This window comes from Paenibacillus sp. Root444D2 (genome assembly GCF_001426375.1).
Lineage (GTDB): Bacteria > Bacillota > Bacilli > Paenibacillales > NBRC-103111 > Paenibacillus_E.
Genome location: NZ_LMEO01000027.1, coordinates 1 through 52,652 on the forward strand (window position 1 = coordinate 1; position 52,652 = coordinate 52,652).

The following is a 52,652-nucleotide window of genomic DNA, read 5'->3' on the forward strand; positions in this document are numbered from 1 at the left end:
AAAGCTGAAATGCTCATTGACTTGCTAGCGAGATTATTCATCTCATTATAGTCGATTGCTCGACTGTGCTTACTCACTCGTTGTTCAGTTTTCAAAGATCAATTTCTTTCGTTTTAATCCTTCACCCCTCAAAGGCGACTTGATTAATATACCACATCAGCCCATTCGATTGCAAGAACTTTTTTAATTTCTTTCGTTCTTTCGTTCGACCGCCGAAGCGACAAGGAGTAATATAACAAATCTAAAAACAGATTGCAAGCTTTATTTTTCATTTCTTAATAATAAAGAAAACCCCTGCATCAGGGGTTAACATTACTCTCTATGTCTTTTAAATATGACCAATAACATCTTGAATGAATAGGCTTCTTTCTAATGTTAAATTTACGATCGTTCCATTAACGTTAATCCAAGGTCTTGTAGGATGCGAGCGATCGGAGAAAATAATCTCACCTACACGGTTATCGCTTAGTTTTACGATTGTTCCATTGCTGATTTGTGTGGACTTGTTCATAAATACTTGAACCAGGGTTGGATCTACTTTACCGAATGATTCTGTGAAGAGCTGCTCTAGTACAACATACGGCGATAAAGCCGTTTTATAGTAACGCTCATTGGTCATGGCGTTATAAATATCAGCAATCGCTACTATTTTGGCATACATGTGAATCTTGTCACCTTTAACGCCTAAAGGATAACCCGACCCATCCTCACGTTCATGATGCTGAATGGCCGTTAATTTGACACCTTCGTTAATACCGGAAATATTTTTAAGAATCTGATACCCGATTAGCGTGTGTTGTTTAATCTCATCCATTTCAGATGCTGTTAGGGAACTCTTCTTCTCAAGAATGGCAGGATCAACTTTGGATATACCAATGTCATGTAAGAGACCAGCTAACGCTATTTGCATTAGATCTTTCTGAGGAAGACCATGCCATCTAGCTAATGAATAAGCGGTTAAGCTGACCTGAATACTTTTGTGATAAATGTAATCTTGCAAACTGCGATTTTTCGGAGTGAAAGTAAGTACTTTATAGGCATCAATATGTTGAATGAGTGCTTCAAGACCGTTTCGAAGATCTAAAATAGGAAGAGGTTGTCCACCATTAGCGAGATAAAAAACGCGTTTAAGCAGCTTCAACATATTCTGGTATTCCATATAAAAAGGATGAACGGTTGCAACTTCATTCGGTTTCGTTTCTTCACTCGTGGCTTCGGATTCTATACCATTCTTAGACTCAATAAAGACAGAGGAAATGAGAAACGCTTTTAGAATCTCAATTTCTCTTTCACTAATGACTTTTCCTTTATTGAAAAGTACATTTCCCAATTTCGTTATTACGTTATCGCCTAATCTTTCACCATATTTTAATTGAGAAACGGCTACTGTCGGCACAATCATTCACTCACCTTAATTTTTCTTATACTTCTTATTGTAAAGTAAAAGGGATGGGTTTGTAAGCCCCATCCCGACATTTTATTCTTCTGTATCTGTTACTTCTGTTTCTTCCCAATCGCCGTCTTCCTCATTCTCGCTTTGCTCTTCATTTTTCTGCACGCGAGCTAAGGTTCCAACTTCATCGTCTTCACGAATATTGATTAAGCGCACACCCTGCGTGTTACGACCCATCATAGAAATCCCATCCATGCTTGTACGAATAACAGTACCCGATGCAGTAATAATCATAAGATCCTCATCATTTTGCACAACTTTAAGACCGACAATTGGGCCGTTCTTATCTGTGACGTTCAAAGTCTTAATCCCTTTACCACCGCGAGACTGAATCCGATACTCAGAAACAGGCGTTCTCTTACCAAAACCTTTGGTCGTTACAATGAGTACACTATTATCTTCATGGACAACGTCCATATCAATAACCGTATCTTCTGGATCCAAGTGTATCCCTTTAACCCCAGTAGCAGACCTACCCATGGAACGAACATCTTGTTCTGGGAAATGGATGGACATGCCGAGCTTGGTTCCCATAATAATACCTTGGTTACCGTCAGTCAGCTTAACGCCAATGAGATCATCATCGTCCCGTAAATTAATGGCGATTAAGCCACCTTTACGAATGTTTGAATAATCGTCAATCGGGGTTTTCTTCACAACCCCTTGCTTCGTTGCAAAGAATAAGTACTGCTCTGTTTCGAAGCTTTCTACCGGAATCACCGCGTTAACCGTCTCACCTTGCTCGATCTGGATTAAGTTAATGATTGGTGTTCCACGAGCCGTCCGGCTCAAATCCGGAATCTCATAAGCTTTCAAACGATACACTTTACCTTTATTCGTAAAGAACATCAAATAATGATGCGTATTCGTTACGAATAAGTGTTCGACGAAGTCATTGTCCTTGGTATCCATTCCGACAATGCCACGTCCTCCACGCTTCTGGTTCCGATACGTCGTAACCGGAAGACGCTTAATGTAACCCGTATGCGTAATCGTGATAACGACATCTTCACGCGGGATGAGGTCTTCATCTTCGATGCTTTCCTCACCAACCGTAATTTCGGAACGTCGCTCATCGCCGAATTTCTCTTTAATTTCATTCAATTCTTCGCTAATGATAGCTAGAATCAGATTCTCATCAGCAAGAATCGCTTTAAGCTCAGCGATTTTCTTCATAAGTTCAGCATACTCAGCTTCGATCTTCTCACGTTCTAAGCCTGTTAAACGCTGTAGACGCATATCGAGAATTGCTTGAGCTTGATCGAGGCTCAAATTAAACGTAGTCATGAGCCCTTCTCTAGCTTCGTCCGTCGTACGGGAAGCACGAATCAAGGCAATAACTTGATCTAAGTGATCAAGTGCGATGCGCAAGCCTTCCAAAATGTGAGCGCGCGCTTCCGCTTTACGCAGATCATACTCAGTTCTACGGCGAATGACTTCTTGCTGATGCTTGAGGTAATAATGCAGCATCTCGCGAAGATTTAGAACCCTTGGTTCGCCGTTGACGAGTGCTAGCATAATAATACCGAAGTTCGATTGCATGGCTGTATGTTTAAACAAGTTATTCAGAACAACATGCGGATTGACGTCGCGACGAAGCTCGATGACAACTCGCATACCGTTGCGGTCGGATTCATCTCGAAGATCCGTGATACCATCAATCTTTTTCTCTCGAACAAGTTCCGCAATTTTCTCAACTAATCTAGCTTTATTTACTTGATAAGGCAGCTCATTAACAATGATTCTAGCTTTATTATTGTTTTCTTCAATAATAGTTCTAGCACGCATCGTAACAGAACCTCTGCCTGTTTGATAGGCTTGCCTAATCCCCTCACGGCCTAAGATAAAGCCAGCTGTAGGGAAATCCGGTCCTTTGATAGCTTGCATCAGTTCAAGAGGTGTAATATCCGGATTTTCAATCATCATTTGGATACCTTCGATAACCTCACGAAGGTTATGAGGAGGAATGTTTGTAGCCATCCCTACCGCAATCCCGGAGCTTCCGTTCACAAGCAAGTTCGGAAAACGAGAAGGGAGAACAACCGGTTCATTTTCTTCGCCATCATAGTTTGGTTTATAGTCAATTGTCTCTTTGTTAATATCACGAAGAAGCTCCATCGCGATCTTCGACAAGCGAGCTTCGGTATAACGCATGGCCGCTGCCATATCTCCGTCGATCGATCCAAAGTTACCATGACCATCAACCAGCATATAACGAAGTGAGAAATCTTGCGCCATCCGAACCATCGTCTCATAAACCGCAGTGTCTCCATGCGGATGGTACTTACCGATGACTTCACCAACGATTCTCGCTGATTTCTTATGTGGTTTATCTGGAGACATGCCTAGCTCAGACATCGCAAACAAGATACGACGATGAACAGGCTTCAGACCGTCTCTTACATCTGGCAGTGCACGACTGACAATGATACTCATCGCATAGTCTAAGAAAGATGTACGCATTTCGGTAGAAATGTCAATTTCTTTGACTTGCGAATGTAATTCTTCGCTCATGAATGTTCCTCCTGAAAGCTTACATCGTTAGCAACGTCTAGGACGTTTAGATATCTAGATTTTTCACGTACTTCGCATGTTCCTCGATGAAATCTCTTCTAGGTTCTACGTTATCTCCCATCAATGAATCAAAGAGCGTATCTGCTTCAATTGCATCTTCGATCGTCACTTGAAGGAATGTACGGCTTTCCGGATCCATCGTCGTTTCCCACAGTTGTTCTGGATTCATCTCGCCAAGTCCTTTGTAACGCTGTACATTGACTTTGGCGCCTTCACCGAACTCCTGCATGATGGCTTCTCTTTGCTTTTCGTTATACGCATAGCGAACCGTTTTATTTCTTTCGAGCTTGAAAAGTGGCGGTTGTGCAATATACACATAACCGGTCTCGATTAATTTTTTCATGTACCTGTAGAAGAAAGTAAGCAGAAGCGTACGAATGTGTGCTCCGTCTACGTCGGCATCTGTCATGATAATAATTTTGTGATAACGTGCCTTAGCGATATCGAAATCGTCACTGATCCCTGTGCCAAAGGCTGTAATCATCGCACGAATTTCCGTATTGGATAGAATACGATCCAATCTAGCTTTCTCTACATTCAGAATTTTTCCGCGAAGTGGAAGAATCGCTTGGAAGTGACGATCACGACCTTGTTTAGCTGATCCACCTGCAGAGTCACCTTCTACGATGTAAATCTCACTGATGGAAGCATCCTTGGATGAGCAATCTGCAAGTTTACCTGGCAGCGCGCTGACTTCCAATGCGCTTTTACGACGAGTTAATTCTCTCGCTTTACGCGCAGCTTCTCTTGCTCTTGCCGCTTGAATCCCTTTTTCGAGAATCTTCTTCGCAACAGAGGGGTTCTCTTCCATAAATGTTTGCAGCTTCTCGGCAAATAGAGATTCTACAATACCACGGACTTCACTATTCCCTAGTTTAGTCTTCGTTTGACCCTCAAATTGGGGCTCCGGGATTTTCACGGAAATAATGGCAGCAAGACCTTCGCGTACATCATCCCCCGATAGGTTGGAGTCACTTTCTTTCAACGAATTACTTTTGCGGGCATAGTCATTCAAGATCCGCGTTAGCGCGCTTTTAAAACCGGACTCGTGAGTACCACCCTCATGTGTATTGATGTTATTCGCGAAGGAGTAAATATTTTCCGTATAGCTATCGTTGTACTGAAGGGCAATCTCAATGGAGATATTATCTTTGGAACCTTCCACATAGATTGGCATCTCATTGACAACTTCACGGTTACGGTTCAAATGCTGAACGAAGGAAACAATCCCGCCTTCGTACCTATGTGTATTGACCGTATCCGTACGCTCATCAATTAAATTGATCTCGATTCCTTTATTCAAGAAAGCTAGCTCGCGAATTCTGGATTGGAGAATATCATAGTCATACTCCGTCGTTTCCTTGAAGATCTCCGGATCCGGTTGGAACGTAACTTGTGTCCCTGTTTCTTCCGTTTCGCCAATGACCTTCACGTCGTACTGAGGCGCACCGCGGCGATACTCTTGTTGATGAATTTTACCCTCACGCTTAACTTGAACCGTTAGCAGCTCAGATAACGCATTAACAACTGAGATACCTACACCATGCAGACCACCCGATACTTTATAGCCGGAATCATCTCCACCGAACTTACCTCCGGCATGAAGAACCGTTAGAACAACTTCGAGCGTTGGTCTTTTTAACTTGGCGTTTTCACCAACAGGGATTCCACGGCCATTATCGATAACTGTAACACTATTATTCTTATGAACAATTACGTCAATCTTTGTGCAATAGCCGGCCAAAGCTTCATCGATACTGTTATCGACAACTTCCCATACAAGATGATGAAGTCCACGGGCACTGGTTGAACCAATGTACATACCCGGTCTTTTACGAACGGCCTCTAATCCTTCCAGAACCTGAATCTGACTGTCATCGTACGCATTTTGATTCACAGACATGTTAATCTTCACCTGCTTTTTTATAGTGAGAGAAACCTCTATCGTTGTCATTCGAAAATGAGCAACGCGCTTAGAGGACAGTATATTCGCCAATAAGAAAGCTGATTTCGGCATGCAGAAATCTTATTTCTTTCCTATGTGGGGAGAAAAGGTTAATTCGTTAATAATTGATGCGCTCTTTTCTTGAGCGTAGTAGAGGAAATTGGAGAATAATACACTTTACTCTTCGTAACAACGAGTGATTTGCAATCTTCTTCGCCGATTTGTTCTGTTTTTTTATCTTTTAAAGCTTGCTGTATGAATTGTTTCGATATTTTGGAAGATTTCTCGATCGAGATATCGAAAATAGCAATCAGTTCGGATGCTCTAATAATTTTCTCTCCACCCAAATGAATAAACATGCTCCTCAGCTCCTGCCGCTTACATTTCCTTTCAAAACATGAAACACGGAAGCATGATCCAGTTGATCCAAATGGACACTTTCTAGACCTGTTGTTGTAATAAACGTTTGCACTTTCTGCTGAAATGTACGGATCAGTTGTGTCTGTCTATACTCATCAAGCTCGGATAGCACATCATCCAGCAATAATAGGGGATACTCGCCAACTTCCTCATGAATAAGCTCTATTTCTGCAAGCTTAAGTGATAACGCTGTTGTTCGTTGCTGACCCTGTGATCCATACGTTTGGACTTCTTTGTCGTTGATGTAAAAAAGAAGATCGTCACGATGAGGGCCCACTAACGTAACACCTCTTCGGAATTCCTGATCTCTAACCAATGATAACTTTATCATAAATTGGTCTAATAAAACAGATTCATCTTCAAACGGTGTCATGTCAAAAGAGGGGGAATAGCGAATAAGTAGCTCCTCACTATCGTTCGTAATCCCTCTATGGATCGTTTCCGCCCATTGTTGTAGCTTCTTAATAAAGCTTTGACGCTTTTTCATAATTTTAACACCATACTGTGCTAATTGTTCATTCCAAATGTCTAACATCGCGTCTGGCGCGGTTTTTCCTGGAAAAGATTGCTTTAAATAATTGTTCCGCTGCACCAAAATTTTCTGATATTGCGATAAATCATGCAGATAGGAGGGCTGTACTTGGCCAATCTCCATATCAAGGAAACGCCTTCTAATACCCGGAGTTCCTTTGACGATCTCCAAGTCTTCCGGAGCAAACATGACCACATTCAAAGCACCGATAAAGTTACTAAGCTTCTTTTGTTCGAGGCCATTGATTTTCGCTTTTTTACCTTTGGTTGAAATGGAGAGATCCAGCTTACAGCTCCCATATCGCTTCTGAATTTCCGCATGCAGCTGCGTCTGCTCACCGTTCCAGCCAATTAATTCTTTATCCTGATGGGTGCGATGTGATTTCGTCATGGCCATTACATAGATTGATTCCAATAAATTAGTTTTGCCCTGGGCATTAGGTCCAACGAATATATTCACATTGCTATCCGTTGTTAGCTCAATCTGGTCATAATTTCTGTAATGACTGAGTACGAGTCTATTCAAAAACATGGGTGGCCATCCTCCTGGGTTAATCCGATCAGGAGCTAACGACTTCGAATTGTCCGAAACCCTCCACGGTTACCACATCTTGCGGCACGAGTTTCCGGCCTCTACGATTTTCAGCTTGTCCGTTCACTTCAATTTTTGTATCCACAACAAAAAATTTGGCTTGTCCACCTGTGGATATACAGTCCGATAATTTCAGAAACTGTCCAAGTGTAATATAGTCCGTATTTATGGGGATCTGTTTCATATAGCGCACTCCTTAATTCGTTGTTCGATACGGCAAAATAAGCTGCAGAATGTTTGTGGAATCTTGTGGTTTCATGATGATTGGCTGCATAGCTCCAGTAAATCCGATGTGAATGAACTCAGAATCAAGAACTTTAAGCGCATCGAGCATATATTTGGAGTTAAATGAGATTTTGAGTAACTCACCGGCAATATGCTGCAGGTTAATTTGCTCCGTTACTTTTCCAAGTTCGGAAGAACTTGAAGAAATCTCAATCGTCTGGTCTTCAAGCATCATCATTTTCACGATGTTTGTCTTATCTTCTCTCGAAAGTAAGTAAGCACGGTCGATGGCTTCAGCTAATTCTTTGGTTGGTACAACCATTTCGGTTTGAAAAGATTGCGGAATCAGCTTCGATGTATCCGGGTAAGTTCCGTCTAAAATGCGAGAATAGAACAAAATTGAATGAATTTTGAATAAAACCTGATTGTCGGAAATAACTATATCTATAAGGGAGTTTTGATCAGGCAAAATTTTGCTTAATTCGTTCAGAGTTCGGCCTGCGATAACAATGTTAGGTAGTTGATGAGCATTATCATTATCAACCGTTACTTCTCTACTAGCGAGTCGATGACGATCACAAGCAATAAATTTTAGTTTATCACCTGAGATGCTCCAGAGCACACCCGTAAGAATAGGCGTCGATTCATTCGTTGATACGGCATATGAAGTTTGCTTTATCATCGTTTTCAGCAAATCGCTGGGCAAACGAAGCATTTTACTTTCTTCTATTTCAGGCAGCAGCGGATACTCATCTGGATCGAGCCCCATGATTTGAATCTCAGAAGAACCAGAACGAATAATCGTTTGAAAGTTATTTCTTACTTCAATCTCGATTAATTGTGCAGGTAGTTTACGAATAATTTCAACGAAGAATTTGGCTGGAAGAACGACACTACCGGCTTGAAATAGTTCAATAATTTTAATCTTATCATTTTCACTAGGGGTAAAGCTTTGAATCGAAATATCCGTATCGCTTGCTGTAAGGGTTACACCGCTTAAGGTTGCATCTATTTTGATCCCTGTAAGGATAGGTATGGTTGTACGAGAGGATATGGCCTTGGAAACGTGACCAATGGATTCAATGAGATGGTCTTTTAGGATGGTTAATTTCATGATTTCACTCCTGTGGTTCTTTTTTTCATTGCGTTAGCATAATCATTATATAATAACATTCTTTATTAGTAATAGCAGTAGGGGCTCTGGATATGTGGATATGTAGATGAACCTTATATAAATCAAGCCTATCCACATGTGAATAGATTGTGCATAGGCTCACCCAAAATTAAATGTTATCAAGAGGGGTTCTTGATGCGTTCTGTCAGATTATGAACGATCTTGTAAAGATCCTGATCTACTTTTAATTGTTGTGATATTTTATCATGGGCATGGATAACCGTTGTATGGTCACGACCACCAAAATTATCTCCGATTTTCGGCAAAGAGAAGTCCGTCAGCTCACGTGCCAGGTACATCGCGACCTGTCTAGGGAATGCGACGGCTTTTGTTCGTTTACGGGCTTTGAAATCCTCTAGCTTTAAACCATAGAATTCTCCAACCCGCTGCTGAATATCCTGTATCGTGATGACCCGTGGTCGATTCGATGGAATAATATCTTTCAATGCTTCGGCTGTTAGATGCACGCTAATATCCTGATTAATAAGGGATGAATATGCAACAACTCGAATTAAAGCACCTTCAAGCTCACGAATATTCGTATCAATTTGGTTCGCGATATAGATCATCGCTTCATTCGGAATTTCAAGATTCTCTGCTTTCGCTTTCTTGCGAAGAATGGCTATGCGTGTTTCTAAATCTGGGGGCTGAATGTCTGTAATTAATCCCCACTCAAATCTCGAGCGTAACCGATCTTCCAGGGTTGGAATTTCTTTGGGCGGCCGGTCACTAGAGATAATAATTTGTTTGCCTTCTTCATGAAGCGCATTAAATGTATGGAAAAACTCTTCCTGCGTACCTTCTTTACCAGCGAGGAATTGAATATCATCAATCAATAGTACATCGATCGTTCTATATTTATTACGAAATCCTTCGCCGCGGTTATCACGGACCGCATTAATAAATTCATTCGTGAACTTTTCTGATGAAATATATAAAACACGTGCCCCAGGGTTATGTTCTAACACATAGTGACCAATGGCATGCATTAAATGTGTCTTACCTAAACCAACTCCTCCATAAAGAAAGAGGGGATTATAAGCTTTAGCTGGTGCTTCGGCAACAGCCAAGGATGCAGCATGAGCGAATCGATTGCCTGATCCGATAACGAACGTATCAAATGTATACCTGGCATTCATCATATTGGTGAAATTTTCTTCACCTGTAACGATCGCAGGACCTTTAGGTGGAATAACAGCTGGTTGAACCGCTGTTGACTGAGATTTCTGCTCTTCCGTTTCAATGATGAATTTCACAGAAACATGTTTACCCGTAAAGTCATAAATGGTTCCTTCAATTAGCTTGGTATAACGGCTTTCGAGCCATTCCTGAGCAAAATTGTTCGGCGCACAAATAACGACAGTTGAATCATTGAATACTGTCGCTTTGGTTGATTTAAGCCAAGTGTCGAAGCTTGGTTTACTGAGTTTGGTTTGAATAATCGTTAAAATTTGCTGCCATAAGTCCGTAGAATGGCCTTCCACAGTAATTCACTCCTTTGAAATCAAACATGTGGCATAAGGCCAGTAAAGATATGTTCGGTTTATAAAGCTTTATTGTAAAATCTCGAAATTAAGCAATTCACATTAAACGTTCGGCTTAATCGAAATCTGTATATAGCTTGTGCGGTTAACAACGAAAAGAACCTTTATGTCTGATGCGGTCAAGAAAGGACGATTTTTGTCGATTTTATCCACATTACTAAGGATCGGCTGAAATGACTTATTCTTGTAGAGGGAAAATTGTGCACATTGTTATCCACAGGTTGTTGATAAGTCGGAGAGTTAGTGGTGTCTATCCACAACAGAAACATTATCATCTTATCAAAAGATTACTTGTTAATCAACGGATTGTTTGATATTATCCACATTTACAACAAGTTGTGCATAGATTTTGTTCACAACACAAGATATTGTTGATATTATGTTAATTTTCGACAAGCTTCTCTGTGGAGAGGTGAAATTTTATACACAGGTTGTTCTTTTTTTTATATTTATGGAGAAAATGTCCTCTTCACCTGTACACTCGGGTATGTTGACTTTCTGCTGTAGAAATGATTTAATGAGTAGTAGAAATTTTGTAGGATGGATATCCTCAGGTAGGGAGGTGCTATAGATGGGTCCGACGTTTAACCCGAATACGAGAAAGCGTAAGAAGAATCATGGTTTCCGTAAAAGAATGAGCACGAAGAACGGTCGTAAAGTTCTACAAGCTCGTCGTCTTAAAGGAAGAAAAATTCTTAGCGCGTAAAAATGAGGCTCCGGAAGGGGCTTTTTTTTTTGCATTTTGTTGGATGGTTTATATGGGGATATTTCTGTTAAAACTATATAAGCTAATTAATATTGTATAAAAACAAAATTTAATCTTGGAGTCATCTGTCTGGAGCGTACATAATCGTGGAAAAAATATATAGATTAGCTAAAAGAGAAGACTTCAATAAGGTATATCGGTATGGGAAGTCGATGGCCAATCATCAATTCGTTCTATATTATTTGCCTCAACCTAAATTGGAACAGTTTCGACTCGGTGTGTCTGTTAGCAAGAAGGTTGGCAATGCTGTCGTACGAAATCGGCTCAGACGAATGATGAAGGAAATTATCCGGCTGAAAAAAGAGAATATGACGCCACATTATGACTACATCTTATTGGCTAGAAAACCAGTTGTTGAAATGGACTATGCCGAGATGGAGAAAAGTATCTGGCATGTGATACGCAAAGCTTCTTTATTAAAAAGAAATGATGTCATTAAAAAGTAACGTAATATTTCCTTGCGAGCTGAAGATGTGTTATAGTTTATGATGGAAAAGATATTTAGGAGGATCTCATTTTGACTCGTCGAATTTATATGCTAGCTTCACTCTCAGCGTTGATCTTATTACTGTCCGGATGCAGTCCGTCAAGTGCAGCTATGGCACCTATTGATCCGAATACCGCAAGTTTTTTCGTTAAATATTTTGTGTACCCGCTTTCTATGACGCTGGACTGGTTCGCTGATCATTTATGGGGTCAATACGGATTATCCATCATGGTCGTTACCTTGATCATTCGTTTAATTATTTTGCCGCTTACACTTAAGCAGTATAAAAGTTCCAAACGGATGCAAGATCTACAGCCAGAGATGAAGAAGCTCAAAGAAAAGTATAAAGATGATGCGAAGAAACAGCAGGAAGAAACAATGAAGCTGTTTCAGCAAAATGGTGTGAATCCATTAGCAGGATGTTTCCCGATCATTGTTCAAATGCCAATTCTGATTGCTCTTTATCAAGCGATTATGCGTAATGACCACATCCGTGAACATACTTTCCTATGGATGAATCTTGGACAACCGGATCACCTGTACATTCTTCCGTTGATTGCCGCGGCAACGACATTCGTTCAACAAATGTTTATGTCTTCCCAAATGAATCAACAAATGAAAAGCTTATTATATATTTTCCCAGTTATGATTTTCGTGATGTCCATGAATTTCGCAGCAGCACTTCCGCTTTACTGGATTTTCGGTAACATCTTCACAATCATTCAGTCTTACTTTATTTATGGTTCTCCTGCATCGCAAAAAGCGGCGCAAAAAAATAAGGGTGGCCTGTCCAAATGAAAAAAATTGTGGTGACTGGAAAGACTATTGAGCTAGCGGTTAAATCCGGTTTATCTCAATGGCAAGTTTCCGAGGATCGTGTAAACATTCATATTTTGGAGCAACCCTCTCGAGGGTGGTTCGGATTTATTGGTACCAAAGAAGCTAAAGTAGAGCTTGAATTGATTCCAGATCCACTTGAGGAAGCCATTGCTTTCTTACAAGATATGTTCACAGCGATGCAGATTTCCATCACCATAGATACGCGTAAAGATCGTGAAGGCTATATCTTGAATATGAGTGGCTCTGAATTAGGTATTCTCATCGGTAAAAGAGGACAAACACTGGATGCTTTGCAGTATTTGGTGAATATCGTTGCAAACCGGTATGCGAATTCTCACTTTCGTATTATCTTAGATGCGGAAAATTTCAGGGATAGACGTAAGAAGACGTTGGAGGAGCTCGCAGTTAGACTCGCCAATCGTGTGATTAAGTCTAAAAAAGAAGTGATTCTTGAGCCCATGAATTCTCAAGAACGAAAGATTATTCATGCCGAATTACAGGGACATCCAGTTGTAAAAACATACAGTAAAGGCGAAGAACCGAACCGTCGGGTGGTTATCGCTGTCAAATAACGCTACCGCAATGACTTTGATCATGTCATTGCTTTTTCTTTAAGATGAGGTAAATTCGAGGTGTAAATACTATGTTAAATGATACGATTGCTGCTATTTCTACACCGCTTGGTGAGGGTGGGATAGCGGTTATTCGTGTGAGCGGAGACGAAGCGGTTCCACTCGTGGAACGTATTTTTCGCTCTAAAACGAAATTATCTGTTGCTGAGACGCATACGGTACATTATGGATTCATAATAGAACCTGCTTCTGCCCAAAAGGTAGAGGAGGTTCTAGTTACGTTAATGAAAGCTCCTCGTTCATTTACGATGGAAGACGTCGTGGAGGTCAGCTGTCACGGGGGCATTGTTTCTGTGAAGAAAGTACTTGATCTATTGCTGCAGCAGGGAGTTCGATTAGCTGAACCGGGTGAGTTCACGAAGCGGGCATTCTTGAATGGCCGGATCGATCTGACCCAGGCTGAAGCGGTAATCGATTTAATCCGGGCCAAATCGGATAGAGCTTTCAAGGTAGCTTTGAAGCAAGTTGAAGGAAATTTGTCGAAACAAATCAAACATTTACGTTATATATTAGTGGAATTGATGGCTCACGTGGAAGTGAATATTGATTATCCTGAGCATGACGTAGAAGAAATGACCAACACTTTCATAAAGAGCAAGTGTGATACGGTAATGCTTGAAATTGACCGTCTTTTGGTAACCGCTGAGCAAGGGAAGATATTGCGAGAAGGTATTGAAACGGCCATTGTTGGTAAGCCAAATGTCGGAAAATCATCGCTTCTCAATGAATTAGCGCAGGAGAATCGGGCAATTGTAACGGATATTCCAGGTACAACAAGGGATGTTATTGAGGAGTTCGTGAATATTGGCGGTATTCCTTTGAAGCTGCTTGATACTGCAGGCATTAGGGAAACGTCAGATCTCGTTGAACAAATCGGAGTTGAGCGTTCGAAGACTGCCTTAGCTGAAGCGGATCTCATTTTGTTAGTTCTGAATAGTAATGAAGAGCTCGAATTCGATGAAATTGCGCTTATGAAACAATTAGCGGATAAGCAGACGATTGTCATATTGAATAAGACGGATTTAAGTAGAAAGCTGAATATCGAACAGGTTCTGAGTTATTTTCCACATGAACGTATTGTTGAGTTATCACTGATTGAGAATAAAGGTATTGAAGATTTAGAAAAAGCAATCGCGGCAATTTTCTTTGAGGGTAAACTAGAATCAAGTGATTTGACGTATGTTAGTAATGTTCGTCATATTTCGCTATTGAAGCAAGCTAAACGTTCGTTACAAGATGCACTTGATGCTAATGAACAATATGTACCTATTGATATGATACAAATTGATATTCGAGCAGCTTGGGAGCAGCTTGGAGAGATTATTGGTGATTCCGTAGGAGAATCATTGATCGATCAAATATTTACACAATTTTGCTTAGGAAAATGAAAACGACAGCATTTGCGTTTTCATAAAAGAGGGAGGGACGTTTATTATGGGATATCATGCAGGTGATTATGATGTTATTGTCATCGGCGCCGGACACGCAGGTTGTGAATCTGCACTGGCTTCAGCACGCATGGGTTGTAACACGCTTTTATTAACGATTAATTTAGACATGGTCGCATTCATGCCTTGCAATCCATCTATTGGTGGTCCTGCGAAGGGCCACGTTGTTCGAGAGATTGACGCGCTTGGTGGGGAAATGGGTCGTAACATCGACAAAACGTATATTCAGATGAGAATGCTGAATACAGGCAAAGGCCCCGCGGTACATGCGCTGCGCGCTCAAGCGGACAAATTTGCTTATCAACATAAAATGAAAGAAACAATCGAAGCGACTCCAAACTTGACATTACGTCAAGGTATGGCTGAAGAGCTTATTGTTGAAGGCGGCGTATGTAAAGGCGTCATCACTAAAACAGGCGCTGAATATTATTCCAAAGCCATCGTGTTAACGACAGGAACTTATTTAAGAGGGAAAGTTATTATGGGCGAGCTGATGTATGAGAGCGGACCCAATAATCAACAGCCTTCTGTTAAATTATCGGAATCCTTACGTAAACTTGGATTTGATCTTGTTCGGTTCAAAACAGGGACACCGCCTCGCGTTCACAAGGATACAATTGATTTTAGCAAAACTGAAATTCAACCTGGTGATGATGAGCCTAAATTTTTCTCATTTGAGACAAAAGCAGCTGAGATTGGTGGTAATGAGCAGCTGCCATGTTGGTTAACGTACACGTCTGAGGAAACGCATAACATTATTAATTCTAATTTACACCGTGCACCGATGTTCTCGGGGGCTATTGAAGGAACAGGACCAAGATATTGCCCATCTATTGAGGATAAAATCGTTCGATTTGCTGATAAACCTAAGCATCAAATCTTTCTAGAACCAGAGGGACGTAATACTTCGGAATATTATGTTCAAGGGTTATCAACGAGCATGCCGGAAGATGTTCAATTGGGTATTTTGCGCTCGATCCCTGGATTAGAGAAAGTGGAAATGATGCGTACCGGTTATGCTATTGAATATGATGCGGTAGTTCCTACTCAGCTGAAACCATCTTTGGAGACGAAATTGGTAAGTGGATTATTCACTGCTGGACAAATTAATGGAACATCAGGCTACGAGGAAGCTGCTGGTCAAGGGGTTATGGCTGGTATTAATGCGGCTCGTAAAGTTCTAGAAAAAGAAGCTATCGTTCTGGATAGATCGGAAGGATATATCGGTGTTCTGATTGATGATCTTGTAACCAAGGGGACGAATGAACCTTATCGTCTGCTAACATCACGCGCTGAATATCGTTTACTTCTTCGCCATGATAATGCTGACCTAAGACTAACGCCAATTGGTCATGATATCGGGCTTATTTCAGACGAACGATACGCTGCATTTCTAAATAAGAAGGCTTTGATAGATCAAGAAATTGAACGCTTGACTAACGTGAAGGTTAAACCTGAGCCTCATGTGCAGGAATTATTAGAGAGTTTGGAAAGTGTGCAGCTGAACAATTCTGTACCAGCCATTTCGCTGCTTCGTCGCCCTGAGATTGAATATAAACATATTGAACAAATGACTCCTTCTCCACTTGAGCTTGATGATGAAATGAAAGAACAAGTAGGAATTCAAGTGAAATATGCTGGTTATATCGAAAAACAAAGCAATCAAGTTGAACGTTTGCGTAAGATGGAGAAAAAGAAAATTCCGGATGACATCGAGTATAGCGAAATACACGGGATTGCGACGGAAGCTAAGCAGAAGTTAGCTAAAATTCGTCCGATATCTATTGGGCAAGCATCTCGTATCGGCGGCGTTACACCTTCGGATATTTCTATCCTGCTCGTTTATTTGGAACACTACAACAGAGTCATTGCGGCTAGAGGTTAATTCATGGATCCTATTCAACAACAATTTGTTCAATTATTAGAAAAACAAGACATTTCTCTTTCTTCACTACAGCTTGATCAATTTGAGTTGTATTACAAGACTCTTGTAGAGTGGAACGAGAAAATGAATTTAACGGGTATTACAGAGAGAGAGCAGGTTTATTTAAAACATTTTTATGACTCTCTTTCTGTTTCTTTTAATTATAATGTGGGACAAGTATCATCCGTTGCAGATATTGGCTCTGGAGCTGGATTTCCGAGTATTCCTTTGAAAATTGCTTTTCCACATCTTAAAATTACGATCGTGGATTCTTTGAATAAACGTATCTTATTTTTGAGAGAGTTAGTTTTGCAACTCGGGCTTACGGATACCGAATGTGTTCATGGTAGAGCAGAGGACATTGCTAGATTACCTAAATATCGAGATCAATTTGATTTGGTTACTGCTAGAGCTGTTGCACGATTGCAGGTTCTAAATGAATTTTGCCTTCCTTTTGTTAAGAAAGGCGGTACGTTCATTGCGATGAAAGGTTCAGAGATTGATGAGGAACTCAGCGAGGCATCATTCAGTTTAGCAGAGTTGAGAGGGAAGGTAATCAAGGTGAATCGTATGCAGCTACCGATCGAGGAATCGATCCGGCATTTTGTAGAGATTCACAAATTAGCTTCGACTCCCGCTAAGTATCCTAGAAAAGCGGGTATCCCGCTGAAAGAGCCTTTAATCAAATTGTGAATTTGTTCCACGTGAAACATTTACATGGATTCGACTGTCAAAATAGAAGGAAATACAGACTCTATGTTGAATTAATAATAGAGTGAATTTAACTTAGTTTATTAGTAATTTCAAGAGATTACACTTGTCACACTTCGACGTAATATTAACAAAATGTTTTCGTTCGTTGAAAAGAAAGATTAGGTTTACACTTTTGCTTCGCATCAACCTTGACAAACGCAACCGTCCATAATGGACGAAGGTGCCGTTTATCCTTGTGTAGGACGAAGAGGTCGTCTATCTTTGGATCATTTTGGTCGCTTAAACTACGGGAAGAGTTGGTGGTAAGTTTTCCTATGAAAGAACAAATTTCAAAGCTATTTGGCCTAACAGATCGATCAACGACTGACGAGGTCAAGAACATATCGGTGAATAGCATTATTCCAAGTCCGTATCAGCCAAGGTTATTGTTTGATGATGATCGAATTGATGAACTCATGCAAACGATTCGCACACATGGGATTATTCAACCCATCGTTGTCAGAGTTAAAAACAACACGTTCGAGCTAATTGCCGGTGAACGACGTCTAAGAGCTGTTAAAAAGCTTGGTCTGGATACAATCCCTGCGATTGTACGTGATTTCAATGATTCTCAAGCAGCGTCTATTGCTCTTATTGAAAATTTACAGCGTGAAGGACTTACTGCAATAGAAGAGGCAGCAGCTTATCAACAGTTAATAGAGATGCATGATTTAACACAGGAAAGCTTAGCGCAGCGTCTTGGTAAAAGCCAATCAACGATTGCAAATAAGATTCGATTATTGCATCTAAGCGAGCCAGTTAAAATGGCATTAATGGAACGTAAAATTACTGAACGTCATGCCAGAGCGTTATTGGCGCTTGATCAAGAAGAATTGCAAGTAAAAGTTCTCGAAGAAGTTATCGCCAAAGAGCTCAACGTAAAGCAAACAGAAATTAAAATTAATTTTTTGAAGGAAGCTACTAAGCTAAAGAAATCTCGTCGCGTCTCATTTACGAAGGATGTTCGTTTAGCTTTAAATACGATTCGTCAATCCGTAGAGATGGTTTCGAGTTCTGGTTTGAATATTAATACGTCTGAGCAAGATCATGATGATCATTACGAAATTATAATTAAGATTCCTAAACGATAATAAAGCATTTATTGCTACCTTAAACGGCGCAAGCCGTTTTTTTGCATCTTATGGACATAAACTATCAAATATTGATAAGGTAACTCGCTCATAGATATGTTAAGATAGTAGTACTGCTTTAGTATGGCATTTGGAACATAAGCGATTGAGGTGAAATGGTTTTGTCTAAAATAATTGCAATAACAAATCAGAAAGGTGGCGTCGGTAAGACGACAACTTCTGTGAATTTAGGTGCTTCCCTAGCCTCTTTAGGGAAAAGGGTGCTTCTCGTTGACATCGACCCACAAGGCAATACAACAAGTGGTATTGGTGTAAACAAAGCGGATGTTGTTAATTGTATTTATGATGTACTAATTAATGACGTTCACCCCAAAGATGCAACGGTTGAAACTAATGTTCCAAATCTCAAAATAGTACCTGCTACGATTCAGTTAGCTGGGGCTGAAATAGAACTTGTTCCAACGATTTCAAGAGAAGTACGGTTAAAGAAATCCCTCCAGTTAGTGAAACATTTATATGATTACATCCTTATTGATTGTCCTCCGTCACTAGGCCTTCTAACCATTAACTCATTAACTGCTGCCGATTCTGTCATTATCCCAATTCAATGTGAATACTATGCGCTTGAAGGATTAAGCCAACTGCTCAATACCGTTCGCTTAGTTCAAAAGCATCTTAATACAGGGCTTCAAATTGAAGGTGTTTTATTGACTATGTTTGATGCTAGAACTAACCTTGGTATACAGGTTATTGAAGAAGTAAAAAAATACTTCCAAACAAAAGTATATCAAACGATTATTCCAAGAAATGTTCGCTTAAGTGAAGCGCCCAGTCATGGACAATCCATTATTACGTATGATCCTAGATCAAAAGGCGCGGAAGTGTATTTAGAGCTTGCGAAGGAAGTGATCTCTGTATGACCAAAGGCCTTTCTAAAGGTTTAGGTAAGGGATTGGATGCTTTAATTACTTCTTTACATATTGATGAAAGTGATAAAGTTATCCAAATTCCATTATCCCAATTGAGAGCAAACCCTTATCAACCTAGAAAAAATTTCAATGAAGATAGTATTAGAGAGTTAGCAGATTCAATTAAGGAACATGGTGTTATTCAACCGATTATTGTTCGTAAAGTTCTCAAAGGATATGAGATCATTGCGGGTGAGCGGAGATTCCGTGCTTCTCAAGTAACAGGGATAGCGACGATTCCTGCTGTTGAAAGAAACTTCTCGGATCAACAAGTCATGGAAATCGCTTTGATTGAGAATGTACAACGTGAAGATCTCAACGCGATGGAAATTGCTTTTGCTTACCAAGGTATCATTGATCAGTTTTCTCTAACACAAGAAGAGCTTTCTGCGAAGGTTGGAAAGAGTAGATCGCATATTGCTAACTTTCTGAGATTGCTGCAACTGCCAGAATCCATTAAACAATATGTTTCACGTGGAACATTATCAATGGGACATGCTAGAGCCATTGTGGGTGTAAAGGACGATAAGGTGAAGAAAGAACTCGCTGAAACGACCATCAGTAAACAATGGAGTGTACGTGAGCTTGAAGAAGCTGTGAAAACGTTAGAAGAGACACCTGGGCAAGAAAAAGAAAGAAGTAAGCAAAAAGAAAAGAATAGAGATCCATACATTAATCAAGCCGAAGATCAGTTGAGAGATATTTACCGCACGACGGTGAAAATCAAAAATCAGCAGGATAAAGGTAAGATTGAACTTCTCTATTATTCCAAAGACGATTTAAACCGTCTGCTAGAATTACTTCAAGGTAAAATCTCTTAAAATTAGATAGCATACCGATGGTTTTCTTTCGAACTGAAAGATCAAACTAAGGTATGCTATATTTATGAGTTGATGAGTAAGTTTACAACTAACGTGCTTCGCACAAGCTTATCAAGCGTGCTCGTCTTTAAGGAAGGCGAGAGCCGTTTATCCATGAGAGAGGGTGACAAAATGAAGGGTGTTATGTATTTTGATCAAGCCGCATCTTCGTGGCCAAAACCGCCAGCTGTTATGGATGCTATGATGCAATGTATGCATGAGTTCGCAGCCAATCCCGGCAGGGGCAGCCATCAGATGGCAGTGAAAGCCAGTAGGATATTATTTGAGACTCGTAAAAATATGGCGCGTTTATTTGGGATAAGAAATCCTAATGATATATCGTTTGCATTAAATACAACCCATGCGCTGAATCAAGCAATCAAAGGATTCGTAAAAGCTGGAGATCACGTGATATGCACTAATATCGAGCATAACTCCGTGCGTAGACCGCTTGAATATTTGAAGTCCACTGCTCAGATTGAACTTACGTATATCCCTAGTGATGAACAAGGTAATATTCGATTAGATGAGTTGAAGAATGCATTCCAACCCAATACAATGCTTGTAGTTGTTAATCATAGCTCTAACCTTTTGGGAACTATTATGCCAGTTGGTGAAATAGGAGACATCTGTCGTGCACAAGGCGTTAGGCTGCTCGTAGACGCAGCTCAGAGTGCCGGTATACTGCCAATTGACGTAATGAGTATGAATATTGATATGTTGGCATTTCCGGGCCACAAAGGGCTCCTAGGGCCTCAGGGGACTGGTGGTTTATACATTCATCCGGACATTGATTTAGAGCCGCTATTACATGGAGGTACAGGGAGTCAATCGGAGGCCATACACCAACCCACCGTGCGACCAGATCGCTATGAAGCTGGGACACAAAATACAGTTGGAATAGCGGGACTGAATGAAGGCGTGAAATTTGTTTTAGCTGAAACCGTAGAAAAGATTCATGATAAAGAGTGGCGTCAAACTCAGCTCTTGATGGAAGGATTACTGGGAATTAAAGGAGTCACGGTTCTTGGGCCGACGCTTGGACAAAATAAAACAGGAATTGTTTCCTTTAATATTAACGATGCGGATTCATCGGAAGTAGCCTTTATCCTGGATCAATCTTTTCAAATTGCCGTCCGTTCAGGTTATCATTGCACGCCGCTTGCGCATGAAGCTGCTGGAACTTTAGCTAAAGGTGCAGTAAGAGCGAGTATTGGCTATTTCACAACGGATCATGAAGTGGAAACGTTGATTGATGCTGTAAAAGAGATTCAAACGCAGTATGCGAAGTAGAAAGAGGGATAGATCATGGGGGAACTGTTTGGCCTTGATGGTGGGGTCATCGTATTAGCTTGTTTCACATTAATCGTTGTGCTATTTATTTTCATATTAGTTGTATCCATTAAATTAGCTTCGTTGCGTAAACAATATACACAAATGATGAACGGCTCAAAAGTAGAGAATGTAGAACAACTCATTATTGACATGCAAAAAGGATTGAACGAGCAAAAGGCCGAATCAATAGCGACTTCAGCCAAGGTTGAAATGATTCGTCAAGCATTGATGAAGACAAAATCAAAAATCGCGATTCATCGCTATAATGCATTCAATGAAGGTGGAAGTGATTTAAGTTTTACAATTGCTATATTAGATGATTATCAAGATGGAGTCATTCTAACGGGAATACATAGCCGCGAGCAAATGTATTTATATGCTAAGCCAATTCAGAATGCACAATCAACCTATACGCTAAGCCCTGAAGAAAAAGAAGCGATTAATCAAACTTTAAAGCAGACGTAGCATTAGGTGTATAAGATTGCGTGCGACGCAAAGCTGAATGTAGAGCATCACCAATAATATTCGCCATATTCATAACTAAGCTAAGCCGCGTATTCTGCAGGACGAAATACTCCATAAATCCACCAACATTTACAATTCCGGTTACATGGATGTTGCCAACTGGTGGCAAATCTTTATTAACACCGGCCCCCGGTTTAAGAGGTCCATCTGCAACCTGAATGCAGCCTACGCTGGATACTTGACCAAGGCAAGCATCGATGGCAACGATGAAGGGGTTTTGAAACTGGTTGTTGATTTTATCCACGGTTTCAGCTAAATTCATGGCATGGACAGGCTCATCTAAAGTACCGAAAAGATGGAGGTTACGGAGGTTGGTCGTTCGATTCAAATGAGAACCAACTAATGGTCCTAAGGAATCACCAGTCGAACGATCGGTCCCTACACATATGACAACGATTGGTTGATAGGTTGGTAGTTTGCTAAAAATGGTGTGTAAATGCTTTGAGAGAAGATAAGGAGTATCGGCATCTGTGTGTTGAATCTTCAGTGGTTCTAGAACCGTATTTTTCACTCCATCGAAACCAAATTGGAATTTCATCGTATCCCTCCAAATGTTACTACTTTTTTTACTAGTATATGGAGAGATAGGGACATTTATACGTAGAAGAGGGGGACTTTCCCTGAAACTTTCAATCATGTTGCTAGCGTTCGATTCTACTCAACAAGCACTGAGGGCAGAAATGCTGCTAGAGTATGCAGATATCGAGATCGACATAAGACCAACTCCGAAAGAAATCACTGCGGGCTGCGCACTGTCTATCGAATTTCCGGGAGAGAATTTAGAACAAGTAAGAGACATTATTCATTCTGAAAGTGTTGAAATAAGAGGCATCTATTTTAAAAATGACGATAAATATGTTACGATGGAATGAAATTAAGGGGGGCTGTACATGGCCTTTGTAACTAGGTTTTTTACAGATTTAGGTCAATGGATACACGAACATATAACGAAACCGGAAATGATAGCTTCGATATTTTGGATTGTTGTTAAAATTATATTAATCTATGTAGTAGCTAAAATTTGCATAAAAATCGCTGATAAAACAATTGCGCATATGATTTCAGCAAGAGATAAGTCTCCGTTGAAATTTGATAGAAGAAGAACGAACACAATAGGAAGTCTCATACATAATCTAATAGCTTATACGATCAATCTCATATGCATAATGCTGATACTAGGGCAAGTGGGGTTAAATATAGGTCCTTTACTAGCTGGAGCAGGTGTACTCGGACTAGCAATTGGTTTCGGGGCACAGAGTTTGGTCAAAGATGTAATAACAGGTTTCTTCATCATCTTTGAGGATCAATTCGGAGTGGGGGATGTCATTCAGATTGATTCATTCAAAGGTACAGTGGAAGAAATCGGGATTAGAGTAACCCGGATTAAAAGTTGGACCGGTGAAGTGCATATTATTCCGAATGGGAATATCAAACAGGTCACCAATTTTTCCACTTACAATTCACTGGCCGTAGTTGATGTGACGATTCCTCTTCATTTGGATATTGATAAAGCCACGGAAATCCTCAAGGAAACGGTAAAGCATGTTCAACTGCTTACCGATGATATTGTGAAAGAACCTGAGGTGCTTGGTGTTCAGATGGTGGGTACGACGGATTTGAAAATTCGTATTATCGCGGAGTGCAAGCCGACAAGACAATTTAATGTCACTAGACTTCTAAATATCGAGATTAAGAAGCAACTTAATATCACACAAATAGAAGTGCTATAACCCACAAAGATTATGTCCATAAATTCGGAAAAGGCGGTGGCAGACGAATGGAGAAGAAGCAGTATCAACTTGGCGATATTGTTCAAATGAAAAAGCCCCATCCGTGTGGCACCAATGAAATGGAAATCATTCGGATGGGCATGGATATTCGGATCAAATGTGTAGGATGTAAACACAGTGTATTAGTGCCGAGAACGAAGTTCGAAAGTAAGCTGAAAAAGGTACTCCGATCCAATACAGAGATTCAAGAAGAGTCCTCCTAAAGGGTTTAGGAAAAACACTTGCGAGAGCCTGACTTTTTTGATACAATAAGTCCTGTTCTCGCTTTTCATGGAAAGGTACCCAAGTGGTCCAAGGGGGCTGACTCGAAATCAGTTAGGCGTCGCGAGGCGTGCGTGGGTTCGACTCCCACTCTTTCCGTACAAGCTTTAAAGTAAGTGGCTCTAGGACTGAGCCATTTTTTTATTTCTCTAAACGAGAAAATTTCATCGGAAAAGTACCTGACTGATCCGGACATGGAAATAATATATGTCGTTTTGTCAAAACGGAGTTTTTATATAAGTCAAAAAGGAACAAATGCCTGAGCAAATTTCAAAGGCGATTGTTCCTTTTTTGTTTAGTGCGATTTTGACTTTTAGTATAGAGTTGGGATTGGAGGACACGAAACAGCATCAATTAAGTTTGAATCGAATCCGTAAAACATCCAAAATGCGCCATTCCATCGATAACCTGAAATTTCACCATATTCAACCCGAGTTGGGTAAAACCAAAAATTTTCTCCAGTCCATAACCACACATAAGTGTATTGATATTGGCAGTCAATTATATAGGATGTAGAAGGTTTTGCTGGGACGAACATAGGCGGAGGAGACTGTGGCTTTGAGGTTGCTCCTTGAGATAGAGGCGGCATAAATGCCATTTGATTCACTCCTTATGAAGAGATATTATTTATTCCAAACTGGTCGCCTTTCCTTTATACAATATGTAGGTGAATAACTATAGGACACGGTGCAGATGCCTATTTCAGGAAGGTTGCCGCGCACATCTAGGGTATGTTAAGGTGTCGCGAGCCGTGTGGGTTCGACTCCCACTCATTCCGTACTCTAATGGAACAAGATCGTGAAACAAATTAAGAGCTTTTTACGTCTATGAAGACGTAGAGGGCTCTTTTGCTTTTGTAGGTAGGGAATAAAAGGCAAGGAAAGGAAGCAAAATAACCCCATATCTAGGCATAGGTAAAATGAGGAGGCAGAACGATATGAGAATTTGGGTGATGATGCTTCTGGTACTGTCTGTGGTCGTTACAGGGTGCTCCAAGAAGAATGAGGGGGGCACAGCAAGTCCAACTGCTGGAGTGACTGTACAGCCTTCTCCAGGGGCTTCTGCGACGCCAAGCGGGACAAGCAGTCCAACAACGGGGGGGACAGCAGCTACTGCGACACCAAAGGCCGGCGACAATGCGACGAAGGATGAGCCGCTTCCTAAGATAACGAAGGAACAAGCCGATAAAATAAGTATGACAGGCACCTACGATGACGTAGTAAAACTGACAGGATCCAAAGGCAAGCTGGTTAAAGATGAGAATGGAAAGAAAACGTATGAGTTCGAGATATCCAATCAACCTGGTTACTATGTGCAGCTCGTTTTCTTTGCGGATGGGAAGATATCGGAGAAGCGAGTTTATCAGAAATAACGAGATATAAAAGGCCGCACACCTAATGGGTTGTGTGGCCTTTTTGCTTTATTATTGGCGATAAAAAACCTAATATAGGGATCTTAGGTCGGGGATCAAAGTCTCCTATTAAACGCGTCGTTCATCTTTGAATGGCCTCGATAAAGGTTTTCTTATAAGGTAGAAGTGGTTGTATTTGTGCCTTATCGAAAATTTTCTCACCATTGCCTGAACCCACATTGCCAAAGAGGATGGTTTCTCGGCAATTAACATCCGAGATGCGGATCGGTGCTTTGGTACAGGTGTTTAGGCTATTACCCGTTAACTGATTGTTATCCGAGTACGAACCGCTATCTTTGCCTTCGGCAGCGAGTAAAATGCCATCTGCTTTACAACTGCGAATAGAATTCTGACGAATTTGATTAGCATAAGCATTAATGAGGACAATACCGTTATTACCTATAGCCTGGAGCTGATTATTGGATATGATATTGCGATGAGGGCGTTTTTGTTGAATGTCCGCTTGTCCCACCAACTGAATACCAATATCATCGATATCATTTAGAATATTAGTAGTAATCATATTGGAAATGCAGTGACCCTTGAGGCGGATGCCAAAGGTATACCCTTTATTTCCGCTTGAATTCATAAAATTCTCAATGATATTATCGGAAAGGGTATTAAACTGACACGGTTCTTCTTTGGGACCAGAGATAAGGTCAATGCCAGACTGATAGCATTTCTGCATGCGATTTCTCGCGATGACAGAACGACTGCTGCCATTGGTCAAAGTGATACACGTTTGAAACAACATGTTGAAATGATTTTGCACAAAATGATGATTCTTACCATTACTGCACCAGATGCCATAACCTTGGGTATCGTAATCCAGCGTTCCGATGATGTTATCGAAGGTACAGTTCTCGACAACTACTCGGTTACAATCAACGGATTTTATGCCATTATCAATCATCGAAAAGGTGCAATCTGTAATGGTAATGTCGGTAGCTTGGTCGAGTGCAATTCCGCATTCAATGCGTGGAACCGAGGCATTTCCGAAGGATCCAATTCCTTGGAAGGATAACCCCTGGATATGTACATGTTGAACCGCAGATAAATTAAGTAGACCAAATTTATGAGTGGATGACCGAAGGATGCTGCTGCTGCCGGCCCCCATTAAGGTTATGTTCGCGCTCACGCGTAAGGGTATCTTGAGGAAGTACATGCCTGGCGGGATGTAAACGATGCCTCCTGATAGAGCAGCAGTATCAATTGCGCTTTGGATGAAAGGAGCATCGTCTTCATCGTAGCGTCGGTTGCCGCGGGCTCCGAAATCTTTGACATTATAAATAAGTGTGGAAGGAGATGCTGCTTGAGCAGTTAAGCTAGTTGTGAAGATGTCTCCTGCTACAAAAGCTAAACCTGCGGCGCCAATTGAAGAGAGCAGTTTTCTACGGCTAAAAGAGGGTGTAGATTGGTGCGGAGGGTTAAGATCAGAAGATGCTACTTCACGCTGTCTATCTTGATTTTCGTTCAAAAAATTTCACCTCATTAAAGGAATGGTAGATATAGTAAATTATAAGATAAAGCGAACAGAACGGGAAGAGCAGAAGTAGCATTGAACAGAGTTAATACTTTGTTAATAATTCATTTAGATAGATTCAATAAGCCTACATTAAAATAAATAGTAAGGAAACGTTTCCCCTAAATCGTATCAAAGGAGAACAAAGATGAAACTTAGCAAAAAAGGAATTACTGTACTTTCATTTACGGTTGGAGCCTGTCTATTCGTATCTACTGCTTTTGCCGATACGCTGCTTGGATCTGGATATGACCGGCTGAAAGATTCAGCAAAAAACACGGCTGCACTCATGGAAAAGGATTTGAACAACTATACGATCGAGGCATTGTATACGTTGAAGGATAATAACCAAACCTTGCTTCAAGCTTCCATGATCAAGAAAATGGATACGGTAAAACAAACGTCTGAAGACAATACGGTGACTAAAACCGCAATGGGCGAAACCACCTCAGATTATTCGTATTCCGACAATAAGCTTTCGGTTAGGAAAAGCGGCAAGGAGGATACTTATTATGTCACGGAATATCCGGCTAATGTGAACAGGAAAGGGCCAACACAGTTCGACAACCCGTTTAAAGAGAAGGGAGCAGCGGAGATCGAAAAGATTGTTGACGCTGTGGTAGGCTCTCTGAAAGATTATGTGCAAGTAGAGGAAGGGAAAGACGGCGGAAAAGTATATGCGGGCAGCTTGTCCGAGGCACAAGTGCCGGCCGTCGTAAATGCTGTCTCCTCCTTTGGTATCAAGCAGATGTTTAACGACGAGAGGGATATACCGGATATAGAGAGCGATATTTTTGTGAAAAAGGTTGTGGGTACGGCCGTTGAAAATAAAGCAGGCTATCTGGAAAATGTGACGGGTGATATTACCCTGTCGGGAAAAGATAAAAACGGTGTTCAGCATGACTTAAATCTAAATGTCATTGTAAAGCTTTCTGAGATTGGCAATACGAAAATTGCCATGCCTGACCTAACAGGCGCGAACGTTGAGAAGGTCAGTTATTCGGGCGGATTCAGCAGCAAATATGTAGGAACATATAAAAATGATATCATTATGGACAAAGACGGCAAGTTTGTGAAGATTGGCGAGAGAACGGTTGAAATCACAAGCGTAGACGGCGATAAAGTGACAGGAAAGTACTCAGAAACTGTTTATCCTGGTTTTGAGAGCGAGTATCCAAACAAGGATAAGTTTGAATTTGCATACAATCCGGTGTCATCCACAACTTTTACTTACACAGATGCGAAGGGTGAACAGAAAAATGGAATGATTCATCCAAACTCTGCTGGTAAGGTTTATTTTGAAATGGGTATACAGGTCATGGATAAAAACTCATACAAATCTAGCTCGAAACCATATTACGATGGAGAATTTAGACGCATATTTGAATAGAAATGGGGTTCAGGAGGCTGCAAATGCAGCTTCTTGAACATTTTTTGGGGAGATGATGAATTGACAGTCAAGGCGATTGAAATAAACGATTTAACCAAGTCATTTAAGAATGGTCGGGGAATTAGCGAGTTGAACTTAGAAGTAGATCAAGGGGATATATTCGGTTTTCTGGGGCCAAATGGCGCAGGGAAAACGACAGCCATGAAGATGATAACAGGACTTATGAAACCGGATCGTGGCGATGTGAAGATTTTCGGAGCGAGCATTTTAGAAGACTATGTCAATGCGATGAAGCATGTAGGCTGTATGATTGAAACAGCTGAATCATATCCCTATTTGACGGCAAATGAAAACTTAAAACTGTTTGCGAGGTTCTATCCAGAAGTTGATCAGCGAAGAATCGACGAATGTCTTGAAATCACGGGGATGCTGAAATATAAAAATGAGAAATCACAGAAATTTTCACTCGGGATGAAACAAAGGCTAGGGATAGCGGCTGCGATTCTGTCCAAACCAAAGCTTTTAATTTTGGACGAGCCTTTAAACGGACTTGATGTCGAGGGGATGCTGGAAATGAGGAAATTGATCAAACAGCTTTCCCAGGAAGGTACAACTTTCTTTATTTCCAGCCACTTGATTCACGATGTGGAATTAACGTGCACAAGAATCGGGATTATTTACGGAGGCAAGCTTGTCAACGTCGAATATACCCAGAATATTCTTTCTTACTATTCTTCGCTTGAAAATTATTTTGTAAGTGAGGTGGACAGGAATGGCAGGGTTTAAAGCTGCATTTATAAATGAATCCGTGAAGCTGCTGAAAAAGAAAAAAATGCTTGCAGCTGTGATTTTGTCCGTTCTTGCCGTTGTGATTGGGCAAATTGCCGTAACGACGATTAAGCATGGCCTTGGATTAAGGGTAGTTGGTAGTGTTGAATTCCCCATAGTGGTGCTAACGTTTATTACTTATACGCTTTTACCGCTGTTTGCCATTTTTGTAGCGATCGATATGTTTAACGGTGAATCCTCGTCGAATACGATGAAAATAACTCTCTTAAGGCCGGTCTCCAGATTTGGTGTTTTTAGTGCGAAAGTATTAAATTTGGCCTTGTTTATTGTTGGAAACCTTTTGTTTGTTATGCTTCTTTCTTTGCTTGTTGGATTCATATTTAATCCAGCGTCTGCCAGCTTCATGGGGATCGTAAAGGTGATATTGTCATATGGCTTAACTTTTCTTCCCGTATTTGTGTTTGCACTTATTGTCGTCCTGTTGTCCAATGTGATCCAGGGAGGACTAGCCGTATTTTTCCTCTCTATACTGGTGTTTATCGGATTTAATTTTATGGGTATTGTGTTCTCATCCTATTCAAGTTTTTTTATTACGTCGATGTTTGATTGGTACACTCTCTGGATTTCTGAATCGATCAATGTGTTTAAAATATTCCGACAGATCTTAATCATGTCTGGCTGTGGTATCATGTTATTTACTACGGGGTATTACTTGTTTGACAGGAAGGATATATAGAAAGGAATATACATGCACTTAACCAAACGTTTTTTCACGATGAATGCGCTGGCTGTACTGGTCTCCATTGGTTTGACGTTCCTGGCTGTCATTATTTTTGTTGCTGCTTATACGAAAGTTTTTGGCCGCGAAGCCGGTATAAAGGAGTTTCAAAAAGTCTTCGAAGTCAGGGCAGCGATCAACGAAATCAAAAGAGAAGCACTGACCTTTAAGTTCGAGCAGCTCTTGGATCATAACTATCAACAAAAGCTCTCTGATCGAGTTAACGCTTTGGATGCCAGTGCGATCATTTTAATAAATAGAGAAGTTTTGTACGCTACACAAAATTTTAATAAGTTCGATATCGATAAAAGCCTAATGCTGTCTGACGATTCATCTAGTCTGGATGAGATTGAGCTTGATGGCAAAACTTATATGTTTACTCGAGCGGATTACAAACTACCATCCGGCGAAAGGGGCATTCTGCTGCTGCTTGCGCCAATCAAGGTGAAAACAAGCTTTTATGTGCTGCTTGGCATTTTTACAGTCAGCTTTTTCACCGTGGTATTTTTGCTAATGAATTTTTGGATTTCGTATAAGTTTTCACGCGGAATTATTTTACCGATTTCCAGGTTAAAGGATGCAGCTATTAAAATCAGGGAAGGGGATTTAAGCTGTGAGATTTCCGAAGAGGGCGAAGGCGAAATTCGGGAATTAGGCAGAACCTTGGAGTTAATGCGGATCAAGCTGAAGGAGTCAATATATTTGCAGCAAAAGTATGATGATAACAGGAAGTTTTTAGTTTCAAGCATTTCTCATGACTTAAAGACGCCTGTTACTTCCATTAAAGGTTATATTGAAGGGATTATAGATGGGGTAGCCAAGACACCTGAGAAACTTGAGGAGTACCTGGAAACTGCACGATCCAAAGCTATTTTGGTGAACGCTATGATCGATGATCTTCTTTTATATTCCAAGCTTGATTTGAACCAGCTTCCTTATCATTTTGAGAAAAGCGATTTAGCGAGCTATTTCGAGGATTGCGTCGCGGATCATAAATATGAGTGTGAAAAGGCTGACCTTTCATTAGAGTTAATAAATGAATTAAAGGAGCCAGTTAAAGTATTAATTGATCGTGAAAGATTAAAGAGGGTCATCCAGAACATTCTTGATAATGCTGTGATGTATGCAGGTAAGGCAGATGGAAAGATTGACATTATACTCAGGGAAACACGAACGTCTGCTATTATAGAAATTAAGGACAATGGCAATGGAATACCCGAGAACAAACTCCCCTACATATTTGAACGATTCTATCAGGTAGACCCTTCAAGAAAAAGTGGAAGCGGATTAGGACTTGCTATCGCAAAGCAAATTATAGAAGGGCACGAAGGGGAAATATGGGCAAAAAGCGTTGTGGGAGAGGGGACTCGGATAATGATATCTCTGAAGAAGTTCTAACATGTTTGGAGGTTATGATGAAAAAAATTCTGATTGTTGAGGACGACCAAAGTATTGCCAATTTGCAAAAGGATTACCTTGAATTGAGCGGTTATTCGGTTAAGACGGTGAACAACGGATCAGCGGGTTTGAGAGCTCTAAAAGAGGAAGAATATGAGCTCATTATATTAGATATCATGCTGCCGGATATGGACGGGTTTGAAGTTTTGAGAACAGTTCGCGAGCAGGATGATATTCCAGTTCTTCTGGTATCAGCAAGAGCAGAGGAAATCTATAAAATTAATGGTTTAGGCCTCGGCGCGGACGATTATATTACAAAGCCGTTCAGCTCGGGTGAGCTGGTAGCCCGGGTTGGTGCCCATCTGAAAAAATTTGAGCGGATGAAAGAGCGGTTTGGAAAGGGGAATGAAGGAAGCACGATCCAGATTAGGGGCCTTGAGATTCAAAAGGATGCCAGGAGAGTTTTTGTGAACGGGAATGAAGTCATTTTGGCGCAAAAGGAATTTGACCTGCTTTTATTTCTTTTGCAGCATGCCAATCGGGTGTTTGGCAAAGAAGAACTTTTTGAGAGAATCTGGGGGATGGATGCGATGAGCGACACCTCTACCGTAACGGTTCATATTGCCAGAATCAGAGAGAAAATTGAGGAAATCCCATCTAAACCCCAGTATATAGGAACAGTTTGGGGATCAGGGTATAGGTTTATGGTTTGATCATTCAATTGAAAAGAGCTGGCCCTTAAGTAGGTAAACTACATTAGAGCCAGCTTTTCATTCCAACCGCTATTTGTTCCTATGCCGCCCCGTGTAGCTGACAGAGAAACGGTCAATAATATACCCAACCAGGGCCCATGAGGCAATCGTTAACACATAAATGACGAGCATTCGAAACATGGAAATTTCATAGATGTTCGTAAATGTTGATGCAAACCATGCTGGTACACTGAGCGCGTAGAACAGCATATAAAAGGCATCGTGATCATGAAATAAATAATGAACCAAGCACAAGGCAGCACCTAGGAAGGTAAACAGCCAAGTAAACGTGGTAGTCCTCATAGCTCATTCTCCTAGTCATGTTGAACTTCGATCTTACTGCCGTAAATGTTTCCGATGCCATTTCCGATTGTGGTTGCTCGTTTCTGGGAAGGTATCACCCTTTTTCAGTGTAACGATTTTGGGGTTGTTAATCCCCATGTGAAAAGCATTTTCGCCAACTTCGATATACTGACCGTCGTTAGGAACATGATCGCCAGCATTGAATTGTGTCCATTCACCCATGATGATCACCTCTTCTTAAGAATAACAATCATGTTTAGATTACCCCTTTGGAGGGGAAGCATGTATGAATCCCATTACCAGCTTCCTCCTTCGCAGTTTATTAGAGAAAAACTTGTAATCTGTCGCTCGATTTGCTATAGTATTCAGGTGCGAGTTTTGAATAAGAATCCTCGCTCCTTGCTCCTTCGCTTGTCTGACAAGCTTAAAGAGGAGCCGCTTAGTCCAAAAGGAGGTGAAATACATGCGCAAATATGAACTGATGTACATCATTCGTACAGACGTTGAACAAGAAGTTGTTCAATCTACGGTAGAAAAGTTCCAAGGCATCATCACGAACGGTGGGGGAGAAATCTCCAAACATGACCTGATGGGCAAACGCCGTCTTGCGTATGAGATCAAGAAGTTCCGTGACGGGCACTATGTGCTGGTACACTTCAACGCAGAACCTGCTGTTGTAACTGAACTTGATCGCGTACTTAAGATTTCGGACGAAGTTATTCGTCACTTAATCGTAAACGACGTAGCTTAATTCATGCCAGTATTTTCGTCAGGAGGGTTGTTCCATGTTGAACCGTGTTATTCTTATCGGTCGATTGACCAAAGATCCAGAACTTCGTTATACACCAGCTGGCGTAGCTGTTACCCAATTTACACTTGCAGTAGACCGCCCTTTCACGAACTCACAGTCGAAAGAACGGGAAGCGGACTTTATCAATATCGTCACGTGGAGGCAGCTTGCTGAAACTTGCGCGAACTATTTGCGTAAAGGTCGTTTAACAGCAGTGGAAGGACGTATTCAGGTACGGAATTACGACAACAATGAGGGCAAGCGTGTTTATGTGACCGAAGTTATTGCCGATAATGTACGTTTCCTTGAATCCAGCAACAGCGGCGGTAATCGCGAAGAAGGCGGATCATCTAACGCAAACGCAAGCTACGGCGGCGGAAGCGGCAGTGGCAATCGTGGCGGTGGATCGCGCGAGCAGCAGGATCCTTTCATTGATGACGGAAAACCGATCGATATTTCCGATGATGACTTGCCATTCTAAAGTAGAAAGGACTGAACAAACTAATGGCTTTCCAAAAAAGAGATAATAACAGTGAAGATCGCGGCGACCGCAAATTTGCTCCTCGTGGTAAAGGCGGTAAAGGTAAACGTCGTAAGGTTTGTTACTTCACAGTAAACAAAATCAAGCACATTGATTATAAAGATATTGAAACTCTTAAAAAGTTCATCAGTGAGCGCGGGAAGATTCTTCCTAGACGTGTAACTGGTACTTCCGCTAAGTACCAACGTGCATTGACGATCGCTATCAAGCGCTCCCGTACAATCGCATTGTTGCCTTACACAACGGAATAGGGTTAAACCAAGAAGGCAGCTGTATCTAACGGCTGTCTTTTTTGTATGCCAAGAAGCAAACGACGGGGGGAGGAACCAATCGTGAAAATCCACAAAGAGCAGGCGGATCACTACATATGGGGCGATGCTTGCGACGGCTGGTACCTAGAGCGGAATGCGGATAGGACCATTATTCAAGAGCGTATGCCGGCGGGCGCGAGTGAAGTTAAGCATGTGCATCAAAAAGCGAAGCAGTTTTTCTTCATTTTAAGTGGAGAAGCTAAGATGTGGATTGATGGTACGGACATCATCCTGAAGCCGCAGGAAGGTTGCACAATCTTGCCCGGTATTCCGCACCAAATTCGTAATGAGTCCTTGGATGATGTCGAATTTCTAGTCATATCAACACCTTGGGCGCAGGGGGATCGAACAGCTCTTTAGAGGCTTTCTTTTCTTGTGCCTATTTGTGGTATAATTGACACAATAGTCATTGCTGAATGAGGAGAGATGACGGTTGCTGAATAGGGAAAAGGATGTTGACCTAGCCAGACGGGCCAAAGTCATTGAATGGCTCAAGACAGAAGTCGTAGATCATGTGGCTCATCTGCTCAAAGGTATATGGGAAGGCAGCCATGTGAAAATTGTAGATGGATTAGCCAGCTTAATTTCGAGCGGTTACATCTTAGGCAGAAGACTAGGCATTTCCTTTCACAGTTTAGACGAAGCTATTGTAGAGAAAATGAAGAAGCACCGCCAAGAGGGCCATCAACTTGAGGACTGGTACGGCGACATTTCATCGCTAGAAGAACATTTACGTAAGAGGTGAGCCCGGTTGGGGAAACGAAGTTGGCAAAGCATCATATGGAGCGCAGTGACGATCGTCTCATTGCTATCTCTAATGACGCCTTTTATTATTTTCACATTTAGTTTTCTCATGATTCCAGTTCTAATGTTATATGTAAAATCAAGCACAAGGCGTTTCGTCATTAGCTATGTGCTCAGCTTGCTCGTTGTTTATATTCTTACCCAATGGCAGGGAATATTCCTTATGTCGGTATCCCTGTTCTTCTTACCGCCTGTTCTGGTCATGGGTAACTTGTATAAACGTAAAGCAGCGGCAAGATCCGTGTTGACGGCAGGAATTATCACGATTCTGGCAGAGTCTCTGGTGAGTTTGGTTATCGGGTATGCGTTCGGATTTGATCCAGTTTCCAGGTTCAAGCAATTCATGATGGAAAGTATAGCGGCCATGCCTCCAGGGATCCGCGATATTTTGCCAAAAGATCAGGATTGGTATGTCAATTTCATTGTGCAAGTGATTCCTTTATATTTAATTTTTGTTGCCCTATTCTACACGTTTGTCTCCCACGGCATTAGCCGCTGGCTGCTCAACAAAACAGGAGAAGGGATTCCAGGACTGCGCCCGATGAGGGAGTGGATGCTGCAAAAATCGCTTGTCTGGATCTATTTAGTTGTATTTGTTTTAGATTTATTTATTAATCCGGCTTCCATTTCGCTGATTTCTACGCTACTAATGAATGCGATGCCGCTGCTTATGCTAGCCTTTGCTATTCAGGCGATTTGTTTTCTATTCTTTGTTGCCCATGTGAACAAGTGGAAGCCAATATTACCTATCGTGGCGATTGTATTACTTTGCTTCATGCCTCCTTTATTTATCGTATACAGCTTATTAGGGGTATTTGATGTTGCGTTTCCAATCCGAGAACGGTTCAAGAAAAATATATAGGATTAGGAGCTAGTTCGAATGCCGAAGTTCCTTTTAAAGCGGTGGCACGGTCAACATATCGTGTGGATTTTCGTCCTACTTATCATTCTGACAGCCATTATTTATATGTTCAAATGGTGGCTGGGCCTCACAGCCTTTCTGATCTGCGGTGTATTGGCATACTTTACGCTGCAAGCGGAGACTGCTTTTCGTAGAGAGTTAAATACGTACGTTGGTACGATTACACATCGGGTGAAAAAAGCGGGCAATGAAGTGATGAGCGGCCTTCCCATCGGAATTATTTTATATAATGAAGAGAAGCGCATCGAGTGGCACAACCCTTTTGTGGCAAAAATGCTTGAGAAGGATTCGGTCATTGGCGAGTCGCTATTTGAATTCTTCCCTGATTTGAAAAACAAAAAGGACAAAAGCGACAAAAGTGACAAGCTGGAGCTGTCGATTGGGAAGTTTATCTATCAAGTATGGATTAAGCCTGAGGAGCGGCTGCTTTATTTCCGTGAAATAACGGAGCAAGCGATTTTGGCGAAGAAGTACGAAGATGAGAAAACAGCGATCGGCATCGTAATGATGGATAATCTGGAGGAATCGACACAAGGTCTCGATGATCAGACCCGCAGTATTATGCTGGCTAAGGTGACTGGTGAGATTACCGAATGGGCTCAGAAATACCAGCTCTATTTGCGCCGGACGTCGTCGGATCGATTCCTTATTCTGATGGATCAGAAGGCTTTGCGCCAACTGGAACAAACGCGTTTTGAAATCCTGGACGAAGTGCGGGATTTGACGATTGAAAATAAGCTTCCATTGACGCTTAGTATTGGGATCGCTTCAGGAGCTGAGCAGCTCATGGAACTTGGCCAAATGGCACAGATGGGACTAGACATGTCACTCGGCCGCGGCGGCGATCAGGTCACGGTCAAAGTCGGGCAGCGACTTTCCTTCTATGGCGGAAGAACGAATGCGGTTGAGAAGCGTACGCGGGTTCGGGCTAGAGTCATTTCTCACGCCTTGCGTGATCTAATGAAGGATAGTGATAAAGTGATCATCATGGGTCATCGGTTTCCTGATATGGACTCCGTTGGCGCAGCAATTGGTGTCTTGAAGGCTGTACAGGTTGTCGGCAAGGAAGGCTATATTGTACTGGAGGGCATTAATCCCTCGATTCAGAAGGTCATGGAGACGATTGCTGCCGATGAGCGGCTGCATCGTTGGTTCATTACGCCGGAACAGGCGATGCAGATTACGACACAGCGCTCGCTGGCGGTTGTTTTGGACACACATAAGGCGTCCATGGTAGCTGAGCCTAAACTGCTGCAGCAGACGCACAGGGTCGTGGTTGTCGATCACCATCGCCGTAGTGAGGAGTTCATCCATGATGCAACACTCGTCTATATGGAGCCGTATGCGTCCTCAACGTGTGAGCTTGTGACGGAGCTGCTTCAATATATCAATGAAAAGCTAACCATGGAAGTGTTGGAGGCAACGATGCTGCTGGCTGGGATCGTTGTTGATACGAAGAGTTTCAGTCTCCGTACAGGGGCAAGAACCTTCGAAGCAGCATCCTATTTGCGCCGAAATGGTGCTGATTCCGCCTTAATTCAGCGATTGCTGAAGGAAGATCTCGATTCATATATCGAGAGAGCGGAAGTCATTAAACATACAGAAACGATATACGAGCATGTTGCATTGGCAGTTGCTGAGCCAAATCGCAAATATTCTCAGTTGATGATTGCGCAAGTAGCTGATACATTGTTGAATATGACGAATATTATGGCATCCTTTGTCATCGCCGAACGACCGGACGGATTGATCGGGATTAGCGCAAGATCGCTAGGACAGATGAACGTTCAGATCGTGATGGAGCGTCTGGGCGGAGGCGGGCATTTAACGAATGCAGCTACGCAGATAGATGGCACCTTAGAGGAAGCAACGAACCGATTGAAGAAAGTATTAGAGGAAATGCAGGAAGAGGAGGGACTTTTCGAATGAAAGTCATTTTACTTAAAGACGTAAAAGGCCAAGGTAAGAAGGGCGAAGTGAAAGAAGTATCTGAGGGCTACGCACAGAATTTCCTAATCGCGCAGGGACTTGCGGCTCCAGCTACACAAGGAACCGTTAAGGTGCTTGATAATCAGAAAAAAGCCGAGCAGCGCCGCAAGGATCAAGAGAAAGCCGATGCTCAGGCACTCGGTGAGAAGCTTGGTGAAATGACGGTTCAAATCAAGGCGAAAGCCGGTGAAGGCGGACGTCTATTCGGAGCTATTCCTAGTAAGCAAATCGCAGAGATTCTCGAGAAGCAGTATAAAATCGTAATCGATAAGCGCAAAATCGTGCTAGAAGATCCAATTCGTACGCTTGGTGTGACGAAGGTTGCTGTGAAACTGCATAGTGAAGTAACGGCGAGCTTGAACGTACACGTGACGGAAGAGAAGTAAGAGTTAGAGGAATCAGAACGTAGGTAACGTGTTCTGGAGCAAGAGAAAACAGCGTTATTGAGAAAGAACATGGATGAAGGTAAGAGTCCCTTGGAGGGGCTCTTATCTATTGTGAGGTAATACCGCGGTTGTAGAGTCTACGAGATAATTTTCGTAGTTTGCTTCGGGTACTTTATTTGTGTCTGTAAAGCTATTTAAGAGTTTAGAGAGTTTAATAGAGCAAAAATAAAAGTTAAACACGGATGATAGAATGCGATTGAAGAGTTTCTCATCCATTTGTGATGCAAGAATAGTAAACTAACTAACGAAAAGAAAGGCGGGTACAGCAGCATGAGCGGAGATAATATGTTTATGGATCGTGTACCCCCACAAAATATAGAAGCCGAGCAAGCCGTACTCGGTGCTATTTTGATTCACGGCGAAGCCTTGATTACCGCCATGGAGCGGATATCAAGCGACGACTTCTATCGTGGTACACATCAACGCATCTTCGAGGCGATCGTAGAACTCGCAGAAGAGCAGGAGCCTGTCGACCTGATCACGCTTACGTCGCGGCTACAGAACAAGCAGCAGCTTGAAGAAATCGGCGGCGTGACGTATCTTTCTGAGTTGGCTAATGCGGTGCCAACAGCAGCAAACATTGACTACTACGCGGCTATCGTCGAGGAGAAGTCGATGTTGCGCCGCCTTATTCGCACGGCGACCCAGATCGTCTCCAATGGCTATGCCAATGAGGACGATGTTGGGTCGATGCTCAGCGAAGCGGAGGCGAAGATCCTTGAGATCTCGCAGCGCCGCAGTTCCAGCGGCTTCGTGGTTATTCGCGATGTGCTCATGGAAGTATTCGAGAAAGTGGAGCAGCTTTACTCGAATAAGGGAGGGTCAACGGGAATCCCTTCGGGCTTCATTGACCTCGACAAGATGACGTCCGGCTTCCAGCGCTCGGACCTTGTCATCTTGGCCGCCCGTCCTTCGGTCGGTAAGACCGCGTTCGCGCTGAACGTTGCGCAGAACGTGGGCGTGCGGGCCAAGGAAACCGTCGCCATCTTCTCCCTGGAGATGGGCGCGGCGCAGCTCGTACAGCGTATGATCTGCGCGGAAGCGAACGTCGACGCGAACCGCATGCGGACGGGTTATCTCGAGGGCGACGACTGGGAGAAGCTGACGATGGCGATTGGCGCCTTGTCCGAAGCGAACATCTACATCGATGATTCACCATCGATTACGGTTGCGGACATCCGCGCGAAGTGCCGTCGTCTGCAGCAGGAGAAGGGGCTCGGCATGATCCTCATCGACTACCTGCAGCTCATTGCCGGCCGCGGCAAAGGCGATAACCGTCAGCAGGAGGTCTCTGAGATCTCCCGTACGCTGAAGCAAATTGCGCGTGAGCTCAACGTTCCGGTCATCGCGCTCTCGCAGCTGAGCCGGGGTGTTGAGCAGCGGCAAGACAAGCGTCCGATGATGTCTGACCTTAGGGAATCGGGATCCATCGAGCAAGATGCCGACATCGTAGCGTTCCTTTACCGGGACGATTACTACGATAAGGAATCCGAGAAGAAGAACATTATCGAGATTATTATTGCTAAGCAGCGGAACGGTCCGGTAGGAACCGTAGAGCTGGCTTTCTTGAAGCAATTTAATAAGTTTGTGAACATGGATCGAAGTCACCAGGAAGCAGCAGCCGCGCAGTATTGACGGCTGTTTTTTTTATTTAACCTATTAGTTTGCGCAATATCCGAACGATTATACAGGCACCTGTGTAATTGTTCGTTTTTAATTGACTTTGCTCAGGGGGACTGCTACACTAGAGACGGTGAAAAAACCTTGGTCGAATGCCTGCTTATCATAAGGCAACTTCGAAATAAGGTCGTTTTTCATGCCGTAAGGTAGGTTCACTTCCTGCAGATGACTGCCGAAGAAACCTGGATGTTCCTTTGCGGTGAGTAAGCCCTCTGAACCGGTTCACTAAGTGTGCAACGGTGTAAGAGGTATTTGCATCGCCAGAGGGAAAGTACGATGGACGCTAGACGCTTTAGCGCTTTAATGAAGTCCAACTTCTCTCTGTGGTACTAAAGCCATAACGGCTCATTATGGGTGATTCGTCACCGTACGGAGGTAAGTGCATATGTCAACGGTTGTTGTTGTCGGTACGCAATGGGGAGATGAAGGGAAAGGGAAAATCACGGATTTCTTAGCGGAATCTGCTGAGGTCGTTGCTCGTTATCAAGGTGGTAACAATGCCGGCCATACGATCATTATTAGCGGGAAGAAATATAAGCTAACGATGATTCCTTCAGGTATTTTTTACAAAGATAAAGCTTGTGTAATCGGGAATGGCATGGTTATTAACCCGGCTGCGCTCATTGAAGAAATTAACTACATTCATGATAATGGTTTTACGACGACGAACCTCAATATCAGTGACCGCGCGCATGTCATTATGCCGTATCATTTGCTGATGGATGGTCTGGAAGAAGATCGCAAAGGTGATAGCAAAATTGGCACGACCCGCAAAGGGATCGGACCTTGTTATATGGATAAAGCAGCTCGTAACGGTATTCGTATTGCTGATCTAATGGACGCGGAAGAGTTTGAATTGAAGCTTAGACGCATCGTTGCAGAGAAAAATGTTGTGATTGAGCAAGTTTACGGTTCACAGGGTCTTGATATAGAGCCGATTCTCAAAGAATATCTCGAGTACGCTGAAGTCATTCGTCCATATGTAACGGATACGTCGGTTGTATTGAACCAATACATTGATCAAGGCCGCAGAGTGCTGTTCGAAGGAGCACAAGGTGTTATGTTGGATATCGACCAAGGCACATACCCGTATGTTACTTCTTCGAACCCAACTGCAGGCGGTGTATGTATCGGTTCCGGCGTAGGCCCAACGAAGATCCACAACATCATTGGTGTGGCGAAAGCTTACACGACTCGTGTTGGTGATGGTCCGTTCCCTACGGAGCTTGACAATGAAATCGGCGCTTGGATTCGTGAAAAAGGCTTTGAATACGGTACGGTAACGGGTCGTCCACGTCGTGTTGGTTGGTTCGACAGCGTTGTTGTTCGTCACGCAAGACGTGTTAGCGGAATCACGGGTCTTTCCCTAAATTCCATCGACGTTCTGACAGGACTTGAAACGGTGAAAATTTGCACAGGCTACATGTACCGCGGTGAGTTAATTGAGCATTACCCAGCTAGCCTGAAAGCTATCTCCGAGTGTGTAGCAGTATACGAGGAGCTTCCAGGTTGGACAGAAGACGTATCCGGCGCACGTACGCTGAGCGATCTGCCTGAGAATGCCAGACATTATGTGGAGCGTGTTTCCCAGCTGACAGGTATTCCAATCGCGATCTTCTCCGTAGGTCGTAATCGTGAACAAACAAACCTGGTTCGTCCAATCTACGCATAATCATAAAGAAATGAAGCGTAATGTTCGCTTCTTCCTGAATAACTTTAAGAAATCCTCTGGGCTGTTTTGCAGCTTAGAGGATTTCTTTTTTATCAAAAAGGGATTTAATGGAGATGATTTCGTCAATACTGGAAGGGAGGAACATGATTATGCGCCAGGAGTGATAGCGAGAATGAAATTAATAGCATGGTTAAGTAAGATCGTCATTGGAACAGTCCTAATTACATCGATAACGATGTTTACGACATGGTATGTTGTAAATATGTACGTGGAGGATATATTTCGACAATATCAGATCCCAGCTTTGGGTAAAAAGGTTCAATTTAACGAATTTGCTGCAAGATTGGCGGGGGAGCTGAATATAGTTATGCGTAGAGACGGGGGGAAGCAAGCTGCCCCAGCTGAAAGCCCTGCACCTACGAAGCCTGTTCCTAGTCTCAACCCGTCTGGAAGCTTATCTAGCCCAAGTCCAAACGATCAACTTCCCACAAATGGAGTTAGTTCAATGGACGGTGGAGATGCTTCCCAAGGAGCCAAGGATGATGCCATAGCCGTTATGGGAAGAGCGCGAAGTGAAGCGAACGAGCAGAAAAAGGAACTCGTCATGTCGACGGAGGATTTTGCCAAAAAGAAAGAAGCACTGTCTAGCGACGATAAGATGAAAATATTTTCTCTAGTTGTTGCCAAGCTGCCGCAAAGTGACGTGCAGAATCTATCCGTTTTGCTCGAAGATGGGATTACCGCAGAAGAGCTAAAGCAGGTCAATGACACGCTTAAAAAGTACTTAAGTGAGAAGGAATTGAAGCAGCTCACAGATATCCTAAGCAAGTATTAATCCATTCCATACTTGGATGTTAATGGAGCTGCCCGCCATATTTGATAATCGTATCCTCAGCTTGGCGATAGCGTGACTTCTCAACACTTACCATGAGTGCAAAGGAGGGCTCAGCTGCAAAGCTGTCTACGGATTGAATGAAGCTGTCAGCTTGTTGATCAGAACTAGGTACTACGCCATTATCGAATTTGATATCTAGTACACCCTGTAGTTTAAGTACTTCAGCCGCTTGCTCTAAATTATCCTTATTATGGAATGTAGCCGCCAAATTAACTTCCATCGTTGATGTCCCCTTTCAATTTTTCATGCTAATTCGTCAATCCTTGTAGCAGTGCGCATAATCTCTTGGATTTTCATACAAAAAATTGAATTTATAGTGCCTTCTTTTGGTGATGGACACGAATCTATCACATGGATTTCGAGTATTTTGTTGAAATAGGCAGAGAAAGTGTGTTAAATTTAACAAAAGGCTGACATCCTTTATGGATATTATGTCTAATCAAGGTTTATTTATGTATCTACGGATGCAAAACCGTTCAAAGGGAGAAGATCATGACAGGTTTCAGGGGAATGCGCTTTGTCATGGATCTCATCAAGAGATTCACGCCTAAGCGAGAAAGCTTGACCGGAAATGAATCAATATCAGACAAGCAGCTGGAAGTATCAACGACAACAACGACGCTAACGGTAATGAAACGACATAAATGGTCCCTTGCTCTGGGAGTTAGTGCAATTGCTCTAACTGGGATAATTACGTTTACTGGACATCAATATGTAGAAGCGGGCATGATGAATGTGTATCATGTGAAGCTGGATGGCCAAGAAATAGGTATTGTAAGTGACAATAAGATTATTGATGAATATAAGCAAAAAAAACCGCAAGAAGTTCAACAAAAATTCCCAGATGTGCATGTCGTGCTGAAAACTAACGGAGTTACCTATGAGTCTGAAAAGGCTTTCAACGTAAAATCTGATGATTCAGCTGTTTTGGCAACACTTGATAAGCTGCTTGTGCCGCAACCGGTCGGCATTGAATTGAAGGTAGATGGGAAAACCATCGCAATTGTAAAGGATCAGCAGACGGCTGATCGGATTCTTGAACAAGTAAGTGCCCCCTTCGCGCCTAAAGCCAAGGAAACCGCTAAGGTAGCTGCGCTATCAACAGAGTTGGGTGAGGATATCACAACAGCACCATCGGAACTCGAGAAAGTAGAGTTTATTCAGCAAGTCGATACTAAGGAAGTTCCTATCGAACCAGATGATTTGGCTAAACCGGAAGATGTCGTTAAGAAGCTCAAGACCGGTGATGTACAGCCTGCCAAGTATACGGTTGTCGAAGGAGATTGTGTCTCCTGTATCGCGAAGAAATTAGGGATTACGAAGCAATTCATTTATGATAATAACCCCGGCCTTCAAGATGATAAGCTGAAAATTGGCAACCAACTTGATGTGACGGTGCTCAAACCTACGCTCTCTGTTAAGACAACAGAACGGGTTGTACAGAATCAGGAGATTCAATACGACACTGAGTATGTGAAAGATGATTCACTTCGTGTAGGTGTAGTTCAACCGATAACGGCTGGAAAGAATGGGCTGAAGAAGGTTACGATTCAAGTGACGAAGGTCGACGGTTTAATGACCGAAGAGAAGCTTGTGAATGAAGAGATCATTGATAAACCTGTTATGGCTAAAGTGAAAAAAGGAACGAAAGTGGTTCAAGGTGAAGGCTCAGGGAAGTTCGCGTGGCCTGTCATTTCCCCAAGTATTTCAAGTACGTTCGGCGTGCGTTGGGGCAAGCTTCACAAAGGGATTGATATCACAGGCAACAAGAATATCATGACGGCTGATAACGGCAAAGTCACGGAAACCGGTTATAAATCCGATTACGGCAATTATATTATTATTAATCATTTGAACGGTTACGAGACGTTATATGGCCATTTGAGTAAAATTACTACCACCGAAGGTACAATCGTCGAAAAAGGCGATAAAATCGGTATTATGGGAAGTACAGGCGACTCCACGGGTGTTCACTTACATTTTGAGATTCATAAAAGTGGTAGTTTAGAAAATCCTTTAAAGTATTTAAACCGCTAATTATAGATAGAGGCAAGGTCAAACGGGACAACTCGGGGGGCCTTGTCTCTTTTTTCCACAATAGAAAGAATAAGTTTCGATTTGCCTAGAGTAGAGGGCTTCTTACTTGAATGTATGATAAAATAGAGGGTAGTATGCTGGAAATAGACTAACATTACATGCTCGTCCCAGTGGGACGAAGTCATTTATCCTTGAGTAGGCGGTGGTAGGTTTGTTTGGTAAAATTCTCGTGGTGGATGACGAACAACCGATTGCAGATATTTTGAAATTTAATTTGGAAAAAGAGGGCTATCAGGTCATCTGTGCGTATGACGGCGGAAGCGCTGTAGAGCTTGCTTTCTCTGAGCAGCCGGATCTAATATTGCTGGATCTCATGCTGCCTGTGAAGGATGGGATGGATGTGTGCCGAGAGGTTCGCTCGAAGCTGAATACTCCTATCATTATGCTCACAGCGAAAGATACAGAACTGGATAAAGTGCTTGGCCTAGAAATGGGCGCAGACGATTATGTGACCAAGCCGTTCGGCACTAGGGAGCTGCTTGCCAGGGTGAAGGCGCATCTGCGCAGACAGACGAAAGCGCAGTCGGCTCCAAGCGAGTCTGACATGCAGCGGAATGGGATGCGTATTCATGCCCTGTTTATCGATAACGACATGTACATGGTGTATAAAGATGGCACACCGCTCGATTTGACGCATCGGGAATTCGAGCTTATTCAGTATTTGGCCAAAAACTCAGGCAAAGTCATGACACGCGAGCACCTGCTGCAGGCGGTGTGGGGCTTTGAATATTTCGGCGACGTACGAACAGTCGATGTAACGATTCGGCGCTTACGCGAGAAGCTGGAGACGGACCCGAGCCGTCCGGAGTATATTATGACGCGCAGGGGCCTCGGCTACTTGATGCGCAGTCCTAAGGCCGGAGGCTTCTGAGCATGAAGGGCATCCGCTTCTTTCAATCAATTCAAGCGAAGCTGATTATTATTTATGTCTTACTCATTCTGATCGCGATGCAGCTCATTGGCGTATATTTCTATAAGACGGTAGAGACGTACTTCAAGAATGACTTTTTGGCTTCACGCAACAGTCAAGTGACGCTGCTGGCCGGCTTTGTGGGGTCATACCTCACAGGGGATCAGGACAGCAAGAACGCTGCAGAAGGCAAGAAGACGTATGCGGATTTGAACGAATTCGTCAGCAATTTATTTTCTATTAATAATGCGGAAATTCAAATTATAGATGCGAACGGTAACGTTATTAGCACATCGGTTCCTAATCATTTGAAACAGAAGAACACGCAGCCGGAAGTTATCAGGGCGCTTCAGGGGATTAAGGATAACCAACGGATCTTCACGGATGAGGATGGTTATCGGAAGGTCATTATCGCCAAGCCGGTAGGCAGCGGTGCCCGTGTCCTGGGTGCGGTATACATTATTGCTTCGATGGAAGATGTCTATAAAACGATTCGATCGATTAATCGCATCCTCATCTCGGGAACTTTGATCGCTCTAGGGCTAACCGCTATTCTTGGTGTTCTTCTTACAAGTACGATTACGAATCCGATCAAAGAGATTACGAAGCAGGCAACGGCTGTCGCAGAGGGTAACTTTGACCAACAGGTTATTATTCAAGGGACCGATGAGATTGGACAGCTAGGTCAAACATTTAATTTTATGATGAATAGGCTTAAAGAAGCGCTCTCGCTGAATGAAGAAGAGAAGGAGAAGCTCGCCTCGATCTTAACGAATATGAATGACGGGATCATTGCCACTGACGATAGAGGGCATGTCATCGTGCTTAACCGCAGGGCGAAGCAGATTCTACAGACGGAAGAGGAGACGACGCTCGGGCTGGACATATCCGAGGTGCTCGGTATTCCGATGGATACGATTCGCGGTTTCCTCCAAGGACAGGTTAGTACAACGCTGCTGGATATTCATCTCCCCGATGACGATGAGCAGCTGTCTGTACGTATTACGTTCACGCCCATTCATCGCCGAGGTGAAGGGCAGAACGGCATTATTGCGGTGCTGCAGGACGTAACGGATCAGGAGAAGCTGGAGCAGGCGAGGCGCGAGTTCGTAGCGAATGTGTCGCATGAGCTGCGCACGCCGCTGACGACGATCAAGAGCTATCTGGAAGCGCTCGATGATGGCGCGCTCGAGGAGCCGCAGCTGGCTTCACGCTTCATTAGCGTTACGCGCAGCGAGACAGAGCGGATGATCCGCTTAGTGACGGATCTCCTGCATTTATCGAGGCTTGATTCCAAGCAATCGATGATGAGTAAATCCTCGACGCTTGTGAGTGAGATGCTGGAGGAGGTAGCCGACCGCTTCTCTTTCCAGCTGCAGCAGCGGAAGATTCAAATTCTAATTCATGTGGAGCAGGGCGTGACCCGCTTACTGCTCGATCGGGATAAAATTGATCAAGTACTCGACAATCTCGTGTCGAATGCGATTAAGTATACGGGTGATGAAGGGGCCATTCGGCTGGAAGCGAGGAAGATCGAGAAGGATGTATTGGAAATTTCGGTTCAGGATAACGGAATTGGCATCCCGAAGAAAGATCTGTCCCGCATTTTTGACCGATTCTACCGTGTGGACAAGGCACGTTCCCGCAATATGGGCGGTACAGGGTTAGGTCTTTCAATTGCCCGGGAAATAGTAAAAGCACATGGCGGCTCGATCAGTTTGGAGTCGGAATTAGGACAAGGAACTCGTGTTGTATTCCTACTACCGATTCAGCAAGAGGAGGAAGATGAGCTATGATCGAGAGTCTGAAATCCATCCTTCTTGTCGTTCTGATTGGGACGAGCTTGTACCAAAGCTTCTATCTAGCTTCGTACACCCCGCCGAAAATCGAACCTATTCAACAAAGTAATTATGTTCAGACGGAAACATTAGGTAAGCAATTGGAGCTTCATGACATGCTGTTTCCTGATCAAATCATCGTTCACTTAGGCAATCAGCAGCACTCTGTTCTGTATCCTAACAATTACTACTACACAAGACTGCTCGATAATATTAAGCAGCGAAGCTTTAAAGGCTTTCGCAAAACGTCGATGTATTTGGTTAATGTGAACTGGGAAGAAGTTCGAACGAAACAGCAAGGGGTTGAGATTCGATTCCGAGACGGCATCCCTTTTACGATTCTTCAGCAGCTGCTTCGTATTGAAGGCGAAATGCCGGTTGATAATGATAAAATCACGCGGATTTGGATTTACTCCAAGGGCAATAACGAGGATGTTCGTGCCTTCTTCTTTACGGATTCCCCGGGTGTTGGATACGAAGTCATCGGGGCCGATTTTACAAGTAAAGATGTGGAAAATTTCGCGGCATTTGGTGATCCGACGAATCTTTACAAATCGACAAACAGCGGGGACTACTATCTCCCAATAAAGCCGCTTCGACTGCCGAACTATATATTTAATTATAGCTTGTTGACGGCAGACCAACTGAAACAAAGCCTGTTCGTTGATCCGGGTATTACCCGATATCTCAAAGAACGCGACGGTTCTGAAATTTATACGGACAGCAAGCGCGGTTTTCAGCTAAATCGAGATTTGCGGTGGGTCACGTATTCGGATCCTGTTGCACCCGTAGAAAGTAAAACTGAGGTATTAGATGACTTGCAGGCGGGTATCAAATTTATTAATCAGCATATCGGTTGGGATGGGAAATATATCGTTTCTCGCACGCCGCAGAAGCAGTTAATCGATAGCCACTCGTTCACTTTCCGACAGTACTATGAATCCTTGCCGATTATTACGCCGCAGGCTGAGGGTTACGGCTCCATGAAAATGCAAGTTCAGAAGGGGATTATATCCGGATTCGAGAGGTCGATGATTATTCCAGACCTGAAGACGGTGCAGCGGCGTGATTTCGAAATCATGTCTGGTGACGCTTTGGAAGAAAGGCTGCAATATTATCAGAAGCGATCCAGTATTGTTTCTATTTTCCCAGCGTATCGTCCGGTAATAACAGATAAGACACTTGTATTGACGGCAACATGGGCTATTGAGCTGCGAGATGGCACGTATGATTTTATGGAGTAAGCAGGTTCCATTTCTGAGGAAAGGTTGGTGAGATCATGAATTGGAGTCGGGCTAAAACGATTTTGATTTGTTCCTTTTTGATGTTGAATTTGATTCTTGGTTTCCAACTTTGGTCCACCAATCGTTCCAATCAGACAGAAATCGCTTTGGATACATCAGGTACCGTAGAGGAGCTAAATAACGCGCTCCGAAACAAAAATATAAGGCTAATGGATGAGTTGCCGACGGATCAACCGAAGATGAAAGTTATAACGGTGAAGTATGACGATAATATGAAGCCCAGTGAAATGAAGACGCTGAAAACGCCCATTAATATGAGTAATTTGCTTGGTAAAGGGGCTAGCAAAGAAGTTCAAGCTCAGTCGGAAATACCGAATTTTGGCTTATACCAATTAGATTCAGCAATTAGTCGAAAAGGCGTTTATGTGTTCACGCAGCTATATGGCAAGATTCCTCTCTTCGATGTAAGAGTGGAACTGAGTGAGAATAATGGAGAAATTACCAGTTACCGTCAAGTATACGTTGAAGTAGAATCAGGAGTAGAGCAAACAGAGCAGAAGCTGATCCCCGCTCAGTTAGCTGTTCGCAGCTTAGTGGACAATTATTTGAGTGATGGTGCCATTATTACGGAAGTCAGACTGGGGTATCACGGACAGCCGTATAATTCAGAAACGCAACCGATGTTTCCGCATTGGCGAATTAGGATCGATAACGGAGATATTTATTATGTGCAAGCTTTCAATGGAGCGGTTGAGTCTCCGCAGAAAGAGTCTGAATTGGCTCCATTTGGTACGCAAGCAGATGGTGCCAAAACAATGGAGGTCCCTGAAAATAACGGGGACAAGAGCAAGGATAAGAAGTAAGCAAGTGTGGTAGTCAATAATGGACGGCTAGATGGATGACATGTAGGCATAGAGGAGTAGGAAGATGGGTATGAGGTTTACGGTACTGTCGAGCGGTTCGACAGGCAATGCGACGGTGGTTGATAATGGCGAGATCAAGCTGCTGATTGATGTGGGTTTTAGCGCTAAGAAGATGGAGCTGTTAATGAAAGAACGCGAGCTCGAGGCGAGCAGTATTGATGCGATTCTGGTCACACATGAGCATTCGGATCATATTAAAGGGTTGGGAGCACTGGCTCGCAAATATGATTTGCCTATCTATGCGAATGAGAAGACTTGGGAAGAGCTGGATCGTCAAATCGGTGTGATCGCGGAAGGCAACAAGAGAGTCATGGAAACCGGGGGTATCGAGGAATTCGGTACGCTCCGTGTTGAATCATTCGGAATCTCGCATGATGCAGCGGAGCCGGTGGGGTACTGCTTTTATGAAGGAGAACAGAAGTTAAGCGTTGTAACGGACTTGGGATATATGAGTGAGAAGGTTAAAGAAAAGATTACGGATTCAGATAGCTTGGTACTGGAGACGAATCACGATGTGGACATGCTGCGCGTGGGGCACTATCCATGGAGTATTAAGCGTCGTATTCTTGGGGACAAGGGTCATTTATCCAATGAAGCCGCAGGGGAAGCGCTCTGTGACGTGTTAACGAGCAAGACGAAGTCTGTCTATATGGCGCATTTGAGCCGGGACCATAATTTAATGGATTTGGCCAGGCTAACGGTGAATAACATAGTACAAGAGCGTGCCCCTGAGGCTAAACAGCTGCGGCTGATGGATACATATTTTGACCGCTCTACGAAATGGGATGTATTGGATTCGGAGTAAGCGCGGCGTCGAGCTCCTTGGATTTGAGCTGGATTTCCTGCGCTGTGATGAGGCCCTTATCGATTAGAACTTGAATGAGAGATGAGAGGACGAGGGACTGGTGGTAGTGACTATCTTTGAGGTCAGCGAGCTTACCAATCATGTTAATTTCATCAAAATGGGAAGGAATACGGTTCATTCTGAGCATTCTCCTTTATTTGTATGATTTAAAATTTCAGTTAACTCTAGTATTTCGTTAAGAGATTTGGTTTACTATTATTGTAGGCAAGAAATGCAGGAAACATTCCTATTTTTTGAAAAATAACAATTTATGGCGAGATCGAAAAGGAATGCAGAGATAACAATAAACAATCCAAGGCAAGATCGAAAAACAACCAAAGAAAAATAAAACAATCCAAGGCGAAAGCGGCATGGCTTAACCCCCATCAGCGAGGAGGGACCCGATATGAGTTTGTTTGATGATGATTTTTATTCCACCAAAAGGTCCAAACTGCGCCAGGATACTTGGCGTCCCAAAGGGACAGGGGCATTCACAAGCTTCGCGGGTCGAAGACGGAATGTGGCCCTCATTGCTGGAGTTGGCGGAGCGTTAGCCATGCTTTTGCTGGTCGGAGTAGTAGGCGGCTTCGGGAAAAGTGAACCATCTGGGGCTGCGCTAGCGATACCGGCTTCTGCGGCAAAAGCCGAGGCGCATCCGATGAACAGCAACGATACAGTCGTAGCGGCAACGGAGAAAATAAAGCCTGCTGTGGTCAGCGTTATTTCCTCGAAGAAAGATGATAAAGGGCAAGAGACCGGGCTGGGGATCGGCTCGGGTGTAATTTTTGCAAGGAATGGTGATAAAGTTCGAATTGTGACGAATAGTCACGTTGTTGAGAACGGGAACCAGTTCGAAATGGTTAATTTCCAAGGGGAGCATCGCAAAGCAACACTAATCGGCCGTGATCGAATTACGGATCTGGCTGTACTGGAAGCAGATGGAAAAGACATCAAAGTGCTTGCAGAATTCGGTGACTCTGAAACGCTGCGAGCAGGAGAGATGGCGATAGCCGTTGGCAACCCGCTTGGACTCGGATTTTCACCAACCGTTACTCAAGGTATCATTTCTTCGCCAAAACGAACGATACCGGTTTCGCTGTCACGTGAAGGCACGGATTACGACTGGGAGATGGACGTTATTCAAACGGATGCGGCTATCAACCAAGGGAATAGTGGCGGACCGCTGGTGAATATTGAGGGCAGGGTAGTCGGAATCAATTCCATGAAGATATCGGATACGGGCGTGGAAGGATTAGGTTTTGCCATTCCTATTAATAGTGTGAAGCCGATTATTGAGAGCTTGATCAAGGATCATAAGGTGAAAAGACCGTTGATGGGTGTTTCGACGCAGGAACTGCAAGCTTTTAAAGGGACTGATGTATTAAAGCTGCCTGCAGATGTTAAGACTGGAGTTATCGTCTTCGATGTGTCAGGACCTGCCAAAGAAGCGGGCCTCAAAGCGCAGGATGTCATTGTTCAATTGGATGACCGCAAGATTGACAGTACAATCTCGCTGCGGAAATATTTGTACTATGAGAAGAAGATTGGCGATAAGGTCAACGTGGTGTATTACCGCGGCGGTAAGAAGTTGACGGCGGTGGTTACGTTGGTTGAAGCGATGGATAAGTGATAAAAGATGAGTAATGAATGATGAATGATAAGTTGATAAGTGATAAGTGATAAGTGATAAGTGATAGTGATAAGTGATAGTGATAAGTGATATGTGATAAGTGAAGAGTGATAGTGATAGTGATAAATGATGAATGATAAGTGATATTTGAAGAGATATAGGATATGCGTGGATAGAAAGAAACATTGCGGATGAGAGGTACTTGCATGCATGTAGTTTGTAAAGATCATGTGGAAATCGCGATTGATGAGTTTGTCGATGAGTATGAGGAGGCTCCAGACATTGTGGATCTGCAGAAGACCCACTTCGCTAGCTGGGAGCCACCGACGCACTGCGAGCATTGCAAGGAGTTAGCGCGATTTCTAGTTGTATGAGGGAGGCGGAGGCCTTCCTTTTTTGTTTGGGTTGGGAGGAAAGTAGAAATACCTTAACTGGATGAATTTGATTGGATGATATCCAATGATGTCTCACGACATCGGTGGTTGGGGTTAGTTCCATTGGATTTATACAGTGGAATGGGTGGAAAATAGCACAGAATGAACTTCTGTCAAGAAAGTAGACACAACTTTATGAAGCCTGAAGTTGCTTGTAGTAGTTTTTTTCGAACCAATACGGGGACTTATTGCCTAATGTAG

Annotated in this window: 54 protein-coding genes and 1 tRNA gene; 41 read left to right on the top strand and 14 right to left on the bottom strand. The window is 42.8% G+C overall.

Going from position 1 to position 52,652, the window contains the following annotated elements:
• Nucleotides 1-328: 328 nt before the first annotated feature.
• The 8 genes from ASD40_RS16910 to dnaA form a co-directional block, all read right to left on the bottom strand.
• On the bottom strand, nt 329-1,396 hold the full coding sequence (locus ASD40_RS16910) for an HD-GYP domain-containing protein (protein ID WP_057304418.1): 1,068 nt from the start codon (nt 1,394-1,396) through the stop codon (nt 329-331).
• Nucleotides 1,397-1,477: 81 nt separating this feature from the next.
• On the bottom strand, nt 1,478-3,967 hold the full coding sequence (gene gyrA, locus ASD40_RS16915) for a DNA gyrase subunit A (RefSeq protein WP_057304382.1): 2,490 nt from the start codon (nt 3,965-3,967) through the stop codon (nt 1,478-1,480).
• A 46-nt stretch (nt 3,968-4,013) separates the two neighbouring features.
• Nucleotides 4,014-5,930 carry a DNA topoisomerase (ATP-hydrolyzing) subunit B gene (gyrB, locus tag ASD40_RS16920; RefSeq protein ID WP_057304383.1) on the bottom strand — a complete coding sequence of 639 codons (1,917 nt, stop codon included), beginning with the start codon at nt 5,928-5,930 and terminating at the stop codon, nt 4,014-4,016.
• Between the two features lie 152 nt (nt 5,931-6,082).
• Entirely contained in the window at nt 6,083-6,331 is a 249-nt protein-coding gene (gene remB / locus ASD40_RS16925; protein ID WP_047683999.1) for an extracellular matrix regulator RemB, read from the bottom strand.
• 5 nt (nt 6,332-6,336) lie between these two features.
• The gene (recF, locus tag ASD40_RS16930) at nt 6,337-7,455 is read right to left on the bottom strand and encodes a DNA replication/repair protein RecF (RefSeq protein ID WP_047684002.1); all 1,119 of its coding nucleotides are present in this window, start codon (nt 7,453-7,455) and stop codon (nt 6,337-6,339) included.
• A gap of 28 nt (nt 7,456-7,483) precedes the next feature.
• Nucleotides 7,484-7,699, bottom strand: coding sequence for a S4 domain-containing protein YaaA (gene yaaA, locus ASD40_RS16935; RefSeq protein WP_047684005.1), 216 nt, complete (start codon nt 7,697-7,699; stop codon nt 7,484-7,486).
• Between the two features lie 12 nt (nt 7,700-7,711).
• Complete coding sequence (gene dnaN, locus ASD40_RS16940; protein WP_057304384.1) at nt 7,712-8,854, bottom strand: DNA polymerase III subunit beta; 1,143 nt, start codon at nt 8,852-8,854, stop codon at nt 7,712-7,714.
• 179 nt (nt 8,855-9,033) lie between these two features.
• Nucleotides 9,034-10,398, bottom strand: a complete 1,365-nt coding sequence (gene dnaA, locus ASD40_RS16945) for a chromosomal replication initiator protein DnaA (protein ID WP_057304385.1) — start codon at nt 10,396-10,398, stop codon at nt 9,034-9,036.
• A gap of 631 nt (nt 10,399-11,029) precedes the next feature.
• Between dnaA and rpmH the strand changes: the two genes are divergently transcribed.
• From rpmH to ASD40_RS17005, 12 genes are all read left to right on the top strand, one after another.
• Nucleotides 11,030-11,164: a 50S ribosomal protein L34 gene (rpmH, locus tag ASD40_RS16950; RefSeq protein WP_029196162.1), complete on the top strand. Its 135-nt coding sequence runs from the start codon at nt 11,030-11,032 to the stop codon at nt 11,162-11,164.
• A gap of 146 nt (nt 11,165-11,310) precedes the next feature.
• Entirely contained in the window at nt 11,311-11,670 is a 360-nt protein-coding gene (gene rnpA, locus ASD40_RS16955) for a ribonuclease P protein component (RefSeq protein ID WP_057304386.1), read from the top strand.
• A 71-nt stretch (nt 11,671-11,741) separates the two neighbouring features.
• Nucleotides 11,742-12,509, top strand: coding sequence for a membrane protein insertase YidC (gene yidC, locus ASD40_RS16960; protein WP_414858674.1), 768 nt, complete (start codon nt 11,742-11,744; stop codon nt 12,507-12,509).
• Nucleotides 12,506-13,123, top strand: a complete 618-nt coding sequence (jag, locus tag ASD40_RS16965; protein ID WP_057304387.1) for an RNA-binding cell elongation regulator Jag/EloR — start codon at nt 12,506-12,508, stop codon at nt 13,121-13,123. The genes yidC and jag overlap by 4 nt, the downstream gene beginning before the upstream one ends.
• Before the next feature lie 71 nt (nt 13,124-13,194).
• Nucleotides 13,195-14,571 (top strand): tRNA uridine-5-carboxymethylaminomethyl(34) synthesis GTPase MnmE, encoded by a 1,377-nt coding sequence (gene mnmE / locus ASD40_RS16970; protein WP_057304388.1) that lies wholly within the window; start codon nt 13,195-13,197, stop codon nt 14,569-14,571.
• Nucleotides 14,572-14,617: 46 nt separating this feature from the next.
• A complete protein-coding gene (gene mnmG, locus ASD40_RS16975; protein ID WP_057304389.1) occupies nt 14,618-16,516 on the top strand; it encodes a tRNA uridine-5-carboxymethylaminomethyl(34) synthesis enzyme MnmG in 1,899 nt (632 codons plus the stop codon).
• A 3-nt stretch (nt 16,517-16,519) separates the two neighbouring features.
• On the top strand, nt 16,520-17,248 hold the full coding sequence (rsmG, locus tag ASD40_RS16980; RefSeq protein WP_057304390.1) for a 16S rRNA (guanine(527)-N(7))-methyltransferase RsmG: 729 nt from the start codon (nt 16,520-16,522) through the stop codon (nt 17,246-17,248).
• Nucleotides 17,249-17,583: 335 nt separating this feature from the next.
• Nucleotides 17,584-18,399 carry a nucleoid occlusion protein gene (gene noc / locus ASD40_RS16985; RefSeq protein WP_057304391.1) on the top strand — a complete coding sequence of 272 codons (816 nt, stop codon included), beginning with the start codon at nt 17,584-17,586 and terminating at the stop codon, nt 18,397-18,399.
• A gap of 161 nt (nt 18,400-18,560) precedes the next feature.
• Nucleotides 18,561-19,319, top strand: coding sequence for a ParA family protein (locus tag ASD40_RS16990; protein ID WP_047684031.1), 759 nt, complete (start codon nt 18,561-18,563; stop codon nt 19,317-19,319).
• On the top strand, nt 19,316-20,188 hold the full coding sequence (locus ASD40_RS16995; RefSeq protein WP_057304392.1) for a ParB/RepB/Spo0J family partition protein: 873 nt from the start codon (nt 19,316-19,318) through the stop codon (nt 20,186-20,188). Before ASD40_RS16990 ends, ASD40_RS16995 begins: the two co-directional genes overlap by 4 nt.
• Before the next feature lie 171 nt (nt 20,189-20,359).
• A complete protein-coding gene (locus ASD40_RS17000) occupies nt 20,360-21,520 on the top strand; it encodes an aminotransferase class V-fold PLP-dependent enzyme (RefSeq protein WP_057304393.1) in 1,161 nt (386 codons plus the stop codon).
• A gap of 15 nt (nt 21,521-21,535) precedes the next feature.
• Complete coding sequence (locus ASD40_RS17005; RefSeq protein WP_057304394.1) at nt 21,536-22,027, top strand: DUF4446 family protein; 492 nt, start codon at nt 21,536-21,538, stop codon at nt 22,025-22,027.
• On the opposite strand, the gene yyaC is transcribed toward ASD40_RS17005, so the two are convergent.
• A complete protein-coding gene (yyaC, locus tag ASD40_RS17010; RefSeq protein WP_057304395.1) occupies nt 22,002-22,625 on the bottom strand; it encodes a spore protease YyaC in 624 nt (207 codons plus the stop codon). The genes ASD40_RS17005 and yyaC overlap by 26 nt on opposite strands.
• A gap of 97 nt (nt 22,626-22,722) precedes the next feature.
• On the opposite strand from yyaC, the gene ASD40_RS17015 reads away from it, so the two are divergent.
• The 5 genes from ASD40_RS17015 (at nt 22,723) to ASD40_RS17040 (ending at nt 25,510) form a co-directional block, all read left to right on the top strand.
• Nucleotides 22,723-22,959, top strand: coding sequence for a DUF3343 domain-containing protein (locus ASD40_RS17015; RefSeq protein ID WP_057304396.1), 237 nt, complete (start codon nt 22,723-22,725; stop codon nt 22,957-22,959).
• An 18-nt stretch (nt 22,960-22,977) separates the two neighbouring features.
• Nucleotides 22,978-23,817 carry a mechanosensitive ion channel family protein gene (locus tag ASD40_RS17020; protein WP_060645517.1) on the top strand — a complete coding sequence of 280 codons (840 nt, stop codon included), beginning with the start codon at nt 22,978-22,980 and terminating at the stop codon, nt 23,815-23,817.
• Between the two features lie 47 nt (nt 23,818-23,864).
• Nucleotides 23,865-24,080, top strand: coding sequence for a DUF951 domain-containing protein (locus ASD40_RS17025; RefSeq protein ID WP_029196148.1), 216 nt, complete (start codon nt 23,865-23,867; stop codon nt 24,078-24,080).
• 69 nt (nt 24,081-24,149) lie between these two features.
• Nucleotides 24,150-24,237, top strand: a tRNA-Ser gene (locus ASD40_RS17030).
• Between the two features lie 838 nt (nt 24,238-25,075).
• A complete protein-coding gene (locus tag ASD40_RS17040; protein ID WP_057304398.1) occupies nt 25,076-25,510 on the top strand; it encodes a hypothetical protein in 435 nt (144 codons plus the stop codon).
• Between the two features lie 121 nt (nt 25,511-25,631).
• On the opposite strand, the gene ASD40_RS17045 is transcribed toward ASD40_RS17040, so the two are convergent.
• Nucleotides 25,632-27,026 carry a right-handed parallel beta-helix repeat-containing protein gene (locus ASD40_RS17045; RefSeq protein ID WP_057304399.1) on the bottom strand — a complete coding sequence of 465 codons (1,395 nt, stop codon included), beginning with the start codon at nt 27,024-27,026 and terminating at the stop codon, nt 25,632-25,634.
• Between the two features lie 193 nt (nt 27,027-27,219).
• On the opposite strand from ASD40_RS17045, the gene ASD40_RS17050 reads away from it, so the two are divergent.
• The 5 genes from ASD40_RS17050 to ASD40_RS17070 are packed head-to-tail and all read left to right on the top strand — an operon-like array spanning nt 27,220 to nt 32,139.
• Entirely contained in the window at nt 27,220-28,461 is a 1,242-nt protein-coding gene (locus ASD40_RS17050; RefSeq protein WP_057304400.1) for a hypothetical protein, read from the top strand.
• Between the two features lie 60 nt (nt 28,462-28,521).
• Nucleotides 28,522-29,247: an ABC transporter ATP-binding protein gene (locus tag ASD40_RS17055; protein ID WP_057304420.1), complete on the top strand. Its 726-nt coding sequence runs from the start codon at nt 28,522-28,524 to the stop codon at nt 29,245-29,247.
• Nucleotides 29,234-29,986, top strand: a complete 753-nt coding sequence (locus ASD40_RS17060) for an ABC transporter permease (protein ID WP_057304401.1) — start codon at nt 29,234-29,236, stop codon at nt 29,984-29,986. The genes ASD40_RS17055 and ASD40_RS17060 overlap by 14 nt, the downstream gene beginning before the upstream one ends.
• Before the next feature lie 12 nt (nt 29,987-29,998).
• On the top strand, nt 29,999-31,426 hold the full coding sequence (locus tag ASD40_RS17065) for a sensor histidine kinase (protein WP_057304402.1): 1,428 nt from the start codon (nt 29,999-30,001) through the stop codon (nt 31,424-31,426).
• Between the two features lie 17 nt (nt 31,427-31,443).
• The gene (locus ASD40_RS17070; RefSeq protein ID WP_057304403.1) at nt 31,444-32,139 is read left to right on the top strand and encodes a response regulator transcription factor; all 696 of its coding nucleotides are present in this window, start codon (nt 31,444-31,446) and stop codon (nt 32,137-32,139) included.
• A gap of 69 nt (nt 32,140-32,208) precedes the next feature.
• Here the strand turns inward: ASD40_RS17070 and ASD40_RS17075 are convergent, their stop codons facing one another.
• Entirely contained in the window at nt 32,209-32,481 is a 273-nt protein-coding gene (locus ASD40_RS17075; protein ID WP_057304404.1) for a hypothetical protein, read from the bottom strand.
• A gap of 33 nt (nt 32,482-32,514) precedes the next feature.
• Nucleotides 32,515-32,703, bottom strand: a complete 189-nt coding sequence (locus ASD40_RS17080; RefSeq protein WP_057304405.1) for a YjzC family protein — start codon at nt 32,701-32,703, stop codon at nt 32,515-32,517.
• A gap of 241 nt (nt 32,704-32,944) precedes the next feature.
• Between ASD40_RS17080 and rpsF the strand changes: the two genes are divergently transcribed.
• The 11 genes from rpsF to ASD40_RS17140 all read left to right on the top strand — a co-directional run bounded on the left by rpsF (nt 32,945) and on the right by ASD40_RS17140 (nt 42,471).
• The gene (gene rpsF / locus ASD40_RS17090; protein ID WP_028557223.1) at nt 32,945-33,232 is read left to right on the top strand and encodes a 30S ribosomal protein S6; all 288 of its coding nucleotides are present in this window, start codon (nt 32,945-32,947) and stop codon (nt 33,230-33,232) included.
• Between the two features lie 34 nt (nt 33,233-33,266).
• On the top strand, nt 33,267-33,752 hold the full coding sequence (gene ssb / locus ASD40_RS17095; protein WP_029196140.1) for a single-stranded DNA-binding protein: 486 nt from the start codon (nt 33,267-33,269) through the stop codon (nt 33,750-33,752).
• Between the two features lie 23 nt (nt 33,753-33,775).
• A complete protein-coding gene (gene rpsR, locus ASD40_RS17100; RefSeq protein WP_029196139.1) occupies nt 33,776-34,063 on the top strand; it encodes a 30S ribosomal protein S18 in 288 nt (95 codons plus the stop codon).
• A gap of 81 nt (nt 34,064-34,144) precedes the next feature.
• The gene (locus tag ASD40_RS17105) at nt 34,145-34,483 is read left to right on the top strand and encodes a cupin domain-containing protein (protein WP_057304407.1); all 339 of its coding nucleotides are present in this window, start codon (nt 34,145-34,147) and stop codon (nt 34,481-34,483) included.
• A 73-nt stretch (nt 34,484-34,556) separates the two neighbouring features.
• Complete coding sequence (locus ASD40_RS17110; protein ID WP_029196137.1) at nt 34,557-34,868, top strand: MazG-like family protein; 312 nt, start codon at nt 34,557-34,559, stop codon at nt 34,866-34,868.
• A gap of 6 nt (nt 34,869-34,874) precedes the next feature.
• Nucleotides 34,875-35,789, top strand: coding sequence for a DUF2232 domain-containing protein (locus ASD40_RS17115; RefSeq protein ID WP_063860153.1), 915 nt, complete (start codon nt 34,875-34,877; stop codon nt 35,787-35,789).
• Nucleotides 35,790-35,807: 18 nt separating this feature from the next.
• A complete protein-coding gene (locus ASD40_RS17120; protein ID WP_057304408.1) occupies nt 35,808-37,778 on the top strand; it encodes a DHH family phosphoesterase in 1,971 nt (656 codons plus the stop codon).
• On the top strand, nt 37,775-38,224 hold the full coding sequence (gene rplI, locus ASD40_RS17125; RefSeq protein WP_056838752.1) for a 50S ribosomal protein L9: 450 nt from the start codon (nt 37,775-37,777) through the stop codon (nt 38,222-38,224). Before ASD40_RS17120 ends, rplI begins: the two co-directional genes overlap by 4 nt.
• A 330-nt stretch (nt 38,225-38,554) precedes the next feature.
• Nucleotides 38,555-39,919 (top strand): replicative DNA helicase, encoded by a 1,365-nt coding sequence (gene dnaB, locus ASD40_RS17130; protein WP_029196133.1) that lies wholly within the window; start codon nt 38,555-38,557, stop codon nt 39,917-39,919.
• A gap of 430 nt (nt 39,920-40,349) precedes the next feature.
• A complete protein-coding gene (locus ASD40_RS17135) occupies nt 40,350-41,636 on the top strand; it encodes an adenylosuccinate synthase (RefSeq protein WP_057304409.1) in 1,287 nt (428 codons plus the stop codon).
• Between the two features lie 172 nt (nt 41,637-41,808).
• Nucleotides 41,809-42,471, top strand: coding sequence for a hypothetical protein (locus ASD40_RS17140; protein WP_057304410.1), 663 nt, complete (start codon nt 41,809-41,811; stop codon nt 42,469-42,471).
• Nucleotides 42,472-42,490: 19 nt separating this feature from the next.
• On the opposite strand, the gene ASD40_RS17145 is transcribed toward ASD40_RS17140, so the two are convergent.
• Nucleotides 42,491-42,751 (bottom strand): hypothetical protein, encoded by a 261-nt coding sequence (locus tag ASD40_RS17145; RefSeq protein ID WP_057304411.1) that lies wholly within the window; start codon nt 42,749-42,751, stop codon nt 42,491-42,493.
• Nucleotides 42,752-43,023: 272 nt separating this feature from the next.
• Here ASD40_RS17145 and ASD40_RS17150 point away from each other — a divergent pair, with 272 nt between their 5' ends.
• The 6 genes from ASD40_RS17150 (at nt 43,024) to ASD40_RS17175 (ending at nt 50,348) form a co-directional block, all read left to right on the top strand.
• A complete protein-coding gene (locus ASD40_RS17150) occupies nt 43,024-44,568 on the top strand; it encodes a M23 family metallopeptidase (RefSeq protein ID WP_057304412.1) in 1,545 nt (514 codons plus the stop codon).
• A gap of 211 nt (nt 44,569-44,779) precedes the next feature.
• Nucleotides 44,780-45,499 carry a response regulator YycF gene (gene yycF, locus ASD40_RS17155; RefSeq protein WP_156390050.1) on the top strand — a complete coding sequence of 240 codons (720 nt, stop codon included), beginning with the start codon at nt 44,780-44,782 and terminating at the stop codon, nt 45,497-45,499.
• A gap of 2 nt (nt 45,500-45,501) precedes the next feature.
• On the top strand, nt 45,502-47,334 hold the full coding sequence (gene walK, locus ASD40_RS17160; protein ID WP_057304414.1) for a cell wall metabolism sensor histidine kinase WalK: 1,833 nt from the start codon (nt 45,502-45,504) through the stop codon (nt 47,332-47,334).
• Entirely contained in the window at nt 47,331-48,620 is a 1,290-nt protein-coding gene (locus ASD40_RS17165) for a YycH family regulatory protein (protein ID WP_057304415.1), read from the top strand. The genes walK and ASD40_RS17165 overlap by 4 nt, the downstream gene beginning before the upstream one ends.
• A 35-nt stretch (nt 48,621-48,655) precedes the next feature.
• A complete protein-coding gene (yycI, locus tag ASD40_RS17170; protein ID WP_063870798.1) occupies nt 48,656-49,483 on the top strand; it encodes a two-component system regulatory protein YycI in 828 nt (275 codons plus the stop codon).
• 64 nt (nt 49,484-49,547) lie between these two features.
• Nucleotides 49,548-50,348 (top strand): MBL fold metallo-hydrolase, encoded by an 801-nt coding sequence (locus tag ASD40_RS17175; protein ID WP_057304416.1) that lies wholly within the window; start codon nt 49,548-49,550, stop codon nt 50,346-50,348.
• On the opposite strand, the gene ASD40_RS17180 is transcribed toward ASD40_RS17175, so the two are convergent.
• Nucleotides 50,317-50,526, bottom strand: coding sequence for a hypothetical protein (locus tag ASD40_RS17180; RefSeq protein WP_029196124.1), 210 nt, complete (start codon nt 50,524-50,526; stop codon nt 50,317-50,319). The genes ASD40_RS17175 and ASD40_RS17180 overlap by 32 nt on opposite strands.
• A 267-nt stretch (nt 50,527-50,793) precedes the next feature.
• Here ASD40_RS17180 and ASD40_RS17185 point away from each other — a divergent pair, with 267 nt between their 5' ends.
• Both ASD40_RS17185 and ASD40_RS36125 read left to right on the top strand, forming a co-directional pair.
• Nucleotides 50,794-52,017, top strand: coding sequence for a S1C family serine protease (locus ASD40_RS17185; RefSeq protein WP_057304417.1), 1,224 nt, complete (start codon nt 50,794-50,796; stop codon nt 52,015-52,017).
• Nucleotides 52,018-52,223: 206 nt separating this feature from the next.
• The gene (locus ASD40_RS36125) at nt 52,224-52,391 is read left to right on the top strand and encodes a CxxH/CxxC protein (protein WP_063860151.1); all 168 of its coding nucleotides are present in this window, start codon (nt 52,224-52,226) and stop codon (nt 52,389-52,391) included.
• Nucleotides 52,392-52,652 lie beyond the last annotated feature (261 nt).

Coding starts and splice junctions, on each gene's coding strand:
- gyrA (WP_057304382.1), bottom strand. CDS start 3,967: ATGAGCGAAGAATTACATTCGCAAGTCAAAGAAATTGACATTTCTACC.
- gyrB (WP_057304383.1), bottom strand. CDS start 5,930: ATGTCTGTGAATCAAAATGCGTACGATGACAGTCAGATTCAGGTTCTG.
- remB (WP_047683999.1), bottom strand. CDS start 6,331: ATGTTTATTCATTTGGGTGGAGAGAAAATTATTAGAGCATCCGAACTG.
- recF (WP_047684002.1), bottom strand. CDS start 7,455: ATGTTTTTGAATAGACTCGTACTCAGTCATTACAGAAATTATGACCAG.
- yaaA (WP_047684005.1), bottom strand. CDS start 7,699: ATGAAACAGATCCCCATAAATACGGACTATATTACACTTGGACAGTTT.
- dnaN (WP_057304384.1), bottom strand. CDS start 8,854: ATGAAATTAACCATCCTAAAAGACCATCTCATTGAATCCATTGGTCAC.
- rpmH (WP_029196162.1), top strand. CDS start 11,030: ATGGGTCCGACGTTTAACCCGAATACGAGAAAGCGTAAGAAGAATCAT.
- jag (WP_057304387.1), top strand. CDS start 12,506: ATGAAAAAAATTGTGGTGACTGGAAAGACTATTGAGCTAGCGGTTAAA.
- mnmE (WP_057304388.1), top strand. CDS start 13,195: ATGTTAAATGATACGATTGCTGCTATTTCTACACCGCTTGGTGAGGGT.
- mnmG (WP_057304389.1), top strand. CDS start 14,618: ATGGGATATCATGCAGGTGATTATGATGTTATTGTCATCGGCGCCGGA.
- rsmG (WP_057304390.1), top strand. CDS start 16,520: ATGGATCCTATTCAACAACAATTTGTTCAATTATTAGAAAAACAAGAC.
- noc (WP_057304391.1), top strand. CDS start 17,584: ATGAAAGAACAAATTTCAAAGCTATTTGGCCTAACAGATCGATCAACG.
- ASD40_RS16995 (WP_057304392.1), top strand. CDS start 19,316: ATGACCAAAGGCCTTTCTAAAGGTTTAGGTAAGGGATTGGATGCTTTA.
- ASD40_RS17000 (WP_057304393.1), top strand. CDS start 20,360: ATGAAGGGTGTTATGTATTTTGATCAAGCCGCATCTTCGTGGCCAAAA.
- ASD40_RS17005 (WP_057304394.1), top strand. CDS start 21,536: ATGGGGGAACTGTTTGGCCTTGATGGTGGGGTCATCGTATTAGCTTGT.
- yyaC (WP_057304395.1), bottom strand. CDS start 22,625: ATGAAATTCCAATTTGGTTTCGATGGAGTGAAAAATACGGTTCTAGAA.
- ASD40_RS17015 (WP_057304396.1), top strand. CDS start 22,723: ATGTTGCTAGCGTTCGATTCTACTCAACAAGCACTGAGGGCAGAAATG.
- ASD40_RS17020 (WP_060645517.1), top strand. CDS start 22,978: ATGGCCTTTGTAACTAGGTTTTTTACAGATTTAGGTCAATGGATACAC.
- ASD40_RS17025 (WP_029196148.1), top strand. CDS start 23,865: ATGGAGAAGAAGCAGTATCAACTTGGCGATATTGTTCAAATGAAAAAG.
- ASD40_RS17040 (WP_057304398.1), top strand. CDS start 25,076: ATGAGAATTTGGGTGATGATGCTTCTGGTACTGTCTGTGGTCGTTACA.
- ASD40_RS17050 (WP_057304400.1), top strand. CDS start 27,220: ATGAAACTTAGCAAAAAAGGAATTACTGTACTTTCATTTACGGTTGGA.
- ASD40_RS17060 (WP_057304401.1), top strand. CDS start 29,234: ATGGCAGGGTTTAAAGCTGCATTTATAAATGAATCCGTGAAGCTGCTG.
- ASD40_RS17065 (WP_057304402.1), top strand. CDS start 29,999: ATGCACTTAACCAAACGTTTTTTCACGATGAATGCGCTGGCTGTACTG.
- ASD40_RS17070 (WP_057304403.1), top strand. CDS start 31,444: ATGAAAAAAATTCTGATTGTTGAGGACGACCAAAGTATTGCCAATTTG.
- ASD40_RS17075 (WP_057304404.1), bottom strand. CDS start 32,481: ATGAGGACTACCACGTTTACTTGGCTGTTTACCTTCCTAGGTGCTGCC.
- ASD40_RS17080 (WP_057304405.1), bottom strand. CDS start 32,703: ATGGGTGAATGGACACAATTCAATGCTGGCGATCATGTTCCTAACGAC.
- rpsF (WP_028557223.1), top strand. CDS start 32,945: ATGCGCAAATATGAACTGATGTACATCATTCGTACAGACGTTGAACAA.
- ssb (WP_029196140.1), top strand. CDS start 33,267: ATGTTGAACCGTGTTATTCTTATCGGTCGATTGACCAAAGATCCAGAA.
- rpsR (WP_029196139.1), top strand. CDS start 33,776: ATGGCTTTCCAAAAAAGAGATAATAACAGTGAAGATCGCGGCGACCGC.
- ASD40_RS17120 (WP_057304408.1), top strand. CDS start 35,808: ATGCCGAAGTTCCTTTTAAAGCGGTGGCACGGTCAACATATCGTGTGG.
- rplI (WP_056838752.1), top strand. CDS start 37,775: ATGAAAGTCATTTTACTTAAAGACGTAAAAGGCCAAGGTAAGAAGGGC.
- dnaB (WP_029196133.1), top strand. CDS start 38,555: ATGAGCGGAGATAATATGTTTATGGATCGTGTACCCCCACAAAATATA.
- ASD40_RS17135 (WP_057304409.1), top strand. CDS start 40,350: ATGTCAACGGTTGTTGTTGTCGGTACGCAATGGGGAGATGAAGGGAAA.
- ASD40_RS17140 (WP_057304410.1), top strand. CDS start 41,809: ATGAAATTAATAGCATGGTTAAGTAAGATCGTCATTGGAACAGTCCTA.
- ASD40_RS17145 (WP_057304411.1), bottom strand. CDS start 42,751: ATGGAAGTTAATTTGGCGGCTACATTCCATAATAAGGATAATTTAGAG.
- ASD40_RS17150 (WP_057304412.1), top strand. CDS start 43,024: ATGACAGGTTTCAGGGGAATGCGCTTTGTCATGGATCTCATCAAGAGA.
- walK (WP_057304414.1), top strand. CDS start 45,502: ATGAAGGGCATCCGCTTCTTTCAATCAATTCAAGCGAAGCTGATTATT.
- ASD40_RS17165 (WP_057304415.1), top strand. CDS start 47,331: ATGATCGAGAGTCTGAAATCCATCCTTCTTGTCGTTCTGATTGGGACG.
- yycI (WP_063870798.1), top strand. CDS start 48,656: ATGAATTGGAGTCGGGCTAAAACGATTTTGATTTGTTCCTTTTTGATG.
- ASD40_RS17175 (WP_057304416.1), top strand. CDS start 49,548: ATGGGTATGAGGTTTACGGTACTGTCGAGCGGTTCGACAGGCAATGCG.
- ASD40_RS17180 (WP_029196124.1), bottom strand. CDS start 50,526: ATGAACCGTATTCCTTCCCATTTTGATGAAATTAACATGATTGGTAAG.
- ASD40_RS17185 (WP_057304417.1), top strand. CDS start 50,794: ATGAGTTTGTTTGATGATGATTTTTATTCCACCAAAAGGTCCAAACTG.
- ASD40_RS36125 (WP_063860151.1), top strand. CDS start 52,224: ATGCATGTAGTTTGTAAAGATCATGTGGAAATCGCGATTGATGAGTTT.